Below are 44320 nucleotides of genomic sequence, written 5' to 3' on the forward strand. Positions count from 1 at the left end.
CGCCTGCGGAAATGCAAGATTATTTAACCCAACAACAAGAACTGGCTGCATGATCTGGCTTAACTCACTGTCCATTTTTTTGTAGCAATTCCAGTCTTGCCAGCTTTTGGCTTTTTAACTCTCCGTTCATTATTTATCAACTTAACATTCATGCGCGTGCAGCTTATGCGCAAGGTCGTTATACCAAATTATTACCCTTTCCATTTCAACTGTTTTGGGATACAATTTTTTCTATGCATCTGCATTCATATATTAAAGGAGAATCAATATCAGAATTATGAGTGAATCAACCGTTTCCAACAAGTTTGATGAATTACCTCCTAATGCCAAAAAACAGGCTCAGGATTTTGTGGATTTTCTGTATCAACGCTATGTAAGAAGTAAAGAAAAGAAAAAAACACAGCCTACCTCGATTTCAGATAGCTCTTTTTTTGGAATGTGGAAAGATCGTGAAGACATGAAGGACAGTACCGAATGGGTCAGAAAAGTTCGAAAATCTCAATGGCCTAATCAGTAGAGATGCCAACAGAATTAATCCTCATTGATACTGATGTATTAATTGATTACAGTCGAGGCATTGATCAATCTCGCAAACGACTCAAAGATCTAGAAACTGATCATATCCTCTCTATCAGTGTTGTCACTCAGCTTGAGCTTATGGTTGGCTGTGAAAACAAAGCTGAATTTAAATCTCTACAAGAGTTCTTAAGTGACTTTGAAATTATTCAACTCGACAGCTCAATTTCTCAAACAGCGGTTGAATTATTTGAAAACTACCGGTTGAGCCATGGAGTTCTGATTCCAGATATGCTCATTGCATCCACTGCCCTATCTCTTGATATTCCTTTGTTGTCCAAAAACAGAAAGGACTTTCGGTTCATTGATGGAATGGAATTACTGAAATACTAAATCGGGTAATAATTTGGCATAACCCGCGCATTAACGCGGACGCACCTCGCCCTCCCTTGCTCGTTTTGTTTTCTTTACGTCAAATAGTAAACTGGAAATTGGATTAACAACAGAAGGCCGGTTATGCGCCGTGTCGTTAGGGCAACTGCAAATTTGCCAAGAAATTTCTAACTCACCCATTCGTTAGTTATCTTGGTTAGTAATTAACTAAACAACATATATAACGTGTATGAGTCCTTCTAAAAAACTCATAGAACAACGAAAGGATATTCTGGGGGGGACCCCAGTCTTCAAAGGGACTCGTGTGCCTGTCAAGACCTTCTTTGAATATTTAGAAGCTGATCATTCAATTCACGAATTTTTAGAAGATTATCCGACTGTTTCCCGTCAGCAAGCCATTGACGTTCTTGAATCATTCAAAAATCAGCTTCTGCAACCTCAATGATCAAGATCTTATTGGACGAATGCCTTCCTAAAAAATTGAAATATAGAATTGAAGAATTGGATCGTGACTTTGTTGTGCATACTGTTCCAGAAGTGGGATGGGCTGGAATGAAAGATGGAACTTTACTATCTAAGGCAGAACAGGATTTTGATGTTTTTATAACCAGTGATCGAAACTTAAGTTTTCAGCAATCGATTTCAAATTCTGAAATACATGTAGTGCTATTGATAGCATCTACAAATATTTATGAAGATCTACTGCCCTTGGTCAAAAAAGTAGAACCCGTTATCAAAAATTACGAAACGGGGCAATTTAGTAAAATTAAGTAGGCAGTTGGCCCTAACAAGCGTTTCAACCGGACAGGCCTCGCACCGGGTTGCGTTTTTTTGCTAACCTTTCATTCAGAAATAATTTTAAAACTCCGGTGCCTGCCGGTTAAACGCAGGGCCGTTATACAGCCAATGCTTTGATTCAATTTTTTGATCAATAGAAAAATGCGTCAGTTTTAGTTAAGTTTGTTGTAGGAAATAATTAATCAATCATTATGGCAACAAAAGTAGATCTTAAAACCGAACAGCTCCAACAGCTTTGCGAGAAGTATAATGTGAAGGAGCTATACCTCTTTGGATCAGCCACTACTGATAATTTTTCTGAAGATAGTGACCTTGATTTCATCGTCAAATTTGATCGGCAAGGATTTGAAGGAGCGTTTGATCAATTCATCGATTTCAAGCAAGAGCTTGAGCAAATCTATGGTCGTTCTGTCGATCTATATCATCTTAAAAAATTCAGAAACTCAATTTTTCAGCAAGAAGTAGAACGCTCCAAAGAGCTACTTTATGCCGCATAAAACAAGAAAGCTACTTCTTGACATCAGTCTTTCCTGTCAGGAAATCTTAGATTTTATCGACGGCAAAAGTTTTGAAGACTTTCAGGAAGACCGGATGCTTCAACTTGCTATCGAAAGAGAGTTTGAAATTATCGGAGAAGCACTACACCGTTTATCTAGAATTGAAGAAGATACGCTTGCTGAGAAAATTCCTGAATATCGTAAAATAATCGACTTTAGGAATATCATTGCTCATGGATATGACATTATTGACGAAGCTGCTATGTGGGATTTTGCCGTAAACCGGGTTCCAGAACTGTTAGATAAGGTCGAAGATTATTAGTCGCTCAAATATTTTTACCTATTTCATCATTACGCTGGCTGTATAACCCGCGCATTAAGCGGACAGGCCTCGCCGTTGGCTGCCAGTTTCGAATTAATCGGTTTCAATAGTACATTTTAAACAAATTCCGCGCGACTTTGCACGCCCCTTATGCGCAATGTCGTTAGCACGCTTCGCAGTTCGTTTAGTTAATTCAATTCTGATAATACAATTTTTGCTACTTCTTAGTTATACTGTAGTAACTCAATAATCTGACATTTGAATGCTATGAGCACCAACACCAAGGAATTAAAGAAACTGCTTCACGAAAGTATCGAGAACATCGATGATGAGGCCTTCCTTCAGACCGTCAAGGAGATTCTGGATCGCAAATATCAACCCGAGGAAGTAACACTAACCCCTTATCAGGAAAAACGCATAGAAGAAGCAAAAAAGAGCATCGAACAGGGAGATGCCCTCACCAATGAGCAAGCCGACCAACTCGTAGCTAAATGGCTAAACGAATAATCTGGGCTCCCCAGGCCGTAGCCGACCGCATTCAAATTTTGGATTATTGGTATAACCGCCTGGGAACGAAAGAGTATCCAACCAAACTCGATGAAATGTTCAAAGAGACAGTTCAGCTCCTTTCCCGCTTCCCCCAACTTGGCCGACAATTAGCAGATCGGGAAGAACGCGTATTTGTGAAAGATCACTACCAAATTTTTTATCTGGATGAATAGGATGCCATCAAGATTCTGCACCTGTGGGACAGCCGTCGAAATCCGGAGGAGCTGAATCTTTAAACCGTGGCTCAGCGTGCTAACAATCGTATCAACCTGACACGGTCTTGCTTTTCAGACAGCTTTGCTGCAGATTATCTATGAGTAGTCGTTTGCGGGCTACTAATCACCGTGCAGGTTATACTCTGGTCGTTAGTACAACTTGGTTCTCACTTCTTCTTATTGTATTCCAATCATTTTTAGCGTATCTTTATTGTACGTTTAAAAATAACTTAATAGTAACATTATGTCTGCTATACGTCTTGAATTGGACCAGGATATTCAACCTGTTTCAGAGTTCCGAAAAAATGCAGCCAGTTTTATCGATCGGATCCAGAAAGAGAAACGGTCGATTATCCTTACTCAACATGGAAAAAGTGCAGCTGTTTTGGTTGATGTTTCAGAATACCAACGAATGGTTGATAAGTTGGATAAAATGGAAGATTTGCTGGAAGCTGAGCGCCAAATTGCTCGGGGTGAGGTCTTTTCTCACGAAGAAGCAAAAGAGAAAATTAAGGACAACTTGGCCAAATGGAAGTAATCTGGACCAAGCAAGCCATTCGAATGGTCAATGACTTTGTCGATTATATTGCCCAAGATGATTACGAGACTGCCGAGCAATGGGCATTGGAACTCATGAGCCAAACCGATAAACTGGCTGAACATCCAAGAATTGGTAGAGTCGTTCCGGAATACAATGAAGAGACGCTTCGAGAATTGATTGTGGGAAACTACCGACTGCCCTATCGAATAAAAGAAGATCGTATTTATATTGAGGCCGTTTGGCATGTTCGCCAGATTCCTCCTAAAAAAGAATAAAAGTTGTGCTAACCAGCGCTTCAACGGGACGCGCCTCACCGGGGCCTGCTCGTTTTGATTTCCCAGCGACAACTCGTAAACTGGAAACTGAATTAACGCTCATTCGCGCGCCCCTTAAGCGCAAGGTCGTTAGGTGGCTTCCAATTAGCTACCTGTGCCTATGATATTTCACGCTATTTCTGTATGTTTAATTTTGTAATCTTTAATTAATTCTACATAGCCATGAGCAATTGGAAAAAACGTATTACAGTAAATCCTGACCAATGCGGTGGTCGTCCTTGCATTCGTGGCATGAGAATACGTGTCATTGATGTACTCGATTTGCTCGCTTCTGGCCTGACCCAAGATCAAGTGTTGGAAGAGTTACCTGATCTGGAAAAAGAAGACATCCAAGCAGCTCTGAAATATGCCAGCAGCAAAATCAATCATCCTGTTATTGCAGCATGAAAATATGGATAGATGCACAACTTTCTCCCGCCATTGCTGCCTGGATTAATCGTACCTATCAAGATATTGAAGCTGAATCTGTTCGTGCCGTGGGTTTAAGAGATGCCTTGGATTATGAAATCTTTGAGGAGGCCCGGAAACAGAACGTCGTGGTAATGAGCAAAGATGACGGCTTTACGGACTTAGTTGCCGAGCATGGCCCACCTCCACAAATTATTTGGGTAACCTGTGGAAATACCTCCAACGCCAAAATGAGAGAAATTCTTTCTAAAACATTACCCAAAGCCAAAGAATTACTTGAACGTGGAGAGACAGTCGTTGAAATAAGTGATAAGTAACCAGCCACCTATACAAGGCGCTTCAACGGGACGCGCCTCGCCAGGACCTGCCCGTTTTGATTTTACTGGCGACAAATGGTAAAATGAAAATTGAATTAACACTACTTCGTGCGCCCGTTAAGCGCAATGTCGTTATACCACTTTTCTTGCAATAATCACCCCTTCTGCGTAGTTTTACTTTGAAACCAAATTAAATTCAAGTGCTATGCCAACAAATATCACAATTCGGGATATACCCGACGAAGTCTATGCCAAAATAAAGAAACAGGCAGACCTACATCATCGAAGTATCAACAGTGAAGTGATCGTCTATTTAAAAAAATTAGTCCAAAGCAACCGACGAGATCCTGATCAAGTAATTACCCGTGCTAAAAAACTTAAACAGAAAGCAAAAGGCAGCCTTTCTATGGATGAAATTCAAGGGGCAATTGATCAGGGGCGTCCATGATTGTTGTCGATACGAATGTAATTGCGAGCATGTGGGTCCCAAACGATATGGACGAGTGGGTTTACAAAGTGCTTAAGAAAGATGACGATTGGGTTGCCCCTCTTCTCTGGCGATCCGAATTCAGAAATGTCCTATCGATATACCTGCGAAAGGAAATTTTAGAATTATCGGTTGTTTTTCAGGCCACAGAAGAAGCCGAACAATTGATGGATGCCAACGAATTCGAAGTAAACTCAACACAAGTTATGAGTCTTGTTTCAGATTCATCTTGTTCAGCCTACGATTGTGAATTTGTGGCACTGGCAGATGATTTAAATATAACGCTGGTCACATTTGATAAAAAAATCGTTCGTGAATTTCCCGACATTGCTATTAGTCCAAAGGAGTTTGTAACATAAAAAGCGGCATAACCCGCGCACTAACTCGGACAGGCCTCGCCATTCCCTTGCCTCCCTTCCATTTATTAGTTAATCTTTCGTTTTGTAATTAATTCACACTGTTGCGCCTGCAGCTTATGCGCCAGGTCGTTATACTGCAAATCAGATCATAATCCATGACAATTAATAACCTAGCTAACTTTCTTCGGTAGTCGGATCAATCATGGTTTTAACCTCCGTGATTTCAAGTATTGATGCTCCACTTATTTTTGCATGTTCATGAATAATATCTTCATTTTTGGCAATATAGACGCAGTGCGTTCCATTCTCTCTAACATAACTGTGTTGCCATTGTATATCGGGACCGAGCTCATTCAATACCCGGTTTGAATCTTTGGCTACCTTTTGCTGTTCCTCTTCAGACATGTTCCCTATTCCCGGAATACAACGTTTAATTACATATTTAGGCATAACGTTACCTTATTATCTATTTTATTTTTCCGTTTGATGATTCCTTCTCGGATAGCTAAAATGATTACGTGAAGTAATTAAAAAAAGAGGCTGAACTGACATAATAACTGGGTGATATTGCCATCTAACAATTATGCTTAATGTCGTCGTCATATTTCTCGAAGGCGGAACACCTTCAACAGCAGTCACTCCGGTAGAAATACTGAGCAGTGCGGGTTATCTGTATGAAACCTTACAGGGCAAAGAGGGAGAGCGAAAGTTTAATGTTCGAACGGCTTCTTTAAGTGGAGAACCCGTCCAAACACTGTCAACCCTGCAACTGGATCCCGATTATTCTATAGACGAAATCGAAACCGCCGACTTGATGGTTGTGGCCGCAGGTGGTGGCGATCTTGATATTGAATGCGAGCGGAATGCTAAACTTACTCCTCTACTCCATAAGGCTTACGAAAACGGTACAGCAATAGCCGGGATTTGTTCGGGTGTAGTACAGCTTGCCGAAGCTGGACTCTTGGATGAACGACCGGCTACCACACACTGGGCACTGGTTGATGATTGCAGGAAGCGCTATCCGAAGGTAGATTGGCAACCTGAACGCTATGTAACAGAATCAGATCGTGTTTTTTGTAGCGGTGGAGTTTACAGTGGGGTGGATTTATGTCTGTATATCATAGAGAAATATTGCGGCCATCAGGTTGCGATGCAGACGGCAAAAGCTCTACTCGTACGAACTCCCCGTGTTTGGCAAGCCGGTTATACCGCTGAATCCCCACAGATTAATCATGAAGATGAAGAAATTCGCAACCTGCAGGAATGGTTGTTCAAGAACTACTCCAAGAATATAAAGGTAGCCGATTTAGCTGATCGGGCCTGTATGAGTCAACGCAATTTTATGCGTCGCTTTAAATCGGCAACGGGTGAAACCCCTATTAACTATGTACAGCGATTACGAATAAATGCAGCTAGACATTTGCTTGAAAATGACCTAAAAACAGTCCGGGAGGTATGTCGAAAAGTTGGTTATGAAGATTTGAATTTCTTTCGCAAACTTTTTAAGCGTTATACAGGTTTGACCCCTACAACTTATCGGGACCGATTTTCTGTCAATTCGCCTGAAGGTGTTACTTATGGTAAGCGAACACATCATCATTGAGCACATATTTATTTCAAAATTCAAACAGTAAAAATTGCAGTATAACCCGCGCATTAAGCGGACGTGCCTCGCCCTCACTTGCCACGCTCCCGTTAATTGGTTAACCTTTCATTTTGTTGCAATTTCAACACTCCGTTGCCTACACCTTAAGCGCAATGTCGTTATAGTGCTCTCTTTTAGTAGCCTTAATTTTCTTATCTCTTTCCCAATCACTTTCTTATATTATTATTGAAATAACTAATTAACTCTTGTTAGCATGGCAAATTTAGAAGAGATTAAAAAGAAAGTCCGACCCATATTGGAAAAATATGGCATACAAAAAGCTGGGGTTTTTGGATCTACAGCTCGTGGTGAAACAGAGACAAACGATGTAGATTTACTGGTAAAAATTGATCAAAAAATCAGCCTGTTGGATTTCATTGGTATTCAACAAGAGTTAGAAGACGAGCTTGATATGAAAGTAGATCTCGTTGAGTATGATTCCCTAAAGCCTGCCCTAAAAGAAGATATTCTTAAAGAAGAAGTTCCGGTTATATGAGCAAACGCAAACCGGATGTTTACCTTCAAGATATTTTAGAGAGCATACAGCAAATTGAAGAATATCTGGATGGTGTCAATGAAAATGAATTTTATCAAAACTCTGAGAAACAAGACGCTGTTCTACGACGATTAGAAATAATTGGAGAAGCCGTAAAACATATTTCTGATGACATTCGTGATGAATATTATGAGGTTCCCTGGCGAAAAATTGCCGGAATGAGAGACATCATCATTCACGAATATTTTGGAGTTACGTTGAGCATGATTTGGGTCGTCACTCAACGAGATCTTCCTGATCTGAAATCAAAGATTAAAGATATCATCAATAATCAAAGTTAGGAGCGCACTATAACAACCGCATTAACGGCGACAGGCCTAGCCATGCCTTGCTCGTTTTAAGTTTTATGGCTAACCTTTCATTTGTAACCAAATTCAATATGTTGGTGCCTGCCGGTTATGCGTAAGGGCGTTAGGTACATTTCCGAAAATTGCTTCCTTTTGGAAAAAGTACTACTTTAGTATCACTATGAAAACAGAACTTGTTACCACTTTAAAACGCCAGGCTACTAAACTCCTTGCCGAACTCCGGGAAGAAAAAGAACCAGTGCTAATAACTGAGCATGGAAAGCCATCTGCTTATCTCATTGATGTTGAGCAATTTGAGCAACTCCAAAAGAAACTGAAATTGCTTGAAGGCTTAGCACGAGGAGAAAAGGCGATTTTAGAAGATCGCGTTGTTTCGCATGAAGATGCTAAAAAACGCATGCAACGATGGCTCAAATAGTTTGGACTGAGCCTGCCCTTCAAGATTTAGATCAAATTGCAGATTATATTTCACTCGATAATCCGGATGCTGCTAAGAAACTAGTTCGTCAATGCTTTCAGCGAGTTGAAAATCTCAGCCAGCATCCTAAAATGGGAAAAGCTGTTCCTGAATTAGACCAGTCTGTTTATCGACAGTTGGTTTTTTCTCCCTGTCGCATTTTCTACCGCATTGACAATAATACAATTTATATTATTCATGTGATGCGAACTGAACAGTTGCTTCATCTGGATATTCTTAAATCACAGTAAAATGTACCTAACCAGCGCATTAAGGGTGACAGGCCTCGCCCTAACTTGCCAGTCTTTCGTTTTATAGTTACCCTTTCTTTTACAGACAATGTCAACATCTTGGCACCTGCACCTTAAGCGCAATGTCGTTAGCACCACAAGTTACAGTTTGTCCCTTTCATCAGGCTCTTCGTCTGGAACTTTTGATAACACGTGCTCAAATTTTTCTCGTGAACCTAATTCCCCTCTTTCTTTTAAGTATTCCACCGTCATTAAAGCAGACAGTTTTTCCGAAACAGCAGAATTAATTAGCTGATTCATAGATATGCCTTCTTTTTTGGCCAGCTCACGTATTTTCTCGTGCATCGAGTCAGGCAGTCGTACGCTTAACGTGCTCATAATTCATCGATTTTAATTAAAAATTGCTTAGGTGTTATTGCTTCCAGGCCAAATTGCTCAATACCTTTAAAGTCATCTAGGTGGTAGGTAATGATATATTCACAACCAGCTTCGACAGCCAATTCCAAGATCATGTCATCTTTGGGATCTTTCAAAAAAGGTTGCCAAAGAAAAAAGATATCCCGCTTATCAGCTACTTTGCACAGGTAGTTTAACAAATCATCAATATCTGTGTCGATCAGATGTTCAAACTTTTTCCTTTTGCTTACTGCTTCATACTCAATCAGCAATGGTACGGAAAGACTGATATCAAACTTTCCGGTTCCTATTAAACTGATAAGTTTAAATGAGGCTCCTCGGTTCGAGCGAAGAGCCGAAATTAGTACATTGGTGTCAATAACAACGCTAATCATTATTTGGTATTATATACAATACCAAAACAATATCAAAAGTTTATGGCTAACCCGCATATTAAGCAGACGCACCTCGCCCTCTATTGCCACTTTCTGGCTTTTTAGTTTCTCGTTCATTATTTATCAAGTTAACAGTTATTCGTGTGCACCTTATGCGCAATGTCGTTAGGCACCTTCATTTTTCTTGCAATAATCCCCCGCCCTTTTTAGTTTCATATAGAAACCATAACGAAACTAAGTCTTATGCCTAGTATCACAGTAAAAAACATTCCAGAAGAAATTTACGATCGAGTCCGTGAGCAGGCCAACGCTCATCATCGTAGCATCAACAGTGAAATTATTGCCTGTTTAGAACAGACCGTCAAACCTCAACAGGTTTCTACTGACGATATCCTGCAAGAAGCACGCCGCTTGCGTAAAAAAGCAAAAGGCAGCCTGTCTTCTGAAGAAATTGAATCTGCCATTAATCAGGGTCGTCCATGATCGTTGTTGATACGAATATTCTCGCTCATTTTTGGCTTCCATCAGATGCAACAGAACTTTGTGACGAACTCTATCAAAAAGATCCACAATGGGTGGCCCCTATTCTTTGGCGAAGTGAATTCCGAAATATCGTAACACTATATTTAAGAAAAGAGCTGATTGATTTAGCTGAAGCTTTGTTGATTATAGAGAAGGCTGAACTTCAAATGAAAGACCAACAATTTCAGGTGAACTCAGTACAAGTTCTGCATCATGTCAGCCAATCGACTTGCTCCTCCTACGATTGTGAATTCGTAAGCCTAGCCAAGGATCTCGATCTTGAATTAATTACTATGGATAAAAAGCTTCTGCGGGAGTTTCCAAAATTAGCCAAACATCCAGGGAAAGTAATCGAATCGTAAATTTTGGTCAGGCACCTAACCCGCGCATTAAGTGGGACGTGCCTCGCCGTTAGTTGCCGGTTTCGATTTGGTCAGTTTCCGTAGTACATTTTCATCAAATTCAGCGCTACTTTGCACGCCGCTTATGCGCAATGTCGTTAGGCAACAGCCGAGGTCCTTAGTTCGTTATGATAATTGCTATAGGTTAAGTAGATTATATGCAGCTATAATTAAGTTTCTTATATAGGATGATTACCAAAGAAAAAGTTAAAAAAGAAATTGATCGACTTTCTGAAGTCGAATTAGAAAAGGTATATCTTTATTTGTCTTCTCTTAGCAAAGATAAAAAGCCTAAACCTACCATTCGGTCTTTAAAGCTCAACGGAAAATTAGATACCAAAAATATCCGTTCTATCGCATATGAGTAAAGTACTCATTGATACGAATATTCTGGTTTACGGCATTGACCAAGATTCAAGATTCTTTCATCAGGCCAGAAATATTCTCGACGGCTCTGACCATCAGCTTGTAACCACTTCTAAAAATCTTCTTGAATTTTTAGCCGTCGTCACCCGCAGTTCAGGATATGACCTGAAAACAGAATTAGCGCTGGAAATCCATGACGATATTATTAGAGGTATTGATGTGTTGTATCCGAGTCAAGATTCTTTGGCAATATTTCTGGAATTAATGAACCGCTACCAGCCAAGCGGATTAAAAGTTCATGATTTTGAAATTATAAGTATCGGATTGGCTGCAGGCATACATCAAGTGGCAACATTCAATGAAAAGGATTTTAAAAACGTACAAGAAATCTCGTTGCTAGAAATATAGGTGATCGGGCTGTTCCCTAACAAGCGCTTCAAGGAGACGCGCCTCGCCATCAGGTGCCCACTTTTGGCTTTTTAGCTTTCCGTTCATTATTTAACAACTCAACATTGTTTCGTGCGCCCCTTATGCGTAAGGTCGTTATACCGCTTTAAGACTGTCCTTCGAATAGTTACTCACTTTCCCAGAAGTGTAATAACTATAAATCAGAGGTTATAATGAGGAATTCAATGATTTTAGTTTTTGCTTCGATTGCACTAATTGGTTGCAATGTGTTAGGAATAGGAGGAAGTGAGTTTGAAGGTTTGTCCATAACCACGGAAAAACAACAATACAGCCCAAACGAGCCAAAGGTGATCACTTTCAACAACACTAGCAAGCAAACGGTGTACTTAGAAAATTGCTCTTGGGTTTTAGAAAAAAATAGTGAAGGAGAATGGGAAGTAGTAAATGGTGTAGGTTGTGATCCCATTGCAGGAAGTGTTGACATACCAATCAAGAATAATGATACGTACCGTGACACAATACGCTTTTCCATTAACTCAGGATCAGGAGAGTACAGATATAGGTATTCTGTATTAAATTCTGATAAGAAAAAAATTCCAGACAAGTTTGCTACCACCAATGTATTCTTGGTTGAATAATGAGCCGGCGGCATAATCCGCGCATTAAGCGGACAGGCCTCCCCAATTCTTTGCCCCTCTTGGTTTTGAGTCTCGTCTTTCGTTAGTTGCTAAGTCAATATTCATACGCATGCAGCTTAAACGCAATGTCGTTAGGTGTACCAACTATAAATTTGAAAATTGTGACAACTTATAAAGAAAACCAACAGTATTATCAGCTCAAGATACATGGGAGTTCTTCCGATGTAGAAATTTGGATCGGAGATAATAAAGGACATCCTGTCCAAAAAGCAATAGGAATGTTAAACACTAGCTTACTTGCAGGAAAATATACAGTTGAGTTCGGTCTAGGGACACAGTGTTATCCAATAAATTTGAGTCAAAACTTACAGCTTACTCAAAGTGAAATTGAGGCTGGCCCAACTTGTGAACGACCAAAAATAAACATTGATAAATAGGTCACAAATGGTTGCCAAATATTTGCCTCCAAAAAGTATGTAAACTAACCCGCGCATTAAGCGGACACGCCTTGCCAACTTTCTGGCTTTTTAACTCATCGTTCGTTATTTAAAAAATCCAACATCATTCGTGTGCAGCTTATACGCAATGTCGTTAGGTTGCACACTAAAATCTTTTCCCAATCGTTGCCTAGTACTTATATTGTAATTACATTATTAGTGCAATTTATTAAACCTTAGTACTATGAAAACAAAGCTTATTCGCATAGGAAATTCTCAGGGAGTTCGTATTCCAAAGCCCGTTATCGAGGAAATTGGGCTTTCTGAAGAGATAGAAATGATTCTTAAAGACAATCAAATCATCTTGCGTTCTGCCGAGCAAACCCGTAAGGGCTGGGATAATGCCTTTAAAAAAATGGCCAAAGAAGACGACGATCAGTTGATTGATAAAGAAGAAGTTGAGCTGCCAAGTAAATGGGACGAAACTGAGTGGACATGGTAGAGCGAAAACCTGTCAAACGTTTTGATGTCTATTTAATATCCTTAGGCCCCACAAAAGGATCAGAAATAAAGAAAACCCGTCCTTGTCTTATCATTTCTCCCAATGAAATGAATCGGCATATTCGGACTGTCATTATTGCTCCAATGACGTCAACAATCAAAAACTATCCATCAAGAGTTACAACGACTTTTCAAAAGAAACGTGGGCAGATTGTTTTGGATCAAATTCGTACGGTCGACAAACAGCGACTAATTAAAAAACTTGGAACTATTAGTTCATCTGCCCAAGATAAAACCTTAAATACTTTACAAGAAATCTTTGCTCCATAAGTGCGCAAACCTAACCCGCGCATTAAGCGGACACGCCTCGCCAATTCTTGCCCGCCTGCCATTTATTTAGTTAGTTAACCTTTCGTTTGCAAACAATTTCAACACGTTGGCGCCTGCACCTTAAGCGCAATGTCGTTAGGTGTACAACATCAATTAAACGTATATTTGTAGAGGTAGCTGAGTTGCTATTTGGTCGAAGTCTTTATCGTTATGTAGCAGTTCCACTTCATGATCGATGCACCAACTGCCGATGAGCATATCTACCGTTTTTCTAATTGTTACACCTTTCGACCGAAGAAAACGAAAATTAGATGCTGCCTTTATAGCCAGTGATTTCCCTCCAAGATGAATACAGTCTAACGGATCAAGAGCTTGTTTAGCTAATCTAAACTCTTTGTCGCTGTCAAAACCTTGCAGAATTTCGGTGAGAATAATATCTCCCAGGAGAACTGACTGCTCAGAAAGGATTCGGTCAAGACTTTCGGTTTGTTTATTTTCTACGCCATTGAAATAATCAATCCATACGCTGGTATCTACTAAAATCACTTCTCGTCAGTCCTCATATCCTCTAAATCACCTTTCCAATGCAATTTCCCGCGCAAGTCTTTGATATTTTCTTGCTTTTTTCGCTGGACTAACAATTTCAAGCCTTCTTCCACAGCATCCTTTTTCGTTTTTAATCGACTCACCTTCAAGGCTTCATCCATCAAGTCGTCATCAATTACTACATTCGTTCGCATAATTGTATAGATTTAATTAATGTGTATTTTTTGTAAATCTATACACATAACTGCTAAATTCCTAACTTTATTGTACACCTAACCAGCGCATTAAGGAAACGCACCTCCGCCCTCTCCTGCCAGCTTCTGGCTTTTTAGCTTTCCGTCTATTATTCATCAATTCAACATCATTTCGTGCGCACCTTATGCGCAAAGTCGTTAGGGAAACGAAGCTATTTTCTTTCTTTCGTATTTTCTTCCAAGAATTTTGCCAACTCTTCTTTTTCGAGTTTCCCATTTGATAAATCGATCATTACAGCATACAACCCTTTTTTGTCAGCTTGCAGGCGATAGCCATTAACATACAGAAAGGTATAAATCGCTACCAAAGCTGTTCTCTTGTTTCCATCGAATAATGGATGATTCTTACAAATGTGAAATCCATAGGCAGCTGCCATCTCAAAAATATTGCTATGAACATACTCCCCTCCAAAGTTTGCCTGTGGTTGGGCAAGTGCAGATTCTAACAATCCCTCATCTCGAATTCCCTGTTTGCCGCCATAGATTTTTACTTGATCCTGATGGAAAGCCAGAATAGTTTCTTTATCTAAAAATTTTATCATTTTGCCAGTTCTTTCAACACTTCTTTATAGTCAGTGTTTGCCTGGCGATAGGCTTCTGCCCACTCTTCAAACTCGGGGTCCATTGGTTTGAGTTCTAAATTAGCACCCTTTTTTTCGATGGTTAATTTGTCGCCACTTTTGAGATGAAGTTCATCTATCAATTGCTTCGGAAGCGTTACTCCTAAGCTATTTCCGATTTTTCTAATCTTTGTTTCCATAATCGTAACCGTTAATTTCTAATTGTTATAACAATGTTATAATTTATTTCATAATAATTCAACGCCAAATTTCACCAAATAGTATCGTTTACCTAACCCGCGCATTAATCGGACGTGTCTCGCCCTTCCCTGCCGATTTTGGGCTGGTCAATTTCTGTAGTACATTTTGTTTTTAAATCAACGCTTGGCTGCACGCACATTATGCGCAAGGTCGTTAGAGCAACCTATTCGCCTTTCGCTCGTTGTTAATTTGTACTTTTCTTTGTACTATTTAAAAGTCACTTATTAACACAATTTATAGCGTTATGAAACGTGTCCAGCTTGATAAAGACATTCAGCCACTCTCTGAATTTCGGGCCAATGCAGCATCAATGATTGAAAAAATTAAAACAGAACATCGTCCCCTTGTTATTACTCAGCACGGAAAAAGTTCTGCTGTATTGCTTGATGTGGGTGATTATGAGCAAATGATCGATACCATTGAATTGCTTCAGGAAATCAATCAAGCCCGTCAAGAAATTGAAGATGGCAAAGGTACCGACCATAAAGAAGTTATAGGTTCATTGAAGGAACGGTTGGGGAAAGTATAAATGCGTATTGTCTGGTCTCCTACCTCCCAACGAAAAATTGATGAAATAGTAGACTACATTTCGAAAGATAATGTAGATGCTGCATTGGCACTGGTCGAAGAGTTTGAAAAACGTGTCCAGCATTTAAAAAAACATCCTCGCTCTGGCCAGATGGTTCCAGCCCTAAATGATGAGATGGTCCGACAGTTTGTAGTTCAGTCTAATTATTTGATCATCTATGAAATCAATCAGGATCACATCGATATTTTGACTATTCGCCACGCCAGGCAAGATGAAGACGAATCTGAGATCAAGCCTGAATAAAGGTTGCTCTAACCCGCGCATAAAGCGGACGTGTCTCGCCCTACCCTGCCGATTTCGGCTGGTCAATTTCTGTAGTACATTTTGATTTTAAAACAACGTTTGCCTGCACGCAGCTTATGCGCAATGTCGTTAGTGGGCTAACATTTATTTAAGATCTATTAAACCCTGATAAAAAAATAATAAAGCATTTGCAGTACCAGGGTAATCTGCTAAATATGTATCTTATTGTTTTAGAATCGAACTCAGGCAGATGCAGAAACAGCACGATAAGCTACTTCCCATTATTATATCCCTGCTGCTGCCGGGGCTTAATATTTTAAACAACTCCCTGTTCCGGGTAAATTGGGACTTGGTTGCCATTATACCAACCTGGCTGTTTACCTCTGCGATTTTACTGGGTTTATGGTATATCAATGACAAACTATGGCCCCGCAACGCCGTGCCAATCGATTCCCTCAAAGTGGTAGCGGGGAATATTACCGTTATCGGACTGGCAATCGGGATACAGCAGATCCTGTCTTTCACCGGGATTATTTTCCCTGGCAGGCCCCCGGCGTGGAGCCTTGGGTTACGACTGCTGGTGGCATCCGCATTATTTATCACTATTCAGCAGATGCTGCGATCTGTGAGGGAAAATGAACGGCTTCGGAGCGAAAATTATGCACTGCAATCCGAAAATTACCGCGCACAGCTTGAACAGTTGAAAAAGCAACTCAACCCCCATTTCCTGTTCAACTCGCTGAGTACCCTCCGTACGGTCATCCGTTCGGATAAGAAGCAATCCGAGGAGTTTGTGTTAAAACTGTCCGATGTGTATCGTCAGATACTGCAGGCACGAGAATCACATCAGATCACCCTGGAAGAGGAACTCGACTTTTTGAATAACTATCTCTACTTGTTAAACGTGCGCTTTGACAGTGCCTTGTCAGTGACCATCGATACACGGCCGGAATCGATTCAGTATTCGCTACCGGTATTTGCTCTGCAGTTGCTGGTTGAAAATTGTATCAAACACAATATCATTTCAGAGCAACGACCGTTAACCATCCGGATTTTTCAGGAGGATGCAAAAAGCCTCACGGTGGCAAACAACTACCAGCCCAAAAAAACGAAACAGCAATCTTTTCGGATGGGACAGGAAAACCTCAAGAAACGCTACGATCTGATCGGGATACCAGACGGGGTTGAGATCCGGCAAAACGGAGAAGAATACTCAGTGACCATAAAACTGTTTTAGTTGTGAATGTTTTAATCGTTGAAGACGAAAAAAAGACTGCAGAACTGCTCAAGGAGCTCATCGAAGAGCGATCCGATTATCTGGTCGTCCAAACCTGCCCGAGCATTGAACGTACGGTGACGTATCTTAAAAAGCATCAAAATAAACTGGATCTCATATTCATGGATATCCAGCTGGCAGACGGTGAAAGTTTTGAGATTTTTGAAGAAACGGAGATTCGTATCCCGGTAATTTTTTGTACAGCCTACGACCAACACGTACTTAAAGCGTTCAAGCGCAATGGCATTGATTACATTTTAAAGCCATTTAAGGAAGAAGATATCCACAAGGCGCTTGAGAAAGTAGAGGCTATGAAATCGTCCCTGTCCAAAGGAATGGAACCTGATGCGCAGACCATTAAAAACTTGTTTGCGGACGAGCTTGCCTACCAAAAAACATTTCTTGTTCGCCACCAAGAAAATTTGGTACCGGTCCAGGTATCGGATATCGCCTTTGTGCATCTGACCAATGAAATGGTGAACATCTACAATTTTAAGGGCCAGAAGAATGTCATTTTTAAAAATCTGGAGGAGATTGAATCATCTGTCGATCCAGCGCAGTTTTTTCGTATCAACCGGCAGATGATTGTGAATCGGGATGCCATCAAGGAGATTTCCCCCTACTTCAAGCGCAAAGTAATCGTCAAACTACCGTTTGATATCCCCGAAAAAGCCGTCGTCAGCCGCATGAAAGTTACCCCGTTTTTGGACTGGATGGAAAAGCCGGAATAAGCCTGTCAATTCACACGGCTGAATGTACCGTTCAGTTGCCAATCTGTTCAATTGAGCATCTCTTTCCTTCCTTTAGGATCCACAACGCTTCATATTTGCATTAAAAACTGCCCAAAGTTTGACACGCTTTCTGTTTTAAGAAAAGCATAAAGGACAATAGTACATATTAATGCAAATATGACCATGAAACGATTTTTACTCTTTTTGTTTGCCCTGTTAGCCAGCCAGGCATCTCTGGCGCAGTCAGCCGACCAAATTGCTGGCATCTGGATCACCGAAAATGAGAAAGCCCACGTCGAAATATATAAGCAATCCGGGCTGTACGTTGGAAAAATTGTCTGGGTTGAGGGGTTAGATGATACTACCTCAACCACATCATCAAAGGATCCAAATTCCAACTTAACCCGTGAATCGGCTCTGGGCACAATTCTTTTGTCAGATGTCTCTTACGATAAAGGAATATGGCAGGGATCCCTCTACATACCGAAGAAAGATCGAGAAGTAAAATGTACCCTGGAACTCATCACTGAAGATGAATTAAAGATTACGGTCTCCAGGTTTTTGCGCTCCTCAAGCAAAATTTGGACCCGATTATGATATTTATTAAGCACATATTACCACTGCTATTTGTTTGCATTTCTGCCTTCCCAACGCTTGCCCAGCAGCCCAATTCGCCACACGAATTGAAGCTGCAGTCGGTTCAGGAGGCCATCGAGTTTGCCCTCGAAAACAATCCTGACCTGGACGTCTACAACTTGAATTACCAGAAGGCACGCAAGGAGGTCTCCATCTCCAAGAGTAGCCGCTACCCTGCGATCTCCGGCACGTTTACCGGTCAGTATAACCGAGACCTGCCTACTTCGGTGCTGCCAGGCGAAATCTTTGGACAGCCCGGTCAAACGATAGAAACCCAATTCGGGCAGGAATACAATTATAATACCGGCATCACTATCTCGAAAAACATCTTGGATTGGCAGTCACGCATGAAATCAAAGATTGCCGATGCCAAACTCATGATTACCGAAGCAGAGACCGACCTCTACCGGCAGCATCTGAGCGAGCAGGTTGCCTTCTACTATTACACGGCAATTATTACGCAGAAAGCACTCCAGATCAGTGAGAAGGATCGGAGTATCGCCGACAGCCTGCTTTTTTTGACGCGGCAGAAATTTGAGAAAGGTATGGTTGATCGCTCCGCTTTAAACCATGCCAAAATCAACGTAAACAACATCGCACAGAGTATCGCCGAAAGCACCTCGATGTACGAACAGGCTGTTTCCAACTTAAAGATACTACTTGGGTTGGAAGCCGATGCTGGCATTCATTTTGAAGATCAGGCAGCCATTACGTCCACCACCCTGCCTGAATCCCCTCAGGTAGAAGCTGATAAAGAGCTTGCCCTGTTTATGCATCAAACCGATCAAACCCTGGTAAATGTTCGTCTACAAAAGGCGGCTTATCTGCCCAAGCTCTCATTAACCTCTTATTGGGGCCAGCAGCAGTTCCGCGATGATTTTGGCCTCTCTTTTAAAAGCAGTGACTGGAATCCATACAGTTATATCGGGTTCAGCCTGTCGGTACCCATCTTCAATGGATTTGCAAAATGGAATCAGGTTAATGTAGCGAAGATTGAGCGGTCCATCGCTCAGCAAAACCTGCAGCAGGAACAGATTCAATCTGAAATCCAAGATCAACTACTGATAAGTAACTACCGTAATAGCCTTTCGCAAGTTGAATCGGCATATGATACCTACCAGCTTTGGGATCAGAACCGTACGCTTGCATTGCAAAAATATGAGAAGGGACTGATTTCGCTCGCAGATTATTTCAAAACGTTTGAAGACTACCTGAAGGCTGAAAACAACTATCTGAATTCCCTTTCAAGCATGTACAGTTATTATTCAACCATCATTTCAAGACAATAGAGTCATGAAAACCCCAACACTATTTCTCTTCCTTTTTGTTTGTTGCCTGAGCATCGCATTTACCGGGTGTTCAGATAACCAAACCACCCGACCCGAGCGAAAAACGATCGTCGATGCGGTGTTTGCCAGCGGTCATATTACCACATCGGATGAATACCTGGTGACCTCGTATGCCGAGGGGTATCTGCAGCAATCCTACGTACAAGAAGGTGACTCGGTCACCTCGGGAATGCCGCTATTTCAACTTTCCAGCGACGTGCAGTCGGCCAATCTGGAGATTGCCGAGGCCAATTACCGGGATGCCAAACGCAAGGCTCAAGCCGATTCCCCTGAACTGCAGCAAGCGAAATTGCAAGTGGAGCAGGCGCAAAAACAATTGGAGCTGGACCGGAAAAACCTTGATCGCTATGCCGAGCTCGTAACTACCGAAGCCGTATCTCAACTTGAGTACGAGAAAGCACAGCTTCAATATGAGAGCTCTAAGAAAAACGTCGAGATCCTCGAAAAGTCACTGGCCGATCTGCAATACGCCCTTGAGTTAAACCTGCTAAATGCCAAAAATCAACTGGATATTCAGCGCGAAAGCACTCATGATTATATTCTCAGCGCTTCTACCAACGGACAGGTACTGAATGTTTTCAAGAGTCAAGGCGAACTGGTGCGCCGCGGTGAAGCGATTGCACAAATCGGTGGAGGAGAAACACTCATCAAACTCTATATAGCTGAGGAAGATATCGACGACATTGCGCTGGGACAGGAAGCGGTCATCTCCCTGAATACCCATCCCGACCGGACCTACAAGGCTATCATCAGTAAAATATATCCTGCGTTTAATGAGCAAGAACAATCATTTATCGTGGAAGCCCAGTTTTCTGATGATCTTCAAACGCTGTTCCCCGGCACTCAACTGCAGGCCAACATTATCATCCAGCAAAAAGAGGACGTCCTGGTAATTCCAACCGTCTATTTGATGGAAGGAGATACTGTTTTAAACCGAACAGGTAATAAAATTCCTGTTAAAACAGGCATCAAAAATACCGAATGGGTTGAGATTATGGACGGCATTGATACTACGAACACCATAATGCTTAAGCTATGAAATTGTTTCCCCTAAATTCTACCAACGCGAAGATTGCTCTAGTGCACCTAACCTCTAGACTAAAGCAGTTACTGGTAGCGGTATTGAGTGTGACCTTCGGGATATCCATGTACATTTTCTTGAATGGATTTCTCAACGGTGTGAACGATACACAGACTGAACTGGCCTTTAGCACCATGGCTCACATCCGCATATACAACGATCTGCCTGAGGATAAAACCAACCTGCTGGAGATGGCCTCGGAAAAAACTATGGCAGTAAATATTCGGAATCCACGGGTCATCAAGTATACTGAAGGCATCCAAAATGCTGACCAATACGTCAGGGCGGTCGAGCGGCAACCGGAAGTGAAGGCGGTTTCAAAACAGGTAAACATCAATATCTTCTATCGGAATGGTGCCATACAAGTGAACGGGCAGTTATCGGGAGTGGATGTAGCAAGCGAGGACAAACTGTTCGATACTTCAAAATATGTCACCAGCGGCTCATGGGAAAATCTTTCTACGCGCAGCAATGGCATTGTACTTGGCAAAGGCCTGGCTCGCAAGCTGAGTCTAAATATGGGGGATCGCGTTCAGGTGACCACTGCTGACGGCTTATCCAAAAGCTATGAGATTGTAGGGTTGTTGGAAACCTCCCTGACAAGTGTGGACAATTCCAAGGGGTATATACGAATCTCATCTGCCCGCCAGCTGCTCTCCGAAAACATGAGCTATGTAACCGACATACAGGTAAACGTCCGGGATTTCAATGAAGCGGAACAGACGGCGGCTACCCTCTCCCGGGTGATACCCTACAAGGTGGAACCCTGGATGGAAGCCAGCGGCCAGTTGGAAGCAGGTAGTGAATTGCGGGATATTCTCGGAATAGCTGTTTCGCTGACTATTTTGCTGGTTGCCGGCTTCGGTATCTATAACATCATGAATATGACCGTGAACGAGAAGATTAAAGAGATCGCCATCTTAAAAGCGATGGGATTTGACGGTGACGATATTGTAGAAATATTCCTAACCCAGTCTGTGATTATCGGTTTGTTGGGCGGAGTCGTCGGCATGGCTTTTGGGTATGTAGTTTCCAGGCTGATTAACAACATCCCGTTTAATGTAGCCGGCCTGGAGGTGCTGCCGATGACCTACAACCTCGACGATTACGGGCTGGCCTTCATGTTCGGACTCATCACCACATTTATAGCAGGCTACCTGCCGGCGCGGAAAGCCTCCAAGATTGACCCTGTAGAAATTATAAGAGGATAACCATGAATAATTACGCGCTATCGGCCCAACATATCTCCAAGTTTTTTTACGAACCCAAAAAATTCCAGGTACTAAAAGACATCAGCTTCAATGTGAAGCAGGGCGAATTCCTGGCATTGATTGGCAAATCGGGTTCGGGTAAGTCGACTCTACTGTATGTGCTTTCCACTATGGATACCGATTATGACGGATCCATTTCGATCAACGGAACGATGCTAAAGGGGAAAAACCAAAATGAGCTGGCTGCATTTCGTAACCGGAATATCGGTTTTGTATTCCAGTTCCATTACCTGCTACCAGAATTTTCGGCCCTGGATAATGTGATGCTGCCTGCCCTGAAATTGAAGCAGAAACCGGAGGAGCAAATTCGGGAAGAGGCCCTCGAAAACTTGAACCTCTTGGGGATCAAGGACCAGGCGTTCAAATTGGCCAGCAAGCTATCCGGCGGACAGCAGCAGCGGGTAGCCATTGCCCGCGCACTCATTAACGAGCCCGCTATTATCATGGGAGATGAACCCACTGGCAACCTTGACTCAGAAAATACCAACATCGTCTTTGACATATTTCGTCAACTTGCCAGAGACCGGGGGCAGACGATAATTGCCGTAACCCATGATGATGATTTCGCCGACAACTGTGACCGGGTGATTGAACTGTCGGACGGGGAGTTGTATCGGTAACTACTTTGATTGCTAAGTGCTGTAAATGTTTACAACATATTATGTCTCGCTGGAGTCAACGTAATTTGAATGTAAGAACTCTAACCTGTATTTCTCATAATGCTTTGATATACAGTGAGTTACATTGTTTTTAAAACTGAACATGCTATAACAGTTTGCAGCGGGCTACGAAATTGTCCCGTCTGCTACGTTAAAGGTGGTAATCGCGCACTCAACGTATAAAGATGATGAACTGGGTTGCCCGGAAAGGATATGATCGAGACTTTCGGTTTGCTTGTTTTCTACGCCGCTGAAATAATCAATCCATATACTGGTCGCTACTAAAATCAGTTCTCATCAGTCCACATGTCCTCTAAATCGCCTTTCCAGTGTAATTAAGTCTTTTGGTCGTATTTGTAGGAGATCCAGAGTTTTATTACGGAATTAAAGATAACATGAGGGTGTTCGATATCTGTAAATTCCACGAAACTTAATACACTGAAAAATATCTATGTCACGATTTGATGAGGAAGCCAAAGACTGGGACACCCCCGAAAGCCAGGAACGCGCAGAAAATATTGCAGATGCGATCAAGGCACACATCCCGCTTTCCAAAGAAATGTCTGCTTTTGAGTACGGCTGCGGAACCGGACAGCTCAGTTTTGAGCTTCGTGATGAAATCGGTTCCATTACCCTGGCCGATAGCTCGACAGGAATGTTGGACGTACTGCGCGATAAAATAAAGGCTGAGTCGGCCGAGGATATGAATCCGGTCAAACTTGATCTAACAAAAGACCCGCTTCCCAGCGAGCAATTTGACCTGGTTTATACCATGATGACGCTTCACCACATCCCGGAAACCCAATTAATCCTGAATCAATTCTATGAGTTGCTGAATCCCGGCGGATATCTGTGCGTTGCCGATCTCGATAAAGAGGACGGTTCTTTTCACGGTCATGATGTTGATAATGTCCATAAAGGATTTGATCGGGAGGATCTGGCGCGATTGGTGGAAAAACAAGGTTTTACTGATATCTCCTTTAAAACAGCCTATAGGATGGAGAAAGAGATTAATGAACAGGGCGAAACTAAAACATTTCCTGTTTTCCTAATGGTTGCACAAAAGGAATAAATAGTATTTATGTAATTGGCGAAAGGTGTTAAATAAAGACAAATAAAAAGGCAGCCTGAAAACAGGCTGCCTTTTGCAATTTAGAACTGTTAACCACTTCCGGTTCCGGAAGAGAACCATCTGTGTTGGAGAAGTTTACTTCAGGTCGAAACGATCCAGTTGCATCACTTTGGTCCATGCATCAACGAAGTCGTTAACGAACTTCTCTTCGGCATCATCGGCCGCATACGCTTCAGAAAGTGCCCGCAACTCTGAGTGTGAACCAAAGATCAAGTCAACACGAGTGGCGTTCCACTTGACGTCACCGGTATCACGATCTCGAGCTTCAAAGCGTAGTTTGTCATCCGAAGTCGCTTCCCAGGCGTAATCCATATCGAGCAGATTCACGAAGAAATCGTTGGTCAGCGTTTCCGGCCGGTCGGTAAAGACTCCATAATCGGAATCATCGTAATTGGCCTTAAGTGCGCGCATTCCGCCAACAAGAACCGTCATTTCAGGAGGCGTAAGCGATAGCAACTGCGCCTTGTCAACCAGCATTTCTTCCGGCCTTGCATTGCACTCCGCATTGTAGTAGTTGCGGAATCCGTCAGCATTGGGCTTGAGCCATTCAAATGATTCCTCATCTGTTTGCTCTGCCGTGGCATCATTGCGTCCCGGTGTAAAAGGAACTTCAACATCATGACCGGCGTCTTTTGCAGCCTTTTCGACAGCAGCTGCGCCACCGAGAACGATCAGGTCCGCAAGAGAAACGCGCTTATTTCCCGATTGTCCGTTGTTGAATTCCTCCTGAATACCCTCGAGCACTTCAATTGCTTCGGCTAGTTGTTCAGGATTGTTGACTTCCCAATCTTTCTGTGGAGCAAGTCGAATGCGGGCACCGTTGGCACCGCCTCGCTTGTCAGAATCGCGATAGGTTGAAGCCGAAGCCCATGCTGTTTTAACAAGCCGGGACACAGTCAGATCGGTATTGAGAATTTTCGCTTTAAGTTCTTCGATATCCTTTTCATCGATCAGTTCATAATCAACCTCAGGGATGGGATCTTGCCATAACAGATCTTCCTCGGGGACTTCCGGTCCTAGATAACGAGATTTGGGTCCCATATCGCGGTGAATGAGCTTGAACCATGCCCGGGCATAGGCATCCGCAAATTCATCGGGATTTTCATAGAATCGCCTGGAAATTTTTCGATACTCCGGATCTACTTTCAGGGCAAGATCCGTGGTCAGCATCATTGGCGGATTTTTCTTGTCCGGATCGTGAGCATCGGGTACGGTGCCATCGCCCGCTTCATCCTTTGGCTGCCACTGGTAAGATCCGGCAGGACTCTTAGTCAGCTCCCACTCATACTCAAAAAGATTCTCAAAAAAGCCCATATCCCACTGGATGGGATTATTGGTCCATGCGCCTTCTTCACCGTCGGTGATGGTATCTCCGCCTTTTCCTGAACCGTAATCGCTAATCCAGCCGAAGCCCTGCTCTTCAATATCAGCCGCTTCAGGTTCCGGTCCTTTATGTTCCAGCGGTCCGGCCCCGTGCGTTTTGCCAAAGGTGTGCCCTCCGGCAATAAGGGCAACGGTTTCTTCGTCATTCATGGCCATGCGTGCAAACGACTGACGAATAAAATGAGCTGATTTTTCGGGGTCCGGCTCTCCATTGGGTCCCTCCGGATTCACATAGATCAACCCCATGTGGTCCGCGGCAAGTGGTCCTTTAAGATTACCTTCTTCATCGTGACGCTCATCGCCCAGCCACTCTTCTTCGGAACCCCAGTTGACAGAAGTATCAGGCTCCCAGTCGTCTTCGCGTCCACCGGCAAAACCGAATGTCTCAAAACCCATCGACTCCATCGCTACGTTACCGGCCAGCACTAACAAATCAGCCCATGATAATTTTCGACCATACTTTTTCTTGATTGGCCAAAGCAGGCGACGCGCTTTATCCAGGTTGGCATTATCGGGCCAGCTGTTCAGGGGGGCAAAACGTTGTTGCCCACCGGCAGTTCCACCCCGACCGTCAGAAACACGGTACGTGCCGGCAGCATGCCACGACATTCTGATAAAGAGTCCGCCATAGTGCCCCCAGTCTGCAGGCCACCAATCTTTGGAGTCAGTCATCAGATCATGGAGATCCTGCTTTACAGCTTCAAAATCGAGCTTTTGGAATTCTTCCGCATAGTCAAAATCCTCATCCATCGGAGTACCTTTCGACGAATGCTGGCGCAGCATATCCAGATTTAACCGATCAGGCCACCATTTATCGAGCTTTGAACCACTGGCAGCGGTTTCATTTGAGCCCCCGTTATGAAAGGGACATTTGCTTTCATTACCATTTGATCTATTCTGAGTTTTCTCTTTATCCATACGACGATTGGTTTATCAGTTTCTTATTATCAATTCCAATCTAACCAAATCATTGATTCATATAAATTGTTTCCTGATAGAAAAATACTATCAGCGATATTAGAGTTAATTATATGCGGTGTACATCTCCCAATAAAATCGATCAATGCGGCCAGCAGCGCAGGATTTTTGATTTTTTTTGAGACAAGTGGCAGGGCCAATGTATGTTTATGGAAAGGAGCGTATCCCGGACTTCTCACGAGAAGAGTACAGGCTAAATAGCAAAGCCCTCACAAAGGAGGGCTTTGCGGGTTTACCCGATTGCACCGTTTTCTAATTTTGCGTACCGTAAAAACGCTCCCGGGCAATTTCGTCGTCCTCCCAGTGCTGTACAGCGACCTGCTCGATAGTGACGGGATCGTCGCTCCCCTCGAACGTAACGGTCATATTCGATTCAACACTGGTGACTCCATCCTCTTCGTTGGAGGTGATACCCACCACTTCGATGCCGTGAAATTCTTCTACGCTCCCGAAGAATTCGTTTTCACGTTCACGGTTGGCATCTTTCCCTTCCACCTCGGTACCATCTTCCAATACCATGACCACATCGTCGGCGTAATACTCTTCGAACGCCTCCATGGCTGTGCCCTGCGCAATATGATTATAGATGTCATTAATTTTGTCAAAATAACTCATAATGTATAACTATTTAATGTTAAACGATTAGTGCAGGTCATATAACCAGCCAGAAGAAAAAATCGTTTGCGATTTCTGATTTTTTTAGAAATAGTTGGCGTGGGTACCAGATTTACTTGCCAGAAATAGAGTCAATTGAGTTGCACACCTTGAGATAGGCCAGGGGTTCACACGTTTTTGAACACACCTCATCAACACCTTCTGTAACCTCCGGTGCAGCAGCCCGCTCCCCCCTGTTCCCTCCGATAAACCACAAGCAGGCCAGGCAAACCTGTTTAGTAAGTCCGCATTCCCATATAACCGGACTAAAGATTAAAGTGGTTTCACCCGGATATTCTTAAAATAAACAAGGCTGCCGGGGTCGTGTCCCTGCAGGGCAAAGGTTCCACTGGAGAGGACATTTTCACCGCGATCCACATTTTCAGGTTCCGTGTAGTCGACCATCGTCTTCCCATCCACTTTTATGACAATGCGATTCCCCTCAACCGTAATATGCATGGTAAACCACTCATTATCCGGGAACGGGGTCTCCTTGATATCGTCTACACCATAGAGACTGGCCGTTCTTCGCGGATCTTTATCGTAGCTGTTATTGATCTGCGCCTCGTATCCCTTGGAGGGCCAGCCCTCTTCCTGGTACTGTGTGTGGAAGAAAATACCGGAATTGGAACCCTCGGTTGTCATCACATCGGCCTTGAATTCAAAGTCCCTGAAATTGTGATCGTTGACCGGACCCTGGTAAAACAGGTGGGCCCGCGGCCCGTCTACAACGATTCGGCCCTCCTTCACGGAAAATGTTTCGGGATTTTCACTGGCTTTCCATCCATCCAGCGTATGACCGTCAAACAGGGAGATCCAGCCGTTATCGGACTGGGCAACCGCCTGTGTCGTAAAACCGGTTGCCAGTAAACCCATCATGCAAATAAACAGTCCCGTTATTTTAGCGTAGTTGTTCATAATGATCCCAAATAATTTATAATTAACGTGATATACACTCTCCGAAATTTCAGTATCCATATCTTGTACTGCCACACAATATTGGACCTTTACTCGTGAACTGCAAACCCATTCAGGTTATTGAAATGGGTTTGCACCAAGAGAGAATGCTGAATATCCAATTTCAGTGATCAATAGTGTTGCCGATTTTACATGCTTACCATCCGGGATTCCACCCAGGGGCTGTACATGCGCTCACGTGTTTTCGGGGAACCCTTTGTTTTTGGATACCTCTGATAATAAAATCAACCAGTAACGGTTTTTAAAATTGGGAACAAATATTAACTTCATCCTTTAAACTGAATGATTCCGCGAGAAGATCGTCAATTTCGGTATAAATTTGATCAGCAAACATGAAAGCATTCCAAAAAAACGTTCATTTTTCTGCCCTTATTTCTAGCATTTTCCTCATCCTGAGCCTGACCGCCTGCAATAATGATGACGACATCAGCGGCCAGGAGATCGAGGTTACCCCTATCGAAACCACCACCGAGCCTCCTTCAAAAATCCGGTTATTTTTCAAGGTTGACTTGGGAGAGGAGCACCAGTTTACCACCCTGGAACCGTCCGATTTTGAAATTTATGAGAACGGATCCCAGATCTCGAGGCTTGAATCCCAGGCACAAATTCAGCGTGAGAGCGGAAAATTCCTATACTCATCCATGCTGCTTCTCGACCTCAGCGGTAGTATCCTGAACAATGCCGACCTGCCCAGGCTGAAAGAAGCAGCCACCACCTTTATTGAACGTACCATGCCCCGGGAGGGCAATTCGCTCTTTGGCACGCGGGAAATGGCGGTCTACTGGTTCGACGGCGAACAAAATATTCACCGGCTGGTCCCTTTTACCCCGGAGCGCGATACCCTCTTGAGCGGCATAAACTCCATTGATGAAGATATAAGCAACGATGTTTCCACCAACCTGAACGGGGCGGTAATCCAGGGGCTCTCCATCATGGATTCACGACTGCGGGAGATAAAGGAGGATTCCGATATTGCAACAGCGGGATCGATGGTCCTCTTTACCGACGGCACCGACCAGGCAGGCCGGGTAAGCACTTCTGTTGCCCTCGACTCCGTCAACAACGCAAACAGGGAGCACGCGCTGTTTACCATCGGTCTCGGCGGGGAAATAGACCAGCAGGTACTTGAACGGTTCGGTAAAAATGGGTTTGAACTGGCGGAAGATTCTCTTCAGCTCAACTCATCGTTCCTGGCTATAGCAGAACGGCTTGAGGCGGAATCAAATTCATATTATGTGCTGGAGTACTGCTCTCCCAAGCGTTCCGGCACGCACACCCTGGAGCTGCGGGCTATCTACGAAGACAAATTCGGCAGTTTTGATGCGGAATTCTCCGCCGAAGGATTTACCGGCGGATGTACCGTTGACTAAGGCAGGTATTGGCTAACCCAGGTTTTCTTTTAGGCGTACCTAGTTTTTTGCCGGTTTCCGCATCACCACGTAGAAATCGCGGCCCGGACCATCTTCGGAACTTATCAATGCAAATCCCGCCTGGCTGAGCTCTTCCACAACGGTCGCGCGGGTAACCCCATGCTGACTGCCCGACGACCGGCCACCCGGGGCCGCCTCCGTCCCGCGCGGTTCAAAATCGATAACCGCAAGGCGACCGCCCGGCTTCAATGACTGCAAGAGACTGGCATTCATTGCGGCGGGATCCCCAAAATGGTGATACACCCTTCGCATATAAATCGCATCGCAACACTCCTGGGGCAGGTTGGTCTGGCGGGCATCCCCCTCAATAACGGTAATGTTATCTGCTGAGGCCTCCTCTACAGCACGCCTGAGCTCCTCCACGGATGAACGGCCCAACTCGGTACTGTAAATGTGTCCCTCAGCTCCGATATGCCGGGCTATTTCCAGCGCCTGGTCGCCATCACCCGCACCGATATCGGCCACTACCGAACCCGGCTTAATCTCCAGCACATCGATCAGCCAATCAACATCATCCGAACCCCTTTGCCCGCAAGCTGCAGAGCTCAACGCTATCAGCGTTAGCACCGTCAAGATCCCATGTCTGAGTTTATTCATAACATTTCCCGTATTAATTTACTCTGACGTAATTCCAAACAAACATCCACTCAACTACTCAAAACAGCTAAAAAAGATTCAACAGGCACTGGAAAAATGAATACTCCGGTAACAGTAAATAAAATCCTGATGAAATCCTGCGCCATTATCACAACGGCTTTATCCGTATATTTTTCCACGCCACTTCGTAAGGACCTTCATCCTCGCTGATAGAGTGAACCTGTAACCCGATGAATCCCCTTGGATAGTTCAAATAGCTTTCTTCATGCCACAGATCTGTTATTTTTTGTCCGTTGATCCACACTTGAATCCGCGGACCTTCCGCCACCACACGATAGTGATTCCACTGACCATCCCTGAATGCCTGGTGGTGGATTCGTTCTTCATCGGAAACAAGCCATCCGCCGGCCGCTTCTCCGTAAATGTATCCCGCTTCCGGGCTGCCGGTACTGCTGGACTCTATTTCTACCTGCGGCCCATTCACCCGTCCGTACTCTTCTCCGCCTTCGGGCTCCCTGGTTTGTGAGCGAATTTGAACGCCCGAATTGAGCTCATTGTCATACAGCATAACGTCAAATTCCAGTTCGAAATCCCCGAACTCATTGAATGTACACAAAAATGAATTGGGGCTGCCGTGACTGGTTCTCCCCACGATGGCTCCATCTTCAACCCGGTATTCAGCCGATCCATTTTTTTGCACCCATCCATTCAGTGTTTCACCGTCAAAAAGGGAAACCCAGTCAACTGATCCTGTTTTCTCTGGCGGTTCCGGTCCGGCAGCCACAAAAGCACCGACAAAAATCAGCAGTAACAATCCTGTTGCGATATGCACCATGCATTTATTCATAAAACTTATCCCTCTGTTTGTTGTTTTTATTTACAGAAACTGGCGATTCTCTGCTGCAAGTGAATCCACCTGTTTCCTTTACACTTTTAAACCCGGATTATTCATCCCGAAAATAAATATAGGATATTATCCAATTGATTTTTAAAAAGACTTCCCCGCGGTTTTGAAAAAAATCAGTTCACAATATTCTTTTACTTTAATAATGCGCCCGAAATGAATTGCTCCCTATTTTGAGTTATATTTCCGCCGGACTTTCAGCATATTGTAACATTATGAATTCCACGTATTTGGTTCTGCCGAAATCAAAAATGCACCCTTACCACAACGGGTGGAGTAAAAGCTAACGCGCTGCCCTGGTACAAGATCCCCGAATTACTGATTCTTTTTAGCACTGGATAACCAAACGAATTTTGAACGCAAACAGGAATAAACCATTTCATGTCAAAACGAAAAGTAGGAATCGTCGGAGCTACAGGTTACACCGGATCTGAGCTTGTCCGACTTCTAATTGATCATCCGGATGTAAGTATTGAAGTGATCACCTCTGAGAGTAAAGCCGGCACCAGGTTTTCCCAAATCAACCCACACCTGCAAAACCGGTTTGATATGGAGTTGGAGCCGCTGGAAAATATTGACAACTATGACCTGGACCTGGTGTTTCTGGCCTTACCCCACGGCGTATCGATGGATTTTGTTAAAGAATGGGATCCCGACCGCTACCGGGTCATCGACCTGTCAGGTGATTTCCGGCTCGGATCGGGTGAGGAATACGAACAATGGTACAATAAAGAACACAGTGCACCCGATTTAATCGGCGATGCCGCCTTTGGACTCCCCGAGCTGTTTCGCGACCAGATCCGGAACGCCCGGCTCGTAGCAAACCCGGGCTGTTATCCCACATCGGCTATCCTTGCCCTGGCTCCCCTGCTCAAGGAAGATGTGATTGAACCCGGCCAAATTGTAATCGACTCCAAATCGGGGGTGACCGGGGCGGGCGCAAAAGCCAAACAGAGCACCCACTTCCCGGAGGTCTTCGGTAATTTTTCCGCTTATGGTTTGCTGAATCACCGGCACACGCCCGAAATTCAGCTCAACCTGCAGCGGTACGCCGGGCAGCAGACGGAAGTGCTATTTACTCCCCACCTGCTCCCGATAGATCGCGGTATATTAACGACCACCTACAGCTCCCCCAAAAAGAAAATCAACAAAACGCATCTCGGGGAGTGGTACTACAGCTTTTATGAAAAAGAGCATTTCATTCGCGTTGTGGATCACCCGCCAAATGTGAAGCATGTGCGCGGCTCAAACTACTGTGATATCCATATTACGTATGATGAGCGAACCAACCGCATCGTCACGGTTTCCACTATCGACAACCTGGTAAAGGGAGCCGCGGGACAAGCCGTCCAGAATATGAATCTGATGTTCGGCTTCATTGAACGTTCCGGCCTGCAGATATCGCCACTGAATCCCTGATTCCTGTAAGAAACCTGACTGAAGATATTCTAATTCGATTTTAACCCGATTCAACTTATTTGATTTATCATGCTGAACAACATTACACACGTACGAGGGTACAAATGCTGGGGATGCCACATGGGTATCAAATCCAAACGCCGGGACCTGGCCCTGATCTATTCCGAAAAGCCCGCATCGGCAGCGGCTGTATTCACCCAGAATATAGTCTGCGCGGAGCCGGTAAAGCTGAGCCGCAAACATATTAAAAACGGGAAAGCGCAAGCTATTGTCGTTAATTCCGGCAACGCCAATGCCTGTACCGGAGAAGCGGGATACCGCGGAGCCGTGGCCATGGCAAAACGAACAGCCGAGCTGCTCGACATCCCCGTGGAAGAAGTACTGGTGGCATCCACCGGGCTGATTGGAGAGCCTTTCCCGACAGAAAAGGTGCTGGAAGGTATTGAAACCAGCGTTAAAAAGCTCTCCGACCGGGATATGGCTGGGTCACTCTGTGCCAACGCCATCCTGACCACCGATACCTTTGCCAAGGAAGGATTCACCGATTTTGAGATCGACGGCATTAAAATCAATATGGCGGGTATCGCCAAGGGATCGGGTATGATCCATCCCAACATGGGCACCATGCTGGCATTTATTACCTGTGATCTCGCCATTGAGCCCAGGCTGCTGGATGAAGCCCTGCGCGAGGCAGTCAATAAAAGTTTTAACATGATTACGGTAGACGGAGACACCTCCACCAACGACATGGTGGCTGTGATGTGTAACGGCATGGCCGAAAATGAGATGATCACCACCAGGGATGAAAACTATGAGCGCTTCTACACCCACCTGGAACAGCTGTGCACGCACCTGGCCAAACTGATTGTCTCGGATGGCGAGGGATCCACCAAACTGGTGGAGTACCAGGTGAAAGGCGCCAGATCAGAGGAAGACGCCCGAAAAATTGTGCGAACGGTATCGGATTCCAGCCTTGTAAAAACGGCTATTTTTGGAACCGACCCCAACTGGGGCCGCATCATGGGGGCGGCCGGCCGGGCAGGCGCAACATTTGACCCGGAAAAAGTGGATCTCTATATCGGTTCAAATCCTGAAAAAAGTGTTCAAATCCTGAAAAACGGTCAACCACTTGAAAATAAACGCTCCGAGGTTAAAAAAGAGATGAAATCCTCCAACATCACAGTGATTCTCGACCTCAATGAGGGTACCGAAGAGGCCACCGGCTGGGGCTGCGATCTCTCCTACGAATATATCCGAATTAACGCGGAGTATACCACCTAACTTGAGAAAAAAGCCGGCGGAATGACGAACAGCAACACATTCACATTCTGGTATCGCTGGCTGCTGGCTGCCAGTATCATTTCAGCAGGAATTGGACTGGCAAGTGCACTTTTGCCTGACAGTATCATTTTCAAGCTATATAATACTGCCATGGCGGACGCTTTTTCCGGGGGATCGTTTACCGAAACTTCCGATCAACTGCGCAGATTTTTATTTGGTCCCCTGGGCGGTACAATAGCCGGTTATTTTGTCCTGCAAACATTTATTGTCTGGAACGGTTTCTACAGACGTGAGCGGTGGACCTGGCACGCCATTTTGTGGGCGCTGCTTCTCTGGTTTACGATAGATACCGCTGTCTCCCTGTACCACAGAGCATACTTTAATGTCTGGATGATTAATATATGGACCCTGGCTCTACATGGAATACCGCTTGCGATGACATACCGGTATTTTGATCATGCCTCCTGACATTCGCTGAAAAGAAATAGGATAACGCATACCGGTCAACATATGGAACACGCCATCTTCACCATTTTTCCTGATCTTTCAAACAGCACCGCTTTCAGGCAATATGCCCACAAGCATGAACCGAAAGAGCTGCCGGAACAAACAACCCTGCTCAATTTGGGGTCCCCCATCCAGGTTGTTCCCTTTGTCCTTGACGGGGCAATTAAAGTAATGCGTGACGACCGTGAGGGCCACGAACTGTACCTGTACCACATCCAGCCCGGCGAAAGCTGTGCTATGACGCTCACCAGCACGCTTTCGCGCGAACGCAGCCAGGTTAAAGCGGTAACGCTGGAAACAACTACGTTGCTGGCCGTCCCGGTCGATACGATTAACGACTGGTATCGCTCTGACCCTGTTTTCAGAAATTTTGTGCTTTCTACATTCCAGCAGCGGTTTGAAGAACTTCTTGACATCCTGGACCAGGTCGCTTTCCAGCAGATCGACCAACGGCTTGCCCGTTTTTTGCAGGATCGCTCGTCCGCCCTGGAGCGAAATATCCTGCATATTACGCACCAGGAACTTGCCTACGAGCTAAACAGCTCCCGCGAGGTAATCTCACGCCTGCTCAAGCAGATGGAGAAAAAGGGCATGGTTGAGCTGGGACGAAACCGGATAAAAATAATTGACCTTGTGTGACCTGTATCACTGAAAAATCACCTTCCTTCTCCTATCTTGATTATTGAATTGTCACATAACACTAAACCTGCAACTGGAGTCTACCATGAAAAAAAATATGGGAACACTTGACCGGATTCTGCGTACGGTGCTGGCTGTAATTTTCGGAATATTCTATTACACAGGAATCACATCCGGCACTTTTGGCATCATTTTAATTGTATTGGGCATCATATTTCTGTTGACAAGCTTTGTCAGCTTCTGCCCCCTCTATCTGCCGTTTGGCATAAGCACCAGCAAGCGGGAGAGCGGATAAATAAAAAAAGCCGCGATTCGATCGCGGCTTTTTCCCGTAAACCGGATAGAAATGTTACGAGACTTCAATTTTTCGTCCGGCCTTTTCTCTTATTTTAGGTACAGATACGTACAATACGCCATTTTCATATTTAGCGCTGATCTCTTCATCATTGATTACATCGCCTGGTAATGGCAGCGTACGACTGAAGCGGCCAAATCGGCTTTCGATCCGGTGGTAGCGGCGGCCGTTGCCTTCATGCTCCATTCTGCGTTCACCGCTGATCGTCAGCAAGCCATTTTCATAACTGATCTCGAAGTCATCTTTTTGCATACCCGGAAGGGCAACCGTAACCTCAAACTCCTTGTCCGTTTCATATACATTCAATTCAGGGACAAAGGTGTTATGGGCTGCGTTTGTCCATCGGAACGTTTCTTCAAATACGTCATCAATCCAGTCCGAAAATCGGGTTGGCATTGTCGACTGCTCGTTCCAGAGTGTAGGAAAGTTGGTTTTATTTCTGAGTGCTAGCATAGGTATTACCTCCTTAAATAATACGTTGTTTCCTGTTTTAAAAAGTTTACTACCCATGATATGACGGTTATCAAAACCGACATTTTATAATAAACAAATGGTGTGCCAATCCGGTTTTAATAGCCATACTGGCACTTTTGAGCCATACACCGGTTATTAAAATTTGAACCCCGGATTTTTTTTAAAATGGACTCTATCATTCTGACAAATCGGTTTGCAAATGCGGCAGATCTGCTCTGTCAAAATGGTACATCCGTGTTACTGGTTACTTTTTTCCTCTTCCTCCCGGTGGTCTTCACTCTTGATTTCGATCGGGATGGCCCCGGTCGCTTCTCCGCTGTATAACGAAACATGGGGAAAGGGAATTTCAATATTGGCCTCATCAAGATGCCTTTTCACCTCTTCATGAATAGAGTTTTTGAGCAGCAGGAACTCGCTGGACTGCCCCCACACCCGGAGCTGCAGGTCGATTGACGAGGCCCCGAACGCATTGAAAATAACCTGTGGCTCAGGTTCAGAGAGGGTGTATTCATTTTTCTCCGCAACCTGCATCAGCACCTCACGGACCTCCCCGATATCCTCTTTGTAGGCGACCGACACCAGGGCGTCAAACCGCCTAATGGGAAAGCGGGTCAGGTTGGTCACCTCCGTTTTGATAATGGTTTCGTTGGGGATGCGTACAAACTGGTTGTCGAAGGTGCGCAGCTTTACAGAAAGCATGTCTATCGACATTACAATACCTGTAGTTGTGCCAACGGTGATAATATCGTCCACCTTAAACGGCTGCTCGGCAATGAGGAAAAGCCCGCTTATTATGTTAGAAACGCTGGTTTGGGAGGCAAATCCCAGTGCCACGCCCAAAATGCCGGCCGCTCCCAACAGGGGGGCCAGGCTCAGTCCCAGCTGCCCCATCACCATTATGGCAAGAAGCGTCAAGCCGGTATAAAACACAATTTTACCGGCCAGCATACCGTAGTGAGAGGCATAACGCTTTGTAAAAAAAGAACGGGCCCACCGGCGAATGATAAACAGCACAGGAAACCCGACCGCCAGAATGATCGCTACCCGCAGTGCAAGAACCCAGAATTCATCGGTTATTATGTTTTCGAATGCAAAATTTGAGACGGCTGTGGAATCCATTGTATAAAAATTAGCGTGCAGTGATAAAGTTGTCGTCAAACAGCTTTTTAAACGTGCGTGTGGCCAGGCTTCTCTGCACGGGATTGCGAGGCTTGCTGAGCAGCTCACCCTTGCCCAGGTGCGCCGGCAGCTTGCCGGTCATGGTGATATCGCTGTTGGAATCCTCCCCGTGATGCACAATCTGGGTTTCTCCCGCCCACAAAACCTCCCCAAAACGGTGAATACCCAGTCGTTCAACCCGCAGGCAAAATTTTTCAAAACGAAGGTCTTTTTCATCTTTGTTGGTGATCCAGATCGGGCAGTTTACGTAGTAGGGCCGGGGCACCACGCCCTCGAGACTCCTGCGGGCTTTTGTCGTTGACCAATAGCAGAGCTCCCCCTCGTTAAGGGACCCGAACCACGTCTTTGAAAGTTTTATACTCGGTATCTCCTTCAGAATATAATCCGACTTGCTAAAGCCGATCCGCATCCATACCGGAATTCGGGTGACAATCTGTATCCGGGCTCCCGGGCTGATGGTAAGCGGGTATTCGGAACTTATCACCACGGGCAAATCGGGGAACACCGGGATCACATCTATCTTTTCCGCTGCAGACTTGTACGCCCAGCGCGACCATAATAGATCACCGGGCGGGTCGGGATCGTCTCCGCGGGGTACGCCCGGCTCCTCCCCGTATCGACTGGCCACCCAAATCTCTTCGTTTTTATGCTGCATCCAGACATGCAGGGTATCAAGCACCAAATGCAGCGGCGGGGCGCCCGGCTTCACCAGATGTTCGTTCCAGGGGGTATCTACCATATGTGTATACCGTTTTTATCAGGAATTAAGGATCAGGAAATATGACCATTTTTTTACCGAGTTGACAAAATTGAATTGGGAAAATAGCAGTACAGCACAACGGGTACAATAGTTATTCCCACTTTTCACCGGATAATATTAGCGAGGGGGTTAACACTCCCTTGGGTCAACTAATCAGGCATGCAATTTTATCTATTGTCAGCTCGGGATAAGAAATAATGTTCATCCCTGGTGGCAGCATGTACCAGTGGAAAGGCGACAAAGAAACATGAATCCGCTTGCATTTAATGCTGTGGTGTGTAGCTTACGGCTGACATGAATTTATTCACAAATCACAAACTTAAATATATTACCATGACTACCGTTTTTATTATAACGTCCCTTGCTGCACTCGCAATCCCCGCATTGGCCCAGCAATCACCGGCGGCGAACGGCGATGACGAGTTTTTCGTCCACACCGTCTATTTCTGGCTCAACAATCCGGAGAGTGAAGCAGATCATCAGAAACTGCATGAAGGTCTGAATAAAATTGCGGAGATCGATCTTATCGAGCAGGCATTTGTAGGAGTGCCGGCCGACACCGACCGTGAGGTCATTGACAGCAGCTACGATTTTTCGATCACCTTTATTTTCGAAAACCTGGAAGATGAGCAGGCATATCAAACGCATCCCACACACCTCGAATTTGTTGAGGAGTACAGCCACCTGTGGAAAAAAGTCATCGTGTATGACGCGGTTCCCCCACAAAACTAGTGTCCAGTCAACCATAACCATTCGGGATTACGCGATACTGGAACGCAAATGCGGCTGATGCTGCGAATTAACCACAGAGTAGTTGTATAAACTGCACCTTCAGATGGTCTGTCCGTATAGATCAGCCTGAGGGTGGAATCCGCGTTCGATCAGTATCAGAACGAAATCCAGGATTTGACGTGAGACCAGTAATTTTTACAAAATGCGTGCTGGTTACGGGTCTAATCGGATTGAAATGCTGCGCCTGTAACCTGCACGTATCGCTACCCACCTGGTATGCGAACCACTTTTTTAAACTTCGTAAATCAGTTTTCATACCTTTTGTCTATCGCGATACAACAGATACCACGATAATTTTGGGAAATCAGGATTTCCCCTACATCTGTCTGGCAAGATTAAGCGTAGCATTACAACCCACTACCAACTGAATCAAGAAGGGACTGTCCACCATGAAAAATTCGTCTATCCATCTATTCATTTTAATACTCCTTTTCACCATTTTCCAGGGCTGCACGAATTCAGGTGCCTTTATAGCCTCCAACCAAACCAACGTCAACCTGGAGGAGGGCAATTTTCATATTGTAGCGGCCAATGTCTCCGGTAGTGCGGAATCCGGCTATATCCTGGGATTCAGCTACGGATACGGAGTTTTGGCCAACACCATAGCCATTGCCCGTGTTGACGGCACCGGCATGCTGTATTCGGATGCGATTGCTTCATTGTGGGAACAGTATGAAGAAGAGCACGGCAGCATTGAGGGCAAAAAGCTGGCGCTGACCAACGTCCGATACGACACCGATATCGTCAATGCGTTTATCTATACGAAAGTTAAAGTTATGGTGCGGGCCGATGTCGTCGTTTTTGAATAGCAGCTTGTTCCCGTATCCTTAACAGCGCTCCCGGGGTTCCTCGACCGCTACAGCAAACAACCAGCGCGAATTTCTCACCAGGATTTCCCCTGGCTAACCTGCTTTTTCGCCAATAAATTGGATCGGATGCAAGGCGTTTCATGATATTGCATGAATTTAGCCAACATTCTTGTGAAGTAAATGCCGGCTAAAACTCAGAGGCGATCTTCTCGCAAATATCCTCGAGCATTTTACGGTGGTCGCCGGTTATGGATCCTTTGGTGTGGGAATCGATATCCAACTCCCCGACAAGCTCTCCATCCTTCAGGATCGGGACCACAATTTCGGCCTTCACATCAATACTGCAGGCAAGATAGTTGTCTTCCTCGCTCACATCCTGTACCACAAACGTTTCCAGCGACTCGGCCGCCTGGCCACAAATTCCCTTGCCGAACGGAATCCTTGTATGGTCGGTGGCCTCTCCCACATATGGCCCCAGTACCAGTTCGCGCTCAGCTTCCGGATCCACCAGGTAAAATCCGACCCAGTCGAACACCTCTACCTCGTCGTCGAGCAGCTCACAAATGGCAAACAGTTTCTCATCTCTCGATACCGGCCGATTTAAAATTTCCTCGGTCTTCTTTATGATCTTCTCTTTATTTTCGACGGTTGTTGTACTCATAGTCACAACTTTTTTGAATTTCTCACTTATGCCTTGAACGATAAATCTAATATTTAATTATCCCATTCCCCAACCATCATTTTATTGGCCCGGGGAATTAAAATTTGAACTGTTTTTGCCTACTTTACACGCTATGGTTGAATATCTTCTACAAGAACCGTACTCATTTTCGGGCTACTTTCCCGGGGGCATTTCGTTCCTGGTGGCGTCCTTTACCTCCATATTTTCAGTTGCCAATCCACTGGCGACGATGCCGATATTTCTTTCGCTCACGGAAAAAGATGATGACACCCATCGTCGTTGGCTGGCAAAAAAAGCGGCTTTCTACATGTTCCTGGTACTCACCATTTTTCTGTTTGCCGGGACCTACATCATGAGCTTTTTCGGCATCAGCCTTCCTGGAATACGAATCGCCGGGGGACTGATCATAATGAGAGCGGCCTTTTCCATGCTCAATCCTGAAGAACCGGGGCGCAAAATTTCACAAGAAGATGAGGAGTCAGCCAAAATAAAGGAAGATATCTCTTTCAGTCCACTGGCGATGCCCCTGCTTTCCGGGCCCGGAAGTATTGCAGTTGTAATCGGTCTGGCCACCCAGGCCGAGTCTGTATTTGACTATCTGCTGACTACGGTTGCCATCATTCTGGTAGCCCTTATTTCCTACATGATATTGCGGTTCGCTCCCTGGGCTACCCGCTTTATCGGAAAGACCGGGATGAATGCGATGACCCGCATGATGGGATTTATTGCCCTGGCTATTGCGGTTCAGTTTATCATCAACGGCATTGCACAGTTCTTTGGGATGGGATAAAAGTATGGAGCGACATCCTACCTGATGTTCATCAACGTATCGACAAAAGATTATGGACTCTCGTTCAGCAACTTTACGGTCTCCACTCCTCTTTTTTAGTGGACGTTGCAATACCCGTACCTGTTCAAGCCTGTTGGAAAACGTCCCGGTTTTCCCATCTTCACGCCTGCTTTTTCACCCGCTCTGCCACTATCCTCATGCCGTTCAGGGTCAGCATCGGGTCCAGAGCATCAAAATACTCGGTATAAGGGGCAATCGTTGATGAAAGTCCCCCGGTGGCGATCACCCTGGCCGGCTTGCCAAGCTCCTTGCGCATGCGATCGATCAGTCCCTCCACCATGCAGAGGTGTCCCAGCACCAGGCCCGACTTCATCGCCTCCACCGTATTCCCGCCAATCGCTTTTTGGGGCGGCTCCAGCGGTATCTGTGTAAGCTGTGCGGTTCGCTCCACCAGTGCATCGGTCGTAATCTTTAACCCGGAACCGATCGCCCCGCCCAGCAACACGCCCGGTTCATCCACCGCCATGACAGTGGTTGCAGAACCAAAATCAACGACGATACAGGTAGTCCCAAAATGCTGGTACGCCGCCACTGCGTCGGCCAGCAGGTCGGCCCCGATCGACTTCGGATCGCGACCCGGCACAGCGATACCGGTATCGAGTGTACCGTCTAAAACAAGCGGTTCAAACCCTGTCTTGCGGTGTAAAATGGATCGAAACGTTGATATCAGCTGGGGAACCACGCTGCTGATGATCGCCTTGTCAACATCCGCCGGCCGGGCATTCGACTGCGCAAAAAGGCTGTCCAAAATTATGGAGTATTCATCCAACGTGCGGCCCGTCTGCGTTTGTACCCTCCACGTATGAAGCCACTCATCCTCTTCATGTAGCCCGATCACAATATTGGTATTTCCGATATCTACAGCTAATAGCATGTTGTTTCGTATCTTTTTGTTATACCTCGTGTATGCTTTATCTGGTCCTGCCCAACACCTGCTTTAATTTCCTTCAGAGGGTAATGGCTTCGGTGCAGCATCCAATTTAACGTCCACAAATGCGAATTTCGAACACCCAATCCCGTATGAACTTCAACCAAAACCGGCGCCCCTCAACGGAGTTTCGAGGCCGACTGCCGATATATTACGATTTGGATTATTAAAGCGAACCTGCTATGCTAAGAACGTTAATTTTTAATCCAAAAACATCTATAAAGCATGGCTGAACCTACTGTAGCACAAGAAGGTCCGTTTGTAATGGAAATTGAACCTGGTAATTATGCCTGGTGTGCCTGCGGACAATCCGACAACCAGCCGTACTGCGACGGCTCACACACTGGTACCGAATTCTCCCCGATTGTTGAAAAAATTGAAGAAACCAAGCGCGTTGCCTGGTGCGGGTGCAAGCACTCCGGCTCCAAACCTTATTGCGACGGTACCCATAAAAAGTTAAAAAAAGGGTAACAGAATGACTTCCGAAGCCCGGTTGACAAGGCTGCTGGATTATGATTTCTGGGCGAACAGCACCTTGCTTGAATACCTGACCGATTACGACTCATTCGAGAAGCGGGAACAGTCGCTTCGCCTTTTTTACCACATTATTGGGACCCATCATCACTGGTTTCGGCGGGTGACGGGCGCCGAATTTCCGGATACCGAAATTTGGCCCGAGCTTCGGCTGGAAGGCTGCCAGCGCCTTATTGAGGCCAATCATCAGCGCTGGGCGGAGCTGGTTGAGGAGGAGAAGGGAACCCTGGATCAGGTGATCTCCTATCGAAACAGCCAGGGAATACAATATGAGTCCTCCCTTGGCGATATCATGCACCATCTAATCATTCACGGGCAACACCACCGGTCCCAGATCGCCCTCCTCATGCGGATGTCGGACATCGCCCCGCCCGCCACCGATTTTATTTTTTATACCCGTGAAGTCGATGGATAAGGCCTGATCTTTCCAACCATATAACATCACAATACACGGTCCGCAACAGGGGAGCAATTTCGAATTAGCATTCTCCTGTTCGCTTTGTTAGATTTGATCCTCAATTTCTGAATCTGCCAGCAACTCAATCTCATTTGCGGGAGGACCGAATCCTGAAACTCATCGAAGATCTTTTAGCCGCTTTTTCCAGCTTCATGTGGGGAACACCCCTGGTCATTTTACTGGCAGGCGGGGGACTCTTTTTCATGATTTACTCCCGTTTCATCCCCTTTCGTCATTTCAGGCACGCCCTGAACGTGCTTCGCGGCAAATATGACGATCCCGACGACCCCGGGGATATTAACCACTTCCAGGCCCTGGCCAGTGCACTTGCGGCGACCATCGGGCTTGGAAACATCAGCGGAGTGGCCGTGGCTATCGCTACCGGCGGACCCGGTGCGGTATTTTGGATGTGGATAAGCGCCTTTCTTGGGATCGCAACCAAATTTTTCACCTGCACGCTTTCCATCATGTACCGCGGCCACGATTCAGAGGGGAAGCTGCAGGGCGGCACCATGTACATGGTGACAGAAGGACTCGGCAAAAAGTGGAAACCGCTGGCCGTACTTTTTTCTATTGCGGGACTGTTTGGCGCCCTTCCGATATTCCAGGCCAACCAGCTGACACAGATTTTGCGGGATGTGATCTACATCCCAAACGGGTGGGTCACCCCGGAAGCTCATTTCGCCGGAGATTTCATTACCGGCGTGGTCATTTTCTTTATTGTTTCCCTGGTTATTTTCGGGGGTATAAAGCGGATTGGCCGCGTAGCCTCCAAGATGGTGCCGGCCATGGTTGTGTTGTATGTAGGCTGTGCCCTGCTCATTCTGTTCGTCAACTACGACCTGGTTCCCCACTACCTCTACCTGATTGTCACCGACGCTTTTACCGCAGAAGCTGCCATGGGCGGGGCGCTCGGTCAGCTCATCGTTACCGGTTTTAAACGCGCCGCCTTTTCCAACGAAGCGGGCATCGGAACGGCCACCCTGGCGCACGGGGCCGCCAAAACAAAGGAACCGGTGCGCGAAGGACTCGTGGCCATGCTTGGTCCCGCGATCGACACCCTGCTTGTCTGCACCATGACCGCTCTTGTTATTTTGGTATCCGGTGCGTGGCAGACGGGTAACGAAAACGGCATTATCCTGACCGCCTCCGCCTTCCAGGAAGCACTTGGCATGACGGGTCCCTACCTGTTGGTACTCTGTGTCGCGGTCTTTGCCTTCAGTTCTCTTTTCACCTACTCGTACTACGGTACCAAGTGCATGGGTTTCCTGATTGGTGCCGAAAGGCAACACTACTACAACTACTTTTACGTCGGATCCATCATTCTGGGCGCGGTAACCACGCTGACCTCCGTGATCAACCTGATCGACGGCATGTTTGCCGTCATGGCGATACCCACTGTCGTCACCTCACTAATCCTTGCTCCCAAAGTTATTGATGCGGCCCGCGATTATTTCTCCCGGATTGATACGTTTGAAGTTTACGAGTAGTGTGGGTTGCGGGATGCAGGTAAACTCTGAATAGAGCGCCCATTTTGTGAATGACCCAGACCGAACAAGGAAGAATGATTACGAAGCCCCAACAAGAAAAATGAAGCTGTTTCCCATTATAAAGGTGGTGTTCCTTTTGGCTTGATCCAAAAGAAACGTAAAAATCAAGGCGGTGAATGGGCCACCCGCTCCAGCCACAGCATGCGTGGAAGCTCGTTGAGACGCGACATGTCGCGTCTGTACTGGATTTTTCTTTGGCTTTCGCGCCCCATTCAAGGCTGGGAAGGCAGATCTACAATTATTC

General features: G+C 45.2%; 66 protein-coding genes. 49 read left to right on the forward strand and 17 right to left on the reverse strand.

The annotated features are described in order from the left end of the window. The first annotated feature begins 277 nt into the window (after nucleotides 1–277). The 14 genes from ACG2F4_RS16220 (at nucleotide 278) to ACG2F4_RS16285 (ending at nucleotide 5737) form a co-directional block, all read left to right on the forward strand. The gene (locus ACG2F4_RS16220; RefSeq protein ID WP_395261937.1) at nucleotides 278–517 is read left to right on the forward strand and encodes a DUF2281 domain-containing protein; all 240 of its coding nucleotides are present in this window, start codon (nucleotides 278–280) and stop codon (nucleotides 515–517) included. Between the two features lie 2 nt (nucleotides 518–519). Then, nucleotides 520–909, forward strand: a complete 390-nt coding sequence (locus tag ACG2F4_RS16225) for a type II toxin-antitoxin system VapC family toxin (RefSeq protein ID WP_395261938.1) — start codon at nucleotides 520–522, stop codon at nucleotides 907–909. 229 nt (nucleotides 910–1138) lie between these two features. Next, nucleotides 1139–1354: a DUF433 domain-containing protein gene (locus ACG2F4_RS16230; protein ID WP_395261939.1), complete on the forward strand. Its 216-nt coding sequence runs from the start codon at nucleotides 1139–1141 to the stop codon at nucleotides 1352–1354. Further along, a complete protein-coding gene (locus ACG2F4_RS16235; RefSeq protein ID WP_395261940.1) occupies nucleotides 1351–1683 on the forward strand; it encodes a DUF5615 family PIN-like protein in 333 nt (110 codons plus the stop codon). Before ACG2F4_RS16230 ends, ACG2F4_RS16235 begins: the two co-directional genes overlap by 4 nt. 215 nt (nucleotides 1684–1898) lie before the next feature. Beyond that, nucleotides 1899–2204 (forward strand): nucleotidyltransferase family protein, encoded by a 306-nt coding sequence (locus tag ACG2F4_RS16240; RefSeq protein ID WP_395261941.1) that lies wholly within the window; start codon nucleotides 1899–1901, stop codon nucleotides 2202–2204. Then, nucleotides 2194–2526 (forward strand): DUF86 domain-containing protein, encoded by a 333-nt coding sequence (locus ACG2F4_RS16245; RefSeq protein WP_395261942.1) that lies wholly within the window; start codon nucleotides 2194–2196, stop codon nucleotides 2524–2526. Before ACG2F4_RS16240 ends, ACG2F4_RS16245 begins: the two co-directional genes overlap by 11 nt. A 267-nt stretch (nucleotides 2527–2793) precedes the next feature. Next, nucleotides 2794–3033, forward strand: coding sequence for a hypothetical protein (locus ACG2F4_RS16250; RefSeq protein WP_395261943.1), 240 nt, complete (start codon nucleotides 2794–2796; stop codon nucleotides 3031–3033). Beyond that, complete coding sequence (locus ACG2F4_RS16255; RefSeq protein ID WP_395261944.1) at nucleotides 3018–3248, forward strand: type II toxin-antitoxin system RelE/ParE family toxin; 231 nt, start codon at nucleotides 3018–3020, stop codon at nucleotides 3246–3248. Before ACG2F4_RS16250 ends, ACG2F4_RS16255 begins: the two co-directional genes overlap by 16 nt. 286 nt (nucleotides 3249–3534) lie before the next feature. Further along, nucleotides 3535–3828 carry a type II toxin-antitoxin system Phd/YefM family antitoxin gene (locus ACG2F4_RS16260; protein ID WP_395261945.1) on the forward strand — a complete coding sequence of 98 codons (294 nt, stop codon included), beginning with the start codon at nucleotides 3535–3537 and terminating at the stop codon, nucleotides 3826–3828. Further along, nucleotides 3819–4106, forward strand: coding sequence for a type II toxin-antitoxin system RelE/ParE family toxin (locus tag ACG2F4_RS16265; protein WP_395261946.1), 288 nt, complete (start codon nucleotides 3819–3821; stop codon nucleotides 4104–4106). The genes ACG2F4_RS16260 and ACG2F4_RS16265 overlap by 10 nt, the downstream gene beginning before the upstream one ends. A gap of 222 nt (nucleotides 4107–4328) precedes the next feature. Further along, on the forward strand, nucleotides 4329–4553 hold the full coding sequence (locus ACG2F4_RS16270; protein WP_395261947.1) for a DUF433 domain-containing protein: 225 nt from the start codon (nucleotides 4329–4331) through the stop codon (nucleotides 4551–4553). Then, entirely contained in the window at nucleotides 4550–4891 is a 342-nt protein-coding gene (locus ACG2F4_RS16275; RefSeq protein WP_395261948.1) for a DUF5615 family PIN-like protein, read from the forward strand. The genes ACG2F4_RS16270 and ACG2F4_RS16275 overlap by 4 nt, the downstream gene beginning before the upstream one ends. 205 nt (nucleotides 4892–5096) lie before the next feature. Then, nucleotides 5097–5339 (forward strand): FitA-like ribbon-helix-helix domain-containing protein, encoded by a 243-nt coding sequence (locus tag ACG2F4_RS16280; protein WP_395261949.1) that lies wholly within the window; start codon nucleotides 5097–5099, stop codon nucleotides 5337–5339. Next, nucleotides 5336–5737 (forward strand): type II toxin-antitoxin system VapC family toxin, encoded by a 402-nt coding sequence (locus tag ACG2F4_RS16285; RefSeq protein WP_395261950.1) that lies wholly within the window; start codon nucleotides 5336–5338, stop codon nucleotides 5735–5737. Before ACG2F4_RS16280 ends, ACG2F4_RS16285 begins: the two co-directional genes overlap by 4 nt. 174 nt (nucleotides 5738–5911) lie before the next feature. Here ACG2F4_RS16285 and ACG2F4_RS16290 read toward each other — a convergent pair whose 3' ends face one another. After that, a complete protein-coding gene (locus ACG2F4_RS16290) occupies nucleotides 5912–6187 on the reverse strand; it encodes a nickel-binding protein (RefSeq protein WP_395261951.1) in 276 nt (91 codons plus the stop codon). 133 nt (nucleotides 6188–6320) lie between these two features. On the opposite strand from ACG2F4_RS16290, the gene ACG2F4_RS16295 reads away from it, so the two are divergent. The 5 genes from ACG2F4_RS16295 (at nucleotide 6321) to ACG2F4_RS16315 (ending at nucleotide 8954) form a co-directional block, all read left to right on the forward strand. Then, nucleotides 6321–7340, forward strand: coding sequence for a GlxA family transcriptional regulator (locus ACG2F4_RS16295; RefSeq protein ID WP_395261952.1), 1020 nt, complete (start codon nucleotides 6321–6323; stop codon nucleotides 7338–7340). A 256-nt stretch (nucleotides 7341–7596) separates the two neighbouring features. Beyond that, the gene (locus ACG2F4_RS16300; protein WP_395261953.1) at nucleotides 7597–7878 is read left to right on the forward strand and encodes a nucleotidyltransferase family protein; all 282 of its coding nucleotides are present in this window, start codon (nucleotides 7597–7599) and stop codon (nucleotides 7876–7878) included. Next, on the forward strand, nucleotides 7875–8219 hold the full coding sequence (locus ACG2F4_RS16305; RefSeq protein ID WP_395261954.1) for a DUF86 domain-containing protein: 345 nt from the start codon (nucleotides 7875–7877) through the stop codon (nucleotides 8217–8219). The genes ACG2F4_RS16300 and ACG2F4_RS16305 overlap by 4 nt, the downstream gene beginning before the upstream one ends. A 187-nt stretch (nucleotides 8220–8406) precedes the next feature. After that, nucleotides 8407–8664 (forward strand): type II toxin-antitoxin system Phd/YefM family antitoxin, encoded by a 258-nt coding sequence (locus ACG2F4_RS16310; protein ID WP_395261955.1) that lies wholly within the window; start codon nucleotides 8407–8409, stop codon nucleotides 8662–8664. Beyond that, nucleotides 8652–8954 carry a type II toxin-antitoxin system RelE/ParE family toxin gene (locus tag ACG2F4_RS16315; RefSeq protein WP_395261956.1) on the forward strand — a complete coding sequence of 101 codons (303 nt, stop codon included), beginning with the start codon at nucleotides 8652–8654 and terminating at the stop codon, nucleotides 8952–8954. The genes ACG2F4_RS16310 and ACG2F4_RS16315 overlap by 13 nt, the downstream gene beginning before the upstream one ends. Before the next feature lie 141 nt (nucleotides 8955–9095). Here the strand turns inward: ACG2F4_RS16315 and ACG2F4_RS16320 are convergent, their stop codons facing one another. Both ACG2F4_RS16320 and ACG2F4_RS16325 read right to left on the reverse strand, forming a co-directional pair. Next, nucleotides 9096–9332, reverse strand: a complete 237-nt coding sequence (locus ACG2F4_RS16320) for a toxin-antitoxin system HicB family antitoxin (RefSeq protein ID WP_395261957.1) — start codon at nucleotides 9330–9332, stop codon at nucleotides 9096–9098. Beyond that, entirely contained in the window at nucleotides 9329–9745 is a 417-nt protein-coding gene (locus tag ACG2F4_RS16325) for a putative toxin-antitoxin system toxin component, PIN family (RefSeq protein ID WP_395261958.1), read from the reverse strand. The genes ACG2F4_RS16320 and ACG2F4_RS16325 overlap by 4 nt, the downstream gene beginning before the upstream one ends. Before the next feature lie 243 nt (nucleotides 9746–9988). Here ACG2F4_RS16325 and ACG2F4_RS16330 point away from each other — a divergent pair, with 243 nt between their 5' ends. The 8 genes from ACG2F4_RS16330 to ACG2F4_RS16365 all read left to right on the forward strand — a co-directional run bounded on the left by ACG2F4_RS16330 (nucleotide 9989) and on the right by ACG2F4_RS16365 (nucleotide 13348). Continuing rightward, on the forward strand, nucleotides 9989–10228 hold the full coding sequence (locus tag ACG2F4_RS16330; protein ID WP_395261959.1) for a FitA-like ribbon-helix-helix domain-containing protein: 240 nt from the start codon (nucleotides 9989–9991) through the stop codon (nucleotides 10226–10228). Next, the gene (locus ACG2F4_RS16335; RefSeq protein WP_395261960.1) at nucleotides 10225–10629 is read left to right on the forward strand and encodes a type II toxin-antitoxin system VapC family toxin; all 405 of its coding nucleotides are present in this window, start codon (nucleotides 10225–10227) and stop codon (nucleotides 10627–10629) included. The genes ACG2F4_RS16330 and ACG2F4_RS16335 overlap by 4 nt, the downstream gene beginning before the upstream one ends. Nucleotides 10630–10856: 227 nt before the next feature. Further along, entirely contained in the window at nucleotides 10857–11036 is a 180-nt protein-coding gene (locus tag ACG2F4_RS16340) for a hypothetical protein (RefSeq protein ID WP_395261961.1), read from the forward strand. Further along, nucleotides 11029–11442 (forward strand): type II toxin-antitoxin system VapC family toxin, encoded by a 414-nt coding sequence (locus ACG2F4_RS16345; protein ID WP_395261962.1) that lies wholly within the window; start codon nucleotides 11029–11031, stop codon nucleotides 11440–11442. Before ACG2F4_RS16340 ends, ACG2F4_RS16345 begins: the two co-directional genes overlap by 8 nt. Before the next feature lie 224 nt (nucleotides 11443–11666). Then, nucleotides 11667–12080, forward strand: coding sequence for an immunoglobulin-like domain-containing protein (locus ACG2F4_RS16350; RefSeq protein WP_395261963.1), 414 nt, complete (start codon nucleotides 11667–11669; stop codon nucleotides 12078–12080). Nucleotides 12081–12205: 125 nt separating this feature from the next. Beyond that, nucleotides 12206–12517, forward strand: coding sequence for a hypothetical protein (locus ACG2F4_RS16355; protein ID WP_395261964.1), 312 nt, complete (start codon nucleotides 12206–12208; stop codon nucleotides 12515–12517). 244 nt (nucleotides 12518–12761) lie between these two features. Beyond that, nucleotides 12762–13019 (forward strand): AbrB/MazE/SpoVT family DNA-binding domain-containing protein, encoded by a 258-nt coding sequence (locus tag ACG2F4_RS16360; protein WP_395261965.1) that lies wholly within the window; start codon nucleotides 12762–12764, stop codon nucleotides 13017–13019. Next, a complete protein-coding gene (locus ACG2F4_RS16365; RefSeq protein ID WP_395261966.1) occupies nucleotides 13013–13348 on the forward strand; it encodes a type II toxin-antitoxin system PemK/MazF family toxin in 336 nt (111 codons plus the stop codon). Before ACG2F4_RS16360 ends, ACG2F4_RS16365 begins: the two co-directional genes overlap by 7 nt. 153 nt (nucleotides 13349–13501) lie before the next feature. Here the strand turns inward: ACG2F4_RS16365 and ACG2F4_RS16370 are convergent, their stop codons facing one another. The 4 genes from ACG2F4_RS16370 to ACG2F4_RS16385 all read right to left on the reverse strand — a co-directional run bounded on the left by ACG2F4_RS16370 (nucleotide 13502) and on the right by ACG2F4_RS16385 (nucleotide 14908). Next, complete coding sequence (locus ACG2F4_RS16370) at nucleotides 13502–13894, reverse strand: PIN domain nuclease (RefSeq protein ID WP_395261967.1); 393 nt, start codon at nucleotides 13892–13894, stop codon at nucleotides 13502–13504. Further along, nucleotides 13891–14088 carry a type II toxin-antitoxin system VapB family antitoxin gene (locus tag ACG2F4_RS16375; protein ID WP_073067995.1) on the reverse strand — a complete coding sequence of 66 codons (198 nt, stop codon included), beginning with the start codon at nucleotides 14086–14088 and terminating at the stop codon, nucleotides 13891–13893. The genes ACG2F4_RS16370 and ACG2F4_RS16375 overlap by 4 nt, the downstream gene beginning before the upstream one ends. A gap of 212 nt (nucleotides 14089–14300) precedes the next feature. Then, nucleotides 14301–14690, reverse strand: coding sequence for a type II toxin-antitoxin system death-on-curing family toxin (locus tag ACG2F4_RS16380; RefSeq protein WP_395261968.1), 390 nt, complete (start codon nucleotides 14688–14690; stop codon nucleotides 14301–14303). Then, on the reverse strand, nucleotides 14687–14908 hold the full coding sequence (locus ACG2F4_RS16385; RefSeq protein WP_395261969.1) for an AbrB/MazE/SpoVT family DNA-binding domain-containing protein: 222 nt from the start codon (nucleotides 14906–14908) through the stop codon (nucleotides 14687–14689). The genes ACG2F4_RS16380 and ACG2F4_RS16385 overlap by 4 nt, the downstream gene beginning before the upstream one ends. Before the next feature lie 305 nt (nucleotides 14909–15213). Between ACG2F4_RS16385 and ACG2F4_RS16390 the strand changes: the two genes are divergently transcribed. The 10 genes from ACG2F4_RS16390 to ACG2F4_RS16435 all read left to right on the forward strand — a co-directional run bounded on the left by ACG2F4_RS16390 (nucleotide 15214) and on the right by ACG2F4_RS16435 (nucleotide 23876). Then, a complete protein-coding gene (locus ACG2F4_RS16390; protein WP_395261970.1) occupies nucleotides 15214–15498 on the forward strand; it encodes a type II toxin-antitoxin system Phd/YefM family antitoxin in 285 nt (94 codons plus the stop codon). Then, nucleotides 15499–15801, forward strand: a complete 303-nt coding sequence (locus ACG2F4_RS16395) for a type II toxin-antitoxin system RelE/ParE family toxin (RefSeq protein ID WP_395261971.1) — start codon at nucleotides 15499–15501, stop codon at nucleotides 15799–15801. Between the two features lie 250 nt (nucleotides 15802–16051). Further along, nucleotides 16052–17038 (forward strand): sensor histidine kinase, encoded by a 987-nt coding sequence (locus ACG2F4_RS16400; RefSeq protein WP_395261972.1) that lies wholly within the window; start codon nucleotides 16052–16054, stop codon nucleotides 17036–17038. Nucleotides 17039–17040: 2 nt separating this feature from the next. After that, entirely contained in the window at nucleotides 17041–17808 is a 768-nt protein-coding gene (locus tag ACG2F4_RS16405; RefSeq protein ID WP_395261973.1) for a LytR/AlgR family response regulator transcription factor, read from the forward strand. A 183-nt stretch (nucleotides 17809–17991) separates the two neighbouring features. Then, nucleotides 17992–18405 (forward strand): DUF2147 domain-containing protein, encoded by a 414-nt coding sequence (locus ACG2F4_RS16410; RefSeq protein ID WP_395261974.1) that lies wholly within the window; start codon nucleotides 17992–17994, stop codon nucleotides 18403–18405. Then, on the forward strand, nucleotides 18402–19733 hold the full coding sequence (locus tag ACG2F4_RS16415; protein WP_395261975.1) for a TolC family protein: 1332 nt from the start codon (nucleotides 18402–18404) through the stop codon (nucleotides 19731–19733). Before ACG2F4_RS16410 ends, ACG2F4_RS16415 begins: the two co-directional genes overlap by 4 nt. Nucleotides 19734–19737: 4 nt before the next feature. Beyond that, nucleotides 19738–20832 (forward strand): efflux RND transporter periplasmic adaptor subunit, encoded by a 1095-nt coding sequence (locus tag ACG2F4_RS16420; protein ID WP_395261976.1) that lies wholly within the window; start codon nucleotides 19738–19740, stop codon nucleotides 20830–20832. Further along, entirely contained in the window at nucleotides 20829–22085 is a 1257-nt protein-coding gene (locus ACG2F4_RS16425) for an ABC transporter permease (RefSeq protein ID WP_395261977.1), read from the forward strand. The genes ACG2F4_RS16420 and ACG2F4_RS16425 overlap by 4 nt, the downstream gene beginning before the upstream one ends. Nucleotides 22086–22087: 2 nt before the next feature. Beyond that, the gene (locus tag ACG2F4_RS16430) at nucleotides 22088–22765 is read left to right on the forward strand and encodes an ABC transporter ATP-binding protein (RefSeq protein ID WP_395261978.1); all 678 of its coding nucleotides are present in this window, start codon (nucleotides 22088–22090) and stop codon (nucleotides 22763–22765) included. 490 nt (nucleotides 22766–23255) lie between these two features. Continuing rightward, the gene (locus tag ACG2F4_RS16435; RefSeq protein WP_395261979.1) at nucleotides 23256–23876 is read left to right on the forward strand and encodes a class I SAM-dependent methyltransferase; all 621 of its coding nucleotides are present in this window, start codon (nucleotides 23256–23258) and stop codon (nucleotides 23874–23876) included. 135 nt (nucleotides 23877–24011) lie between these two features. On the opposite strand, the gene katG is transcribed toward ACG2F4_RS16435, so the two are convergent. The 3 genes from katG to ACG2F4_RS16450 form a co-directional block, all read right to left on the reverse strand. Next, nucleotides 24012–26237: a catalase/peroxidase HPI gene (gene katG, locus ACG2F4_RS16440; protein WP_395261980.1), complete on the reverse strand. Its 2226-nt coding sequence runs from the start codon at nucleotides 26235–26237 to the stop codon at nucleotides 24012–24014. A 312-nt stretch (nucleotides 26238–26549) separates the two neighbouring features. Then, nucleotides 26550–26912, reverse strand: a complete 363-nt coding sequence (locus ACG2F4_RS16445) for a nuclear transport factor 2 family protein (RefSeq protein ID WP_395261982.1) — start codon at nucleotides 26910–26912, stop codon at nucleotides 26550–26552. 312 nt (nucleotides 26913–27224) lie between these two features. Next, nucleotides 27225–27830, reverse strand: a complete 606-nt coding sequence (locus ACG2F4_RS16450) for a DUF1080 domain-containing protein (RefSeq protein WP_395261983.1) — start codon at nucleotides 27828–27830, stop codon at nucleotides 27225–27227. 431 nt (nucleotides 27831–28261) lie between these two features. On the opposite strand from ACG2F4_RS16450, the gene ACG2F4_RS16455 reads away from it, so the two are divergent. Next, complete coding sequence (locus ACG2F4_RS16455; protein ID WP_395261984.1) at nucleotides 28262–29299, forward strand: VWA domain-containing protein; 1038 nt, start codon at nucleotides 28262–28264, stop codon at nucleotides 29297–29299. A gap of 39 nt (nucleotides 29300–29338) precedes the next feature. Here ACG2F4_RS16455 and ACG2F4_RS16460 read toward each other — a convergent pair whose 3' ends face one another. Both ACG2F4_RS16460 and ACG2F4_RS16465 read right to left on the reverse strand, forming a co-directional pair. Further along, the gene (locus ACG2F4_RS16460; RefSeq protein ID WP_395261985.1) at nucleotides 29339–29956 is read right to left on the reverse strand and encodes a class I SAM-dependent methyltransferase; all 618 of its coding nucleotides are present in this window, start codon (nucleotides 29954–29956) and stop codon (nucleotides 29339–29341) included. 148 nt (nucleotides 29957–30104) lie between these two features. After that, nucleotides 30105–30803, reverse strand: a complete 699-nt coding sequence (locus ACG2F4_RS16465; RefSeq protein ID WP_395261986.1) for a DUF1080 domain-containing protein — start codon at nucleotides 30801–30803, stop codon at nucleotides 30105–30107. 438 nt (nucleotides 30804–31241) lie between these two features. On the opposite strand from ACG2F4_RS16465, the gene argC reads away from it, so the two are divergent. The 5 genes from argC to ACG2F4_RS16490 all read left to right on the forward strand — a co-directional run bounded on the left by argC (nucleotide 31242) and on the right by ACG2F4_RS16490 (nucleotide 35001). Continuing rightward, nucleotides 31242–32279: an N-acetyl-gamma-glutamyl-phosphate reductase gene (gene argC, locus ACG2F4_RS16470; protein ID WP_395261987.1), complete on the forward strand. Its 1038-nt coding sequence runs from the start codon at nucleotides 31242–31244 to the stop codon at nucleotides 32277–32279. 69 nt (nucleotides 32280–32348) lie between these two features. Further along, a complete protein-coding gene (gene argJ, locus ACG2F4_RS16475) occupies nucleotides 32349–33560 on the forward strand; it encodes a bifunctional glutamate N-acetyltransferase/amino-acid acetyltransferase ArgJ (RefSeq protein WP_395261988.1) in 1212 nt (403 codons plus the stop codon). A 21-nt stretch (nucleotides 33561–33581) separates the two neighbouring features. Beyond that, nucleotides 33582–34028 (forward strand): hypothetical protein, encoded by a 447-nt coding sequence (locus ACG2F4_RS16480; protein ID WP_395261989.1) that lies wholly within the window; start codon nucleotides 33582–33584, stop codon nucleotides 34026–34028. A 42-nt stretch (nucleotides 34029–34070) separates the two neighbouring features. After that, the gene (locus tag ACG2F4_RS16485) at nucleotides 34071–34706 is read left to right on the forward strand and encodes a Crp/Fnr family transcriptional regulator (protein WP_395261990.1); all 636 of its coding nucleotides are present in this window, start codon (nucleotides 34071–34073) and stop codon (nucleotides 34704–34706) included. Between the two features lie 85 nt (nucleotides 34707–34791). Continuing rightward, on the forward strand, nucleotides 34792–35001 hold the full coding sequence (locus ACG2F4_RS16490; protein WP_395261991.1) for a DUF2892 domain-containing protein: 210 nt from the start codon (nucleotides 34792–34794) through the stop codon (nucleotides 34999–35001). Nucleotides 35002–35055: 54 nt separating this feature from the next. Here ACG2F4_RS16490 and ACG2F4_RS16495 read toward each other — a convergent pair whose 3' ends face one another. The 3 genes from ACG2F4_RS16495 to ACG2F4_RS16505 all read right to left on the reverse strand — a co-directional run bounded on the left by ACG2F4_RS16495 (nucleotide 35056) and on the right by ACG2F4_RS16505 (nucleotide 37453). Then, nucleotides 35056–35514, reverse strand: coding sequence for an Hsp20/alpha crystallin family protein (locus tag ACG2F4_RS16495; protein WP_395261992.1), 459 nt, complete (start codon nucleotides 35512–35514; stop codon nucleotides 35056–35058). A gap of 258 nt (nucleotides 35515–35772) precedes the next feature. After that, a complete protein-coding gene (locus tag ACG2F4_RS16500; RefSeq protein WP_395261993.1) occupies nucleotides 35773–36654 on the reverse strand; it encodes a mechanosensitive ion channel family protein in 882 nt (293 codons plus the stop codon). Nucleotides 36655–36664: 10 nt separating this feature from the next. Continuing rightward, nucleotides 36665–37453: a hypothetical protein gene (locus ACG2F4_RS16505; protein ID WP_395261994.1), complete on the reverse strand. Its 789-nt coding sequence runs from the start codon at nucleotides 37451–37453 to the stop codon at nucleotides 36665–36667. Between the two features lie 354 nt (nucleotides 37454–37807). On the opposite strand from ACG2F4_RS16505, the gene ACG2F4_RS16510 reads away from it, so the two are divergent. Then, nucleotides 37808–38206 carry a Dabb family protein gene (locus ACG2F4_RS16510; protein WP_395261995.1) on the forward strand — a complete coding sequence of 133 codons (399 nt, stop codon included), beginning with the start codon at nucleotides 37808–37810 and terminating at the stop codon, nucleotides 38204–38206. A 449-nt stretch (nucleotides 38207–38655) separates the two neighbouring features. After that, a complete protein-coding gene (locus tag ACG2F4_RS16515; protein ID WP_395261996.1) occupies nucleotides 38656–39075 on the forward strand; it encodes a DUF6567 family protein in 420 nt (139 codons plus the stop codon). Nucleotides 39076–39262: 187 nt separating this feature from the next. Here the strand turns inward: ACG2F4_RS16515 and ACG2F4_RS16520 are convergent, their stop codons facing one another. After that, nucleotides 39263–39736, reverse strand: a complete 474-nt coding sequence (locus ACG2F4_RS16520) for a GAF domain-containing protein (protein ID WP_395261997.1) — start codon at nucleotides 39734–39736, stop codon at nucleotides 39263–39265. A 133-nt stretch (nucleotides 39737–39869) separates the two neighbouring features. On the opposite strand from ACG2F4_RS16520, the gene ACG2F4_RS16525 reads away from it, so the two are divergent. Next, nucleotides 39870–40547: a MarC family NAAT transporter gene (locus tag ACG2F4_RS16525; RefSeq protein WP_395261998.1), complete on the forward strand. Its 678-nt coding sequence runs from the start codon at nucleotides 39870–39872 to the stop codon at nucleotides 40545–40547. 160 nt (nucleotides 40548–40707) lie between these two features. Here ACG2F4_RS16525 and ACG2F4_RS16530 read toward each other — a convergent pair whose 3' ends face one another. Next, complete coding sequence (locus tag ACG2F4_RS16530) at nucleotides 40708–41481, reverse strand: type III pantothenate kinase (protein ID WP_395261999.1); 774 nt, start codon at nucleotides 41479–41481, stop codon at nucleotides 40708–40710. Nucleotides 41482–41760: 279 nt separating this feature from the next. Between ACG2F4_RS16530 and ACG2F4_RS16535 the strand changes: the two genes are divergently transcribed. The 3 genes from ACG2F4_RS16535 (at nucleotide 41761) to ACG2F4_RS16545 (ending at nucleotide 44016) form a co-directional block, all read left to right on the forward strand. After that, nucleotides 41761–42006: a CDGSH iron-sulfur domain-containing protein gene (locus tag ACG2F4_RS16535; protein ID WP_395262000.1), complete on the forward strand. Its 246-nt coding sequence runs from the start codon at nucleotides 41761–41763 to the stop codon at nucleotides 42004–42006. A gap of 4 nt (nucleotides 42007–42010) precedes the next feature. Further along, entirely contained in the window at nucleotides 42011–42484 is a 474-nt protein-coding gene (locus tag ACG2F4_RS16540; RefSeq protein ID WP_395262002.1) for a DinB family protein, read from the forward strand. A 194-nt stretch (nucleotides 42485–42678) separates the two neighbouring features. Then, nucleotides 42679–44016 (forward strand): alanine/glycine:cation symporter family protein, encoded by a 1338-nt coding sequence (locus tag ACG2F4_RS16545; protein ID WP_395262003.1) that lies wholly within the window; start codon nucleotides 42679–42681, stop codon nucleotides 44014–44016. Nucleotides 44017–44320: the final 304 nt, after the last annotated feature.

It is taken from the genome of Halalkalibaculum sp. DA3122 (assembly GCF_043951865.1).
Taxonomy (GTDB): domain Bacteria; phylum Bacteroidota; class Rhodothermia; order Balneolales; family Balneolaceae; genus JAMQKA01.

Bases quoted from the DNA above. Each gene is read 5' to 3' on its own strand.
- ACG2F4_RS16220 (WP_395261937.1), top strand. From the start codon at position 278: ATGAGTGAATCAACCGTTTCCAACAAGTTTGATGAATTACCTCCTAAT.
- ACG2F4_RS16225 (WP_395261938.1), top strand. From the start codon at position 520: ATGCCAACAGAATTAATCCTCATTGATACTGATGTATTAATTGATTAC.
- ACG2F4_RS16230 (WP_395261939.1), top strand. From the start codon at position 1,139: ATGAGTCCTTCTAAAAAACTCATAGAACAACGAAAGGATATTCTGGGG.
- ACG2F4_RS16235 (WP_395261940.1), top strand. From the start codon at position 1,351: ATGATCAAGATCTTATTGGACGAATGCCTTCCTAAAAAATTGAAATAT.
- ACG2F4_RS16240 (WP_395261941.1), top strand. From the start codon at position 1,899: ATGGCAACAAAAGTAGATCTTAAAACCGAACAGCTCCAACAGCTTTGC.
- ACG2F4_RS16245 (WP_395261942.1), top strand. From the start codon at position 2,194: ATGCCGCATAAAACAAGAAAGCTACTTCTTGACATCAGTCTTTCCTGT.
- ACG2F4_RS16250 (WP_395261943.1), top strand. From the start codon at position 2,794: ATGAGCACCAACACCAAGGAATTAAAGAAACTGCTTCACGAAAGTATC.
- ACG2F4_RS16255 (WP_395261944.1), top strand. From the start codon at position 3,018: ATGGCTAAACGAATAATCTGGGCTCCCCAGGCCGTAGCCGACCGCATT.
- ACG2F4_RS16260 (WP_395261945.1), top strand. From the start codon at position 3,535: ATGTCTGCTATACGTCTTGAATTGGACCAGGATATTCAACCTGTTTCA.
- ACG2F4_RS16265 (WP_395261946.1), top strand. From the start codon at position 3,819: ATGGAAGTAATCTGGACCAAGCAAGCCATTCGAATGGTCAATGACTTT.
- ACG2F4_RS16270 (WP_395261947.1), top strand. From the start codon at position 4,329: ATGAGCAATTGGAAAAAACGTATTACAGTAAATCCTGACCAATGCGGT.
- ACG2F4_RS16275 (WP_395261948.1), top strand. From the start codon at position 4,550: ATGAAAATATGGATAGATGCACAACTTTCTCCCGCCATTGCTGCCTGG.
- ACG2F4_RS16280 (WP_395261949.1), top strand. From the start codon at position 5,097: ATGCCAACAAATATCACAATTCGGGATATACCCGACGAAGTCTATGCC.
- ACG2F4_RS16285 (WP_395261950.1), top strand. From the start codon at position 5,336: ATGATTGTTGTCGATACGAATGTAATTGCGAGCATGTGGGTCCCAAAC.
- ACG2F4_RS16290 (WP_395261951.1), bottom strand. From the start codon at position 6,187: ATGCCTAAATATGTAATTAAACGTTGTATTCCGGGAATAGGGAACATG.
- ACG2F4_RS16295 (WP_395261952.1), top strand. From the start codon at position 6,321: ATGCTTAATGTCGTCGTCATATTTCTCGAAGGCGGAACACCTTCAACA.
- ACG2F4_RS16300 (WP_395261953.1), top strand. From the start codon at position 7,597: ATGGCAAATTTAGAAGAGATTAAAAAGAAAGTCCGACCCATATTGGAA.
- ACG2F4_RS16305 (WP_395261954.1), top strand. From the start codon at position 7,875: ATGAGCAAACGCAAACCGGATGTTTACCTTCAAGATATTTTAGAGAGC.
- ACG2F4_RS16310 (WP_395261955.1), top strand. From the start codon at position 8,407: ATGAAAACAGAACTTGTTACCACTTTAAAACGCCAGGCTACTAAACTC.
- ACG2F4_RS16315 (WP_395261956.1), top strand. From the start codon at position 8,652: ATGGCTCAAATAGTTTGGACTGAGCCTGCCCTTCAAGATTTAGATCAA.
- ACG2F4_RS16320 (WP_395261957.1), bottom strand. From the start codon at position 9,332: ATGAGCACGTTAAGCGTACGACTGCCTGACTCGATGCACGAGAAAATA.
- ACG2F4_RS16325 (WP_395261958.1), bottom strand. From the start codon at position 9,745: ATGATTAGCGTTGTTATTGACACCAATGTACTAATTTCGGCTCTTCGC.
- ACG2F4_RS16330 (WP_395261959.1), top strand. From the start codon at position 9,989: ATGCCTAGTATCACAGTAAAAAACATTCCAGAAGAAATTTACGATCGA.
- ACG2F4_RS16335 (WP_395261960.1), top strand. From the start codon at position 10,225: ATGATCGTTGTTGATACGAATATTCTCGCTCATTTTTGGCTTCCATCA.
- ACG2F4_RS16340 (WP_395261961.1), top strand. From the start codon at position 10,857: ATGATTACCAAAGAAAAAGTTAAAAAAGAAATTGATCGACTTTCTGAA.
- ACG2F4_RS16345 (WP_395261962.1), top strand. From the start codon at position 11,029: ATGAGTAAAGTACTCATTGATACGAATATTCTGGTTTACGGCATTGAC.
- ACG2F4_RS16350 (WP_395261963.1), top strand. From the start codon at position 11,667: ATGATTTTAGTTTTTGCTTCGATTGCACTAATTGGTTGCAATGTGTTA.
- ACG2F4_RS16355 (WP_395261964.1), top strand. From the start codon at position 12,206: ATGTCGTTAGGTGTACCAACTATAAATTTGAAAATTGTGACAACTTAT.
- ACG2F4_RS16360 (WP_395261965.1), top strand. From the start codon at position 12,762: ATGAAAACAAAGCTTATTCGCATAGGAAATTCTCAGGGAGTTCGTATT.
- ACG2F4_RS16365 (WP_395261966.1), top strand. From the start codon at position 13,013: ATGGTAGAGCGAAAACCTGTCAAACGTTTTGATGTCTATTTAATATCC.
- ACG2F4_RS16375 (WP_073067995.1), bottom strand. From the start codon at position 14,088: ATGCGAACGAATGTAGTAATTGATGACGACTTGATGGATGAAGCCTTG.
- ACG2F4_RS16380 (WP_395261968.1), bottom strand. From the start codon at position 14,690: ATGATAAAATTTTTAGATAAAGAAACTATTCTGGCTTTCCATCAGGAT.
- ACG2F4_RS16385 (WP_395261969.1), bottom strand. From the start codon at position 14,908: ATGGAAACAAAGATTAGAAAAATCGGAAATAGCTTAGGAGTAACGCTT.
- ACG2F4_RS16390 (WP_395261970.1), top strand. From the start codon at position 15,214: ATGAAACGTGTCCAGCTTGATAAAGACATTCAGCCACTCTCTGAATTT.
- ACG2F4_RS16395 (WP_395261971.1), top strand. From the start codon at position 15,499: ATGCGTATTGTCTGGTCTCCTACCTCCCAACGAAAAATTGATGAAATA.
- ACG2F4_RS16400 (WP_395261972.1), top strand. From the start codon at position 16,052: ATGCAGAAACAGCACGATAAGCTACTTCCCATTATTATATCCCTGCTG.
- ACG2F4_RS16410 (WP_395261974.1), top strand. From the start codon at position 17,992: ATGAAACGATTTTTACTCTTTTTGTTTGCCCTGTTAGCCAGCCAGGCA.
- ACG2F4_RS16415 (WP_395261975.1), top strand. From the start codon at position 18,402: ATGATATTTATTAAGCACATATTACCACTGCTATTTGTTTGCATTTCT.
- ACG2F4_RS16420 (WP_395261976.1), top strand. From the start codon at position 19,738: ATGAAAACCCCAACACTATTTCTCTTCCTTTTTGTTTGTTGCCTGAGC.
- ACG2F4_RS16425 (WP_395261977.1), top strand. From the start codon at position 20,829: ATGAAATTGTTTCCCCTAAATTCTACCAACGCGAAGATTGCTCTAGTG.
- ACG2F4_RS16430 (WP_395261978.1), top strand. From the start codon at position 22,088: ATGAATAATTACGCGCTATCGGCCCAACATATCTCCAAGTTTTTTTAC.
- ACG2F4_RS16435 (WP_395261979.1), top strand. From the start codon at position 23,256: ATGTCACGATTTGATGAGGAAGCCAAAGACTGGGACACCCCCGAAAGC.
- katG (WP_395261980.1), bottom strand. From the start codon at position 26,237: ATGGATAAAGAGAAAACTCAGAATAGATCAAATGGTAATGAAAGCAAA.
- ACG2F4_RS16445 (WP_395261982.1), bottom strand. From the start codon at position 26,912: ATGAGTTATTTTGACAAAATTAATGACATCTATAATCATATTGCGCAG.
- ACG2F4_RS16450 (WP_395261983.1), bottom strand. From the start codon at position 27,830: ATGATGGGTTTACTGGCAACCGGTTTTACGACACAGGCGGTTGCCCAG.
- ACG2F4_RS16455 (WP_395261984.1), top strand. From the start codon at position 28,262: ATGAAAGCATTCCAAAAAAACGTTCATTTTTCTGCCCTTATTTCTAGC.
- ACG2F4_RS16460 (WP_395261985.1), bottom strand. From the start codon at position 29,956: ATGAATAAACTCAGACATGGGATCTTGACGGTGCTAACGCTGATAGCG.
- ACG2F4_RS16465 (WP_395261986.1), bottom strand. From the start codon at position 30,803: ATGAATAAATGCATGGTGCATATCGCAACAGGATTGTTACTGCTGATT.
- argC (WP_395261987.1), top strand. From the start codon at position 31,242: ATGTCAAAACGAAAAGTAGGAATCGTCGGAGCTACAGGTTACACCGGA.
- argJ (WP_395261988.1), top strand. From the start codon at position 32,349: ATGCTGAACAACATTACACACGTACGAGGGTACAAATGCTGGGGATGC.
- ACG2F4_RS16480 (WP_395261989.1), top strand. From the start codon at position 33,582: ATGACGAACAGCAACACATTCACATTCTGGTATCGCTGGCTGCTGGCT.
- ACG2F4_RS16485 (WP_395261990.1), top strand. From the start codon at position 34,071: ATGGAACACGCCATCTTCACCATTTTTCCTGATCTTTCAAACAGCACC.
- ACG2F4_RS16490 (WP_395261991.1), top strand. From the start codon at position 34,792: ATGAAAAAAAATATGGGAACACTTGACCGGATTCTGCGTACGGTGCTG.
- ACG2F4_RS16495 (WP_395261992.1), bottom strand. From the start codon at position 35,514: ATGCTAGCACTCAGAAATAAAACCAACTTTCCTACACTCTGGAACGAG.
- ACG2F4_RS16500 (WP_395261993.1), bottom strand. From the start codon at position 36,654: ATGGATTCCACAGCCGTCTCAAATTTTGCATTCGAAAACATAATAACC.
- ACG2F4_RS16505 (WP_395261994.1), bottom strand. From the start codon at position 37,453: ATGGTAGATACCCCCTGGAACGAACATCTGGTGAAGCCGGGCGCCCCG.
- ACG2F4_RS16510 (WP_395261995.1), top strand. From the start codon at position 37,808: ATGACTACCGTTTTTATTATAACGTCCCTTGCTGCACTCGCAATCCCC.
- ACG2F4_RS16515 (WP_395261996.1), top strand. From the start codon at position 38,656: ATGAAAAATTCGTCTATCCATCTATTCATTTTAATACTCCTTTTCACC.
- ACG2F4_RS16520 (WP_395261997.1), bottom strand. From the start codon at position 39,736: ATGAGTACAACAACCGTCGAAAATAAAGAGAAGATCATAAAGAAGACC.
- ACG2F4_RS16525 (WP_395261998.1), top strand. From the start codon at position 39,870: ATGGTTGAATATCTTCTACAAGAACCGTACTCATTTTCGGGCTACTTT.
- ACG2F4_RS16530 (WP_395261999.1), bottom strand. From the start codon at position 41,481: ATGCTATTAGCTGTAGATATCGGAAATACCAATATTGTGATCGGGCTA.
- ACG2F4_RS16535 (WP_395262000.1), top strand. From the start codon at position 41,761: ATGGCTGAACCTACTGTAGCACAAGAAGGTCCGTTTGTAATGGAAATT.
- ACG2F4_RS16540 (WP_395262002.1), top strand. From the start codon at position 42,011: ATGACTTCCGAAGCCCGGTTGACAAGGCTGCTGGATTATGATTTCTGG.
- ACG2F4_RS16545 (WP_395262003.1), top strand. From the start codon at position 42,679: ATGTGGGGAACACCCCTGGTCATTTTACTGGCAGGCGGGGGACTCTTT.